Raw genomic sequence first — 57,671 nt, 5'->3', positions numbered from 1 at the left:
CGGGCGGCACGCCGTGTCGTTGGACACCGTCATTGAAACCATGCGGCAGACGGGGGTGGACATGCTCTCGAAATACAAGGAGACGTCGCTGGGTGGTCTCGCCGTCAATGTCGTGGAGTGCTGAATAAAACGGTAGAGTATGAGCTGCGCCACAGGTGGCGTTGCTGCATCCCGAACGGAGTTGTTTGCCATGTCTTATCCGCCGAGTTCCCCGTCCCCCAACCCGTGGCAGTCTGGTGCGGCAGGTGGCGGTCAGCAACCGCAGGGGCAGCCGGGGAACTATCCCGGTGGTGAGGCGTTGCCGGGTGGCACCTACCCCGGGGGTTATCCGGTGGGCGGGCCGCTGCCGCCCGGCGGGGCCTACCCGAGCGGCCCAGTGCCAGGCACGCCCTATCCCGGGGGGCAGTATCCGGCCGCGGGGGTGCCCCAAGGGGGCTACGGAGCCCCGGGGGGCTACGGTTCGCCGCCGTATGGCATGCCGCCGCAGCGCAAGTCCGGGGCAACGGTGGCCATCCTCATCGCCCTGGTGGCTGTGTTGGCGGTTGGTGGGGGTGTGGCCGCCTTCTTCCTCCTCGGTAAGGACGACGGCAAAGCCACCGTCGCCACCCCGACTGCGCAACCAGATGCGGGGCGGGAGGTGAGAGAGACCGAAGCGCCGTTCGGCACGGATGAGTCGTTTGACGAAGTGGACGAGCCTGGCCCCGGGATCGAAACCATCTTTACTTTCAATCCGCAACCGGGGGAGTGCCTGAACTGGCCGCGCTTCTACGGCGGGGCCGTCGGTCAGCCGGACACCGTGGATTGCAGCGAGACCCACGACGGTGAGGTCATGGAAGTTGCCCCGCTGCCGTCCGCCGAGTACCCGGGCGAGGACAACCTGTTGGGCATTCTTGAGCCGTTGTGCGTCAAGGCGTTCAGGGACTATGTCGGCATCGACTACGGCCAGTCGCAGTACGAGGTGTACATGACCGGCCCCAGCCAGGTGGAGTACGAACTCGGTGCCCGCAACTACGCCTGCTACGCCATCGGGCGGCAGGCCGGGCAGATGCAGGGCTCGGTGAAAGGCGCCAAGAAGTAGGCCCACCACCGCCCGAACTCCTAATTGCTCCTAATTGCTCCCAAATTAGGAGTTCGGGGGCTGGTGGCCCGCTAGCCGTCAGCGTCGGCCCGCCACCGGCGCGCCGCCCCGGCCCCGGTGAGGACCGCCCCCCACAGCCCCAGCAACACCAGCCCGCGCCCGCTCGGCCCGGCGGTCAGCAGTTCCGGCAGGGCCGCCGACGGCAGCCACCGCGCCACCGACGGCAGGCCCCCCAGCACGACGGGAGCCACCAGCAGTCCGAGCAGCGCCACGGTCAGGGTGGGCACCAGGCGCCGCGTCAGGCTACCGAGCAGATGGGTGAGGAAGCCGATGGCCGCGAGATAGGCCACCACCCAGCCGCCGACCTGGATCCAGCCACTCGCGGTGCCCGCCGTGGATGGATGGCCCGTGCTGGCGACGGCCCCGGCCGCCCCCGCCCCCAGCGCGGTGGCGCCGACCGCGACCACCGCGCCGACCACCACCAAACCCAACGCGGCCACCGCCTGGGCGGCGCCCCGCCCGGGGCGCGGGCAGGCCAGGCGGGCGGTGAGGTACTGCCGCCCCGCGTACTCGTGCCCCCGCGGCAGCGCCCCAAGCAGCGCCAACACGGCCGCCAGATAGGGGGCAGCGCCGACTAATACCGTCGGCAGGCTGGCAGGGGTGGGCCCGGCGGGCAGTCCCGCCAACGCTGGGCCGAGCAGTGCCCCGCAGGTGGCGGTGCCCGCCAGCGTCCACCACGTCAGCGGCAGAGTGGACAGTTTGCGCAGCTCCGCCGCTAGCGGGCGTGGGCACCGACGCGACCGCCGGCAGGCCGTCGCGGCGCTCATGCGTCACGCCTGTCGAGCAAGACCGCCGCGAGCGCCAGCAACCCCACCGCCCAGGCGCTCAGCACCAGCCCACCCACTAGAGGACCGGGCCCGCCCAGCTCGTCCGCCTCCAAACCGAAGAGGTTGCGGGCCGCGGCGTCGGGCAGCCACCGGGCCGCGGGCAGCACCCGGATGGCCAGCAGCGAGACGGACACGAGGGAGGAATTGACCACCAGGAGCACCAGGGGCACCACCTCGCTGCGGGCCAGGGCCGTCAGGGCCAGGGCGATGACCGCCATCCCGGCCCAGTACCCGCCGGAGCGCGCCACCCTAGCCAGCGCCTGCCCGGTCGGCACCGTCTCGGCGGCAGCGGGCAGGAGGCCGCGGGCCGTCGCCCAGCAGGCCACCAGGATGAGCATGCCAACCACCGCGGCCGCCCCCGCCACCAGCAGCGCCTTGGTGGCCAGGAGGCGCCGTCGGTGGGGGAGGGCCAACAGGGTGGTGGTGATGCCGCGCCCACCCGGCCCGTCGACCTGCTCAGCGGCGTACTCGGCGCCGCTACTGGCCGCACCCCAGACGACGGCGAGCACCGTGAGGGCGATGGCGGGCGCGGATTGCGCGGTGTCGAACGGCGAGGTGCTGGCCAAGTTGGCCACCTCGCCAGTGATCAGGGCTTGGCGCACGGTCAGGGCGTTGAGCACGGTCAGGGCTAGCGAGCCGAGCCCGCCCACTCCCAGGGCGATCCAGGTGGAGCGCAAAGTCAGGAACTTGCGGACCTCGGCCCGCAGATAGGCGCGCTTCATGCCGCCACCTGTGGCGGGTGCGGAGCGGCGGTGTGAGCAAAGTAGGCGCTCTCCAGGTCGGCGTGCGGGCCGACGACCGCATCCACCGGCCCAGCCGCTACGATGCGGCCGCTGCTGATGAGGACGACGTCGTCGGCCAGGCCCGCCACCTCGCCGATCAGGTGGGAGGACAGCAAGACCGCGCCCCCGGCCGCGGCGTGGCCCCGCAGCAGCTCCCGCAGCCACCGGATCCCCTCCGGGTCCAGGCCGTTGAACGGTTCGTCCAACACCAGGCCTTCCGGTTCGCCGAGCAGGGCCGCGGCCAGGCCGAGTCGTTGCCCCATGCCTAAGGAGTAGGTGCCCACGCGCCGCCGTGCCGCCTCCCGCAGTCCGACGACGGTCAGCACCTCATCCACCCGCCGAGCGGGCAGGTCCGCGGCGGCCGCCAGCCACGCCAGGTGGGAACGCCCGGTGCGGGAGCGGTGCGCCCCAGGCCCGCCGAGCACCGCCCCGACAGTGCGCGCCGGGCAGGCCAGCTCCCGGTAGGGACGCCCCGCGACAGTGGCGGTGCCCGCGTCGGGCCGGTCCAGGCCAAGCAGAATCCGCAGCGTGGAAGACTTTCCCGCCCCGTTGGCGCCCAGGAAGGCGGTAACCCGGCCGCGACGGGCAGCGAAACTGACGTCGGTAAGCACCGGGCGGGCCCCCCGCCGTTTCGTGACAGCAGCAATCTCAAACATGCCGCCAATTGCAGCCGCCGCGGCGGCTGGGCCGCTTCCTCCGGGCGGGCGGCAGCCAGACGCCGACTGCCCGCCCGGTCTCTCGGACCACGGTCCGATGCGGCACCGTGGCCCGGCCGCCTACCATCGGGACGTGCACACGCTCCCCCGCCCCCAACGTCAACCCGCCGCCTGGGGAATCACCGCCGGGCTGATCGGGTTCATCGTGCTGGTGAGCAGCGTGAGCGGAACGGACTCCCGCGGCATGACCGCGCTGCTCGTGGGCGGCATGGCGGTCGGGCTCGGCAGCGTCGTCGCCTGGGCGCTGGCCCGCGCCCGCGCGGCCCGTACCCAGTACGAGGACGCCCTGACCCAGTGGGCGGCAGCCAACGCCGTGCAGGCAGAACGCCTAGCCATCGCCCGCGAACTGCACGACCTCGCGTCCCACGGCCTCGGCATGATCACCGTCCGCGCCGCCGCCGCCCGCTACACCGCCGCCAACCCGGCCGGGGCGGGGGAGGACCCGCAGGCCGCCCTGGCAGACATCGAGACCATCGCCCGCCAGGCCACCACGGAACTGCGGCGCATGGTGCAGGTGCTGCGCAGCCCCGACCAGGCGGCGCCGCTGCAACCCACCGCCACCCTGGCCGACCTGCCTGCCCTCGTCGCGGCCGTGGCCGTCGGTGGCGTCGACGCCCACCTCCAGCTGACGGCCGCAGACAACATCGGCCCTGACCTCGCCCCCACCGTGTGCGCGCTCGTACGCGAAGGGCTGGCTAACGTCGTGCGCCACGCCGCCCCCACCACCGCCACCGTCACCGTTGACGCGACCGGTCCCCACGTCCGCCTCACCATCACCGATGCCGGGCCCGCCCCCGGCCGTACCGCCCAACCGGTCGGCCCCGGGGCCGGGCAGGGACTAGCCGGGGCCCGCGAGCGCGCCACCGCCGTTGGCGGTAGCCTGCAGGCCGGCCCGTGCGGCCCCGGCTGGCAGCTGGAGGCAAGCCTGCCTCGGCAGGTGACACCGTGACGTCGGGCCCCAGAGTGCTGGTCGTCGACGACCAGGAACTATTGCGCCACTCCTTCAGCCTCATCCTGGACAGCGGCGGTTGCGAAGTTGTCGGGCAGGCTGCCACCGGCCGCGCTGCCCTTGAACTGGCCCGTCAAACGCGCCCCGATGTGGTCCTCATGGACATCCGGATGCCGGACGGCGACGGTATTGCCGCCACCGCCGCGCTCGCGGCCGATCCGGTGACGGCCACCGCCCGGGTGTTGGTGCTGACCATGTTCGAGCTCGACGAATACGTGGTGGGGGCGTTGCGGGCCGGGGCGGCCGGCTTCCTGTTGAAGGACACCCAACCGGAACGGCTGGTGGAGGCCGTGCGGCGCGTGGCGGCGGGGGAGAGCCTGGTGGCACCCCAGGTGTTGACGCGGTTGATCGCCCGCTACGTGACGGCCGGCCCTAGCCCGACGCGGCGCGAGCTGGCGGGTTTGACGCCCCGCGAGGTGGAGGTGCTGCGCCTGGTGGCCGCCGGGCGGGCCAACAGCGAGATCGCGGTCGCGCTCGGTATCTCCAGTGGCACCCTGAAGACCCACATCGGCCACCTGCTGGCCAAGCTGCAGGCACGCGATCGGGCGCAGCTAGTGATAGCGGCCTACGAGGCGGGATTGGTGGTGCCCCAGGGAAGGTAGGGGGCGGGACTCGCGGAACGGGGCAGTGGTCGCGTCCCGCGCTGGGGTTCCAGGGCGGTGACACACAATCCGTCAACCCGAACGACGTGGTCGCGTCCCGCGCCGGGGTCCCAGGGCGGCTAGGCGGTGGGCCAGGTGGCGGGGCTGGGGGTGCCGCGGCTGCCAGCGGGCTGACAGGTGGGGCACCAAAACAGGTTGCGACCGGCCAGGGTCTCGCGGGCAATGGGGTTGCCGCAGACGTAGCAGGCTTGCCCGGCCCGGCGGTAGGCGTAGACCTCGCCGCCGTGGGCGTCGTCACGTTGGGGTCGGCCCATTGCGGCAGGTAGGTGTGCGGGGGCGACGGTGTCGATGGAACCGGTGCGGACGGCGTGGGTCATTAGCTCCACCAAGTCGGCCCACACGGAGGCAAAGACGGCCGCGGGCAGGTGCTTGCCGGGCAGGTGCGGGTCGATGGCGTGCCGGAAGAGCACCTCGATGCGGAAAATGTTGCCCACCCCCGCGAAGAGCTTTTGGTCTAGCAGGAGCTGGGCCAAGGGCTGGGAGGAGCGTTGCAGGCGTTGCCAGGTGGGGGCGGGATCGGCGGCGGGCCGGAGCGGATCGGGCCCACTGCTGCGCACCACGTCGGCCCGCTCGGCGGGGGTGAGGAGGCGGCACCATTGGGGGCCGCGGAGGTCAGCGGCGTGCGTGGTGTTGGCGACGCGCAGGCGGAGGGTCTCGGGGCTGGCGGGCGGTTGCAGGGGGCCGAGGCGGAGTTTGCCGATGAGGCCGAGGTGAATCCAGACGGTGCGCTGCCCGGCAAAGTCGAGCAGCAGGTGCTTACCGAGCGCCTCGGCACCGGTGAGGACGCTGCCGTCTAGCAGGGCGGCGGCGGCCGCGAAGCGACCTTGGGGGCTGGTGACCGCTACGGCCTGGCCCGCGAAGGTGCGGGTGAAGGCGGCGGCGAGGCGATGAATGACGTGGCCCTCGGGCATGGCGGCTCCTTTCTGTCCCAGGCTACGGGGTGCGGGCGGGTGGAAGGCACGCTGTCAGGGGACTCACAGGGGACACGCCCTACCCGCCTCGTTATCTAATCGTTATATTCACAGGCGGGGTGGGGAGTGTGTGCGGGTTGTCCACAGGGAGGAATGACACGCTTGTCATTAGCGCACCTGCTGTCCGGCGCACGGAGCCTGGCAAAGGTCGCCCGCGCCGGGCAGGGGAGAGTGGGAGGCTATCCACCGGGTGTCCACAGGGGGAGTTCGGCAACTGTGAGCGACACGCCGGACCACGACATCTTGGGGTGGTGGCATCACTCCACCCCAAGGGGTAGTGTTCAAAGCCCGCGCAGCCGTCGGCTCGCCGGGAAATGACAGTCAGGTAATTTGCGGTAAGTCCAGGGCAAAACCCGGGCCACCCCCAAAGCGAAGGAACGACGAAGATGAGCATCACGGTCTACTCCAAGCCCCGCTGCGTGCAGTGTGACGCCACCTACCGCGCCTTCAACAAGGCCGGGGTTGATTACCGCGTGGTCGACCTCACCGAGGATGTCGCCGCCCTCGATCTGGTCCGTTCCCTGGGCTACACGCAGGCCCCCGTCGTCGTCGCCGGCGACGAGCACTGGGCTGGGTTCCGCCCCGACCGCATCAAGGCCGCCGCCGCAGCCGCCGCCGAAAGTGCCACGCTGGTAGCTATCTAGGCGCAGCGATGGCGGGCCGCAGGAGTAACTGCGGCCCGCTGCCTGTCGCCCAACAGGGGAGGGATAGTGACGACAACCGACCGCGCGCCGCACCAACCGCAAGTGGTTTACTTCTCGTCGGTGTCGCAAAACACGCACCGTTTCGTCGCTCGCCTCGCCCTGCCCGCCCACCGCATTCCCCTCCGCGCCACCGACGCCCCGCTGCTGGTCACCGAGCCCTACGTCCTGATCGTGCCGACCTACGGGGGTGGCAGCCAGAAAGGTGCCGTGCCCAAACAGGTCATTCGTTTCCTGAATGTCAAGGAAAACCGGGAACTGTGCCGCGGCGTCATTACGGGGGGAAACACCAACTTCGGTAGCGCCTACGGACTGGCAGGCGACATCGTCGCCGCCAAGCTGGGGGTGCCACTGCTGTACAGATTTGAACTCTTAGGAACAAACGACGACGTGCAAAACGTCGTGGAGGGATTGAAAAAGCTGTGGCAGAAACTCTGACGGACACCGGTACCGAAGAAGTCAGCGACCCGGGCTTGGACTACCACGCGCTCAACGCCAAGCTCAACCTGTACGACGCCGACGGCAAGATCCAGTTCGACGCCGACCGGGCGGCGGCGCGCCAGTACTTCTTGCAGCACGTCAACCAGAACACGGTCTTCTTCCACGACTTGGAAGAAAAGCTCACCTACCTGGTTGACGAGGGTTACTACGAAAAGCCAGTCCTGGACCAGTACGACTTCGCCTTCGTCAAGGAGCTTTTCAAACAGGCCTACGCCCACAAGTTCCGGTTCCAGACCTTCCTCGGAGCCTTCAAGTACTACACCAGCTACACGCTGAAGACCTTCGACGGCAAACGGTACCTGGAGCGTTTCGAGGACCGCGTGTGCATGGTGGCGTTGACGCTAGCGCGTGGCGACGAAGAGCTGGCCCGCACCCTCGTCGACGAGATCATTGAGGGCCGCTTCCAGCCCGCCACCCCCACCTTCCTCAACTGCGGCAAGGCCCAGCGCGGCGAGCTGGTCTCCTGCTTCTTGTTGCGCATCGAGGACAACATGGAGTCCATCGCGCGCGGAGTCAACTCGGCGCTGCAGCTTTCCAAGCGCGGCGGCGGCGTGGCGTTGCTGCTATCCAACCTGCGCGAGTACGGCGCCCCGATCAAGCGGATCGAGAACCAGTCCAGCGGGGTGATCCCCGTCATGAAGCTGCTGGAGGACTCCTTCTCCTACGCCAACCAGCTCGGGGCCCGGCAGGGCGCGGGGGCCGTCTACCTGCACGCCCACCACCCTGACATCATGCGCTTCTTGGATACCAAGCGAGAAAACGCGGACGAAAAGATCCGCATCAAGACCCTGTCACTGGGGGTGGTTATTCCCGACATCACCTTCGAGCTGGCGCGCAACAACGAGGACATGTACCTCTTCAGCCCCTACGACGTCGAACGCGTCTACGGGGTGCCGTTCGCGGAAATCAACGTCACTGAGAAGTACCGCGAGATGGTCGACAACGGCAAGATTCGCAAGAAGAAGATCAAGGCCCGGGAGTTCTTCCAGACCCTGGCGGAGATCCAGTTCGAATCTGGCTACCCCTACATCATGTTCGAGGACACCGTGAACCGGGCCAACCCGATCGCGGGCAAGATCACGCACTCCAATCTGTGCTCTGAGATCCTGCAGGTTTCTACCGCCTCCGAGCTCAACGAGGACTTGTCTTATGCCCACGTGGGGAAGGACATCTCCTGCAACCTGGGGTCGATGAACATTGCGCTCGCGATGGACTCCCGGGACCTTGGCAAGACGGTGGCTACGGCGGTGCGGGCCCTGACGGCCGTCTCCGACTCGACCTCAATCGGGTCGGTGCCCTCCATCGATCGCGGCAACCGCGAATCGCACGCCATCGGGTTGGGGCAGATGAATCTGCACGGCTTCTTGGCGCGGGAACGCATTCACTACGGCTCCCCCGAGGCATTGGATTTCGTCAACGTCTACTTCGCCACCGTCCTCTTCCACGCTCTACGCGAGTCCAACCGTTTGGCCATTGAACGGGGAGAGACATTCGTGGGGTTCGCCGAGTCGAAGTACGCCAGCGGGGAGTTCTTCGAAAAGTACCTCACTGAGTCGTTCGCGCCGACGACGCCACGGGTGCAGGAGTTGTTCGCCGGGCACTTCATCCCCACGATCGACGACTGGCGGGAGCTGGCTGCCTCGGTGCAGGAGCACGGCATCTACAACCAGAACCTGCAAGCCATTCCGCCCACCGGGTCGATCTCGTACATCAACCACTCCACCTCCTCCATTCACCCGATCGTCTCCAAGGTGGAGATCCGCAAGGAAGGCAAGCTCGGGCGCGTGTACTACCCAGCGCCGTTCATGACGAACGACAACCTGGAGTACTACACGGATGCCTACGAGATCGGCTACGAGAAACTCATCGACACCTACGCGGTGGCCACGCAGCATGTTGACCAAGGTCTGAGCCTGACCCTGTTCTTCAAGGACACCGTGACTACTCGCGACGTCAACCGGGCCCAGATCTATGCCTGGCGCAAGGGCATCAAGTCGATCTATTACATCCGGTTGCGGCAGATGGCGTTGAGCGGGACCCAGGTCGACGACTGCGTGTCCTGCATGCTGTAGGGCACGGGGCGCCGGGACCGGGCTGGCGGGCGCGGCCCCTCGGGTGCGGTGTAGGCCCCGGGGTGCTGGGTTTGTTGGCGGTTGGGGGCGCCGGGCGGGAGCCGTCCGGCGCCCCCAACCGTTGACCGTGGCGCATAACGCTGGCCGTACCCCCAACCGCTGGCCGTGGCGCACAACGCTGGCCGTCGAAGGTAGGCGCTGGTTGTTAGGCCGTCAATGTTTGTTTCCAACGGAGCACGTCTGGTCACCATCATGCCCTTGTGGCACCACCATGCCCTTAGTGCACCATCATGCCCTTATTTCGGTGTTTTAAGGACATGACGGTGCCACAACGACATGACGGTGCAACAAGAGCATGATGGTGCCGCCACACAACGACATGACGGTGCCACAACGACATGACGGTGCCACAACGACATGACGGTGACACAACGACATGACGGTGCCGCCACACAACGACATGACGGTTACCCGGGAGGAGCGGTTACCACCGGGGCGTGGTGGTGACACAAGGGCATGACAGCCACTTTCGGGCAGTGCCAGCGTCTGCGCAAGGCACCACCGAGTGCCTACGCTGGGAACATGACTGCGGATCACAACGCGGCGCGCTGGGAGATATCCCCTGCCCGGGACGGTGAGTACGCCGAGATCGGCGAGCTGACCGTGCGGGCCTACCTGCCAAGCGGCATGCCTCTCACCGACCCCTATTACGCCGAGTTACGCGATGTGGCGGGCCGTGCCGAGACGAGCGTCGTGCTGGTGGCGCGCAGTGGGGGCCGTCCGGTGGGGACGGTCACGTGGTGTCCGCCAGGCTCGGCACTGACCGAAGTGGCGGCAGCCCAGGAGGCGGAGATCCGTATGCTCGCGGTCGATCCACGGTGGCAAGGGCAGGGGATCGGGCGTGCGTTGCTGGCGGCATGTGTGCAGCTGGCGGTGGAGGCCGATGCCAAGGCGTTGGTGTTATCGACGGCGCCGTGGATGGTGCGGGCGCACACCCTCTACCACCGGGCGGGGTTCTCTCGCCTGCCGCACCGGGACTGGTCGGTGCGTCCCGACATTCGGCTGGCCTGCTACGGCCTGACGCTGGTGGCGGGCGGTGCGTTAGCGGGGTCCGGAGGTGGACCTACGACACCTCCGGACCCCGCTAGCGACGCTCCCATCGATACCACGCGCGTCGATACAGAAGCAAATTGACACGCCGAAAACCGCGAGATTCCGCGGTTTGTGGCACGCGCAACATCTTGCAGAAACATGGAACGGCCGTTACAGGCAAGATTCGTTCAATTCATCGACAAAACCCCTTGTCGAGTCTCGGCGGCGCTGGTACGGTAGTTCCAATTCCAAGTGACAAAGCTCATATTGGCAAAGGCGCACGAGTGAGAGGAACACTATGAGGCCCCACGTCGGTTCGGAGATCGGACGGCTAGGTCAGGTCATAATCCACCGGCCAGGCAGGGAACTGCAACGGATTACCCCCTCCAACATGGGGGAGCTGCTCTTTGACGACCTGGTGTGGTTGGAGCGCGCGCAGAAGGAGCACGACGCCTTCGCTGCGGCGCTGGAGAAGTCGGGAGCGGAAGTGCTCTACTTCGAAAAACTGCTCGCTGAGGCCCTGGAGGTCGAAGGGGCGCGAGAGGTCATCTACCAGGACGGTTTCACCCCGTCCGCCTACGGGCCGGAGCTAGCTGAAGCGTTGCGCGGCTACGCCCAGTCCATCAGCAACGAGGAATTGGCCGAAGCGCTGATCGCCGGCATGACCAAGAAGGAGTTTCAGGACCTCGTTCCGGGAGTGCAGTCCAGCGTGCTGGAATACAAGGACGACTGCGACTTCGTGATCTCGCCTTTGCCGAACCACCTCTTCACCCGCGACACCTCCTGCTGGGTATACGGCACGGTGTCGGTGAACTCCATGCGTAAGCCTGCCCGGCAGCCGGAGACCATCAATGCCGAGGTCATCTACCGGTTCCACCCACGTTTCGCTGACATCGAGTCCATCGCCTGGAACCACGAGATGAACAGCGATATGGCCACCGTCGAGGGCGGGGACGTCCTGGTGATCGGCAACGGCGCGGTCTTGGTCGGCATTAGCGAGCGCACCAGCCCGCAGGGCATTGAGCGCCTGGCCGAGCGGCTGTTTGAAAAGGGTGAGGTCACCCAGGTGATCGGGCTGGAGATGAAGCAAGAGCGTGCGCAGATGCACCTCGACACCGTGATGACCATGGCCGACGAAGGCACGTTCGTGAAGTACGGCGAACTCGGCATGCTGGCCTCGCAAACCATCCGCCCCGGCACTGACGGCAAGCGGTTGCACGTCACGCACAACGACCCAGAAAAGATGCACGACGTCATCGCGGCGGCTCTCGGTTTGGACTCCCTGCGGATCCTGACCCCGCCGATTGACGCCCTGGCCGCCGAGCGCGAACAGTGGAACGACGGCTCTAACGTCTTGGCGGTTGCGCCCGGCACCGTCGTTGCCTACGAGCGCACCTTCGTCACTAACGACTACCTTACCGAGCAGGGCATCGAGGTAATCACCGTGCCGGGCGACGAGCTCGGTCGCGGTCGGGGTGGCCCGCGGTGCATGTCTTGTCCGACGCTGCGCGAATCCCTGTGAACTTTTGCCCCAACAATTCAGCCAGATTACTTAGAAAGGTGATCAACGATGACACACCCGCTCCACGGACGCCACTTCCTCAAGGAGATTGACTTCACTCCCGAGGAGTGGAAGGGCCTGCTCGACCTCGCCGCCGAGTTGAAGGCCGCCAAGAAGGAGGGGCGCGAAGAGCAGAAGCTCAAGGGTAAGAACATCGCCCTGATCTTCGAGAAGACCTCCACGCGTACCCGCTGCGCGTTCGAGGTTGCCGCCTACGACCAGGGCGCCCAGGTCACCTACCTCGACCCGTCCGGTTCGCAGATGGGGCACAAGGAATCGGTGGAAGACACCGCCCGCGTGCTCGGCCGTTTCTACGACGGCATCGAGTTCCGCGGCTCCAAGCAGGAGCACGTCGAAACCCTGGCCAAGCTGTCGGGGGTGCCGGTGTGGAACGGCCTGACCGATGACTGGCACCCGACGCAGATGCTCGCTGACCAGTTGACCATGCTGGAGGCCTCGGGCAAGAAGCCGGAAGAGATCTCCATCGCTTACGTCGGTGACGCCCGCAACAACGTCGGTAACTCGCTGCTCATCTCCTGCGCCATGATCGGCATGGACGTGCGGATGGTGGCGCCCGCCGAGCTGCAAAACGCCCCCGAGGTGGTCGCGAAGGCGGAAGAGCTGGCGGCGGCCTCCGGCGGCAAGGTGACGGTGACCGACGACGTCGAGCTCGGTGTCAAGGGCGCCGACTTCGTCTACACCGACATCTGGGTCTCGATGGGTGAGCCCGCCGAGGTCTGGGACGAGCGCATCAAGTTGCTGCGGCCGTTCCGGGTGGACGAGGAGCTGATGGCGAAGACCGGCAACCCGGACACCAAGTTCCTGCACTGCCTGCCCTCCTTCCACGACCGCAAGACGAAGGTAGGGGAGGAGATCTACGCCAAGACGGGGCTGGCCGACGGGTTGGAGGTTTCCGACGCGGTCTTCGAGTCCGACGCCTCCATCGTCTTCGACCAGGCCGAGAACCGCATGCACACCATCAAGGCGGTCATGGTCGCCACCCTGGGGAGCTGACAGATGCGAATCGTTGTTGCGCTCGGAGGCAACGCCCTGCTCAAGCGCGGGGAGAAGCCAGACGCCCTGAACCAGATCGAGAACGTCAAGCTGGCGGTCGGTCCACTCGCCGAGCTGGCCAAGGAGCACGAACTGGTGCTCACGCACGGCAACGGCCCGCAGGTCGGGGTTCTCGCCCTGGAATCCGCGGCGGACACGCGCCTGAGCCAGCCCTACCCGTTCGACACCCTCGGGGCCGAGACGCAGGGGATGATTGGCTACTGGCTGCTGCAAAACCTGCAAAACGCGTTGCCTGGCCGCCAGGTCACGGCGCTGATCAACCAGACCCTGGTCGACAAGGACGATCCGGCGTTCGCTAACCCCACTAAGTTCATCGGCGAGGTCTACGACCAAGAGCAGGCCGAGAAGATGGCCGCCGAGCGCGGCTGGGTGGTTAAGCCCGACGGCGAGTACTACCGGCGGGTGGTTGGCTCGCCCCAGCCGCAGGAGATCGTCGAGGCCGACGCCATCAAGGCGCTGCTGGAGATGGGAAGCGTTGTCATCTGCTCCGGCGGTGGCGGTATTCCCGTGGTGCGCGACGAGGACGGCAAGCTCGCAGGAGTGGAGGCCGTCATCGACAAGGACCTCACGGCGGCGCTGCTGGCGAAGACCCTCAAAGCTGACCTGCTGATCATCCTCACTGACGTCGACGGCGTCTACCTGGATTACGGCACTCCGGACGCCCGGCGACTGGAGAAGGCCACGCCCGAGGAGATGCGGGCGCAAGGTTTCGCGGCTGGCTCCATGGGCCCGAAGGTGGAGGCGGTGTGCCGATTCGTGGACGCCACTGGCGGCGAGGCCGTCATTGGCCGACTCGAAGACGCGGCCCGCATTGTGCGCGGGGAAGCCGGAACGCGGGTCACAGCTTAAAGGCGGGCGGCCCGGCTGCGTGCGAGCTGGCCGGGCCCCGCCCAGCTTTACAGAAAGGAGTCAACCGGCAGGTTATTGACTAATTAGTCCCACATTTTCCATTGACTACCAGATCTCAAAAAAGCTGCTCACGAAGGAGTGATTGAATTGGCGAAGATCGTCAACTCGTGGAATGATTTCGACCCCCTGAAGCGCGTCATCGTCGGCCGCGCTGACAACTCGGTGATCCCGCCGGAGGAGCCCGCCACCTCGGAAAAGGTGCCGATCGACTCTGAGATGCGCGGTATGTGGGGCCCCCGGCCGCTGGAGACCGTGGAGAAGGCCAACGCCCAGCTCGACTTCCTGGCCAAGACCCTGGAAGAGCACGGCGTCGTGGTTGACCGCCCGACCCCGCTGCAGTGGAACCAGCCGGTTATCACCCCGGACTTCCGCACCGACGCAATGATGACCTGCATGCCGCCCCGCGACATCCTGCTGACCATCGGTAACGAAATCATGGCTTCGGCCAACTCGTTCCGCTGCCGCTACTTCGAGTACCTGGCCTACTGGCCGCTGATGAAGCAGTACTTCGACGAGGACCCGGAGTTCAAGTGGACCCAGGCTCCCCGGCCGCGGCTGACGGACGCTTCCTACAAGCACAACTACTACGACGAGAAGATCTCGCTGGAGGAGCGCCTCGTGCGTACCGCCAACAAGGACTTCGTCACCACCGAGGTGGAGCCCATGTGGGACGCCGCCGACGTGCTGCGTCTCGGCAAGGACCTGTTCATTCAGCACGGTCTGACCACGAACCGCACCGCCATGGAGTGGTTCAAGCGCTACTACCCCGACCTGCGGATCCACGCCGTGAACTTCCCCGGCGACCCCTACCCGATCCACATCGACGCGACCTTCGTGCCGCTGCGGCCGGGCCTGATCATCAACAACCCGCACCGTCGTCTGCCCGAAGAGCAGCGCAAGATCTTCGAGGCGAACGACTGGCAGATCGTTGACGCCGCCATGCCGGCGCACGACACCCCGCCGCCGCTGTGCTACTCCTCGGTCTGGCTGTCCATGAACTGCCTGGTTCTGGACCACAAGACCGTCATCTGCGAGGCCTCCGAGGTCCACCAGATGGAGCAGATGGAGAAGCTCGGCATGAACGTTATCCCGGTGCCGTTCCGCGACGCTTACCCGTTCGGTGGGGCCCTGCACTGCGCGACCGCCGACGTCTACCGCGAAGGTGGCTGCGAGGACTACTTCAGCAACCAGGTCGAAGACCCGACGCTGGTCTGACAGTGATTGGCCCTGGGCGGGGCGTGAGCCCCGCCCAGGGCCTCTCTTAAACACAGAAGGTGAAGTGGGTGTCGGATGGATTCGCAAGGCAAGCTGAAGCTCAAGGGCTTCGCATTTATGTTCCTCTCCTCCAGCCTCATGGGTGGGATCGGAGCGTTCGCGCGCTTCATTGAAGCGCCGGGCATGTTTATTTCGTTCTGTCGAAGCTTCTCCGGCTTCATTGGGATGGTGCTGATCTTCGCGGTCCTTGGTCGCTTCAAGAAGCTCAAGGAGTTGAAGTTCAGTCCGATGATTCTCCTCAGCGGTGTGTTCCTCGGTCTGCTCTCCGGGCTCTACGTGATGTCCACGCAGATGACTACCCTGTCTAACGCCGCGTTCCTGATTTACACCGGTCCGATCTATTCGACGGTGCTCGCTACCATTTTCTTGAAGGAACCCTTCACGAAGGTGACGGCTTTGTCCCTCGTGGCGGTGTTCGTCGGATGTTTGCTGATCATCGGCATCATCAAATACACCAGCGCGGATGGTTTTGCTATCACTCTTGACCTGGACCCGAAGTATATGCAGGGCAACCTAGTTGCTTTGGCCTCCGGGGTCGCCTACGGCTTGTTCCTCTTCTTCAGTAGATACCGCACGGATGTCGATTCCGATGTGCGGTCGCTGTTCAACTTCCTGTTCGCCATCTGCACGATCGGCGCGATCCTCGTCTTCAGCCCACCGGACCTGAGTGGCATGACCACGCGCGGATGGATCGTGCTGGTGATCGCCGCCTGCGTGACCGGCTTCGGGGCGTTCTTCTTCCTGACGGTGGCCGCCAAGATCCTCTTGGCCGGGGAGTTGGCAACCATCTCCTACCAAGAGACCATCATGGCCACCCTGCTTGGCATCGCCCTGTTCTCCGAGCCAATTAGCCTCATGCAGTTGATCGGTGGTGGGTTGATCGTCGCCGGTGGGGTCTCGCAGATTGTCTTCTCGACGCATCAGCAGAAAAAGAGCCAGAAGACCGCGATCGAAGAAGGGGTGACTGCCGCCCACTGACTAGTGGGCGCCAGGAGGTGCGAAATGTCCGAAGTTAACATCATGCGCCTGAACGCCTTCGCCTACCGGGAACGGGTGGCAGACGGCAAGACCGTGCTGCTGGTGCCTGTCGGTTCGGTGGAGCAACACGGCCCGCACATGCCGCTCGGGGTGGACACCTATCTGTCGACCCTGGTGGCAGAACTGGTGGCGAAAGAAGTTGGGGCGCTGGTCGGCCCGACTATCACCATGGGGTATAAGTCCCAGCAACGCTCCGGCGGTGGTAATCACATCATTGGCAGCTTCGGCTTCGATGCTGCGCTAGTCATTGAAACCACCCGCACGCTGGTCAACGAACTGTTCCGGCACGGGGTGCGCGAGATTGCCTTCGTCAACGGCCACTACGAGAACTACCAGTTTGTCTACGAGGGTGTGGACTTGGCGCTGCGCGACATTACGCGCAGTGGTGTCACGCCCCCCAAGGTGGTCATCTTGTCCTACTGGGACTTCGTGTCCCCCGAAACGATTGAGCGGTTGTACCCCGACGGCTTCCCCGGCTGGGATGTGGAACACGGCGGTGTCATGGAGACCTCCTTGATGCTGCTGCATCTGCCAGATCTGGTCGACATGGAGGCGGTCATGGACCTGCCGCCCGCCGAGATTCCCCCCTACGACGTGCTGCCAGCCATCGCCGAGCGGACACCCGCCTCCGGGTGCCTGTCGTCGGCGGCGGCCGCCAGTGCCGAAAAGGGGCAAGTGCTAACGGAGTCGATCGTCCACGGGATGGTCGATGTGCTCAACGCAGAGTTCCCCCACTAGCTGGGCTCCGGCAGCCAAAAGTCCGACGTTCTAACGGGCAGCCACCTCAGGGCGTGTGAGGTGGCTAAGCGGAGGCGTCGGGGCCCCGGCGTAAGCCGGGGCCGGGCCCGTACGAGAAAAGAAATCTGGGTTAGAGGAGAAAGATCATGGCAGATGATCTAAGGGTCGATAAGCACGAGCAGCATGTGGTGCTGCGGCGTGCTGCCACGGCCAGCTTCATTGGAAATTTTATCGAATGGTTTGACTACGCCTCCTACGGCTACTTGGCATTGGTGATCGGGGACGTGTTCTTCCCCGCGAGTGACCCCACCACCAAGCTGCTGTCCACCTATGCGGTCTTTGCCATGTCCTTCCTGCTGCGGCCCGTCGGAGCCGTCGTGTGGGGCTGGTGGGGCGACAGGCTGGGCCGCCGGTGGGCGCTGGCGTGGTCGATCCTCATCATGTCCGGCTCGACGTTCCTCATCGGGCTGCTGCCGGGCTACGCCAGCATCGGCATCTGGGCGGCACTTGGGCTACTAGCGCTGCGCCTGATCCAAGGCTTCTCGGCCTCGGGCGAGTATGCCGGCGCCGGCACCTTCCTGGCCGAGTACGCTCCGGAGAAACACCGCGGGGCCTACACCTCGCTGGTGCCGGCCTCTACCGCCGCCGGATTGCTGGGTGGGTCGCTGCTGGTCTCGGCCCTGTTCGCCCTGCTCAGTGATGCCGACATGCACTCGTGGGGCTGGCGGATCCCCTTCCTGTTGGCCGGGCCGCTGGGCCTGATCGGCCGCTACATCCGGGTGCACTTGGAGGACTCGCCCGAGTTCCAGGAGATGCGGGAGGCGTCCGACAAGAAGATCGCGCAGCAGAAGTCTCCGCTGGTCAAGCTGGTGCGGGAGCACACGCGGGCGGTGTGTGTGGGCTTCGGGGTCGCCTGCCTGAACGCGGTGGCCTTCTACCTGCTGCTGAGCTACATGCCCGTTTACGTGCACGAGGAATTGAAGGTCAAGGAGAGCACGGCCACGCTCCTGACCACCATTACCCTGGCGATCTACATCATCTTCGTGCTTATCAGCGGCCGGATCTCTGATCGCTTCGGGCGGCGCACCATGTTGTTGTGGGCCTGCGGCGCCTTCACCTTGCTCTCGGTGCCGATCTTCTGGCTCATGGGGCAGGGCGGCATCGCCGTGATCCTGATCGGTCAGATCCTGTTCGCCATCATGCTGACAATCAACGACGGCACCCTGGCCACCTTCCTGGCCGAGAGCTTCCCCACGGAGGTGCGCTACTCCGGTTTCGCCCTGTCGTTCAACACCGCCAACGCGCTGCTTGGTGGCACGGCGCCGTTCATCGCGACCGCGCTTATCAAGTGGAGCGGCGAGTCGATCGCCCCCGCCTTCTACCTGGCCTTGGTAGCCCTGGTAGCTGGGCTGACGATGGAGTTCGCCGTTCCGCGGCACCAACGCTCATTCATGAAGTGAGCGGGGCGGCCCCTCAGGTTGGCGGGGCCCCGGCCCCGCCAACATAACCCGCGTTCCTTGCACTAACCCCAGATTGAAAGGACAACGATGTCTGCCAAACGTGACGTCAATGGTCACCTGATGAACACCAAGCTTGGTGCTATCGCCATGCTTTTGTCTGCCACAGGCATGGGCCTGGTGGGAACCCTGTCACGCATGACCACGCAGGATCTGAGTCCTGACGATAAATCGGTGATTGGCTCGTTCCTGGCCTTTGGGCGCATGACCACTGGCCTGGTGGGCTTCCTCATTATTGCCTTCATCATGAAGCGCCTGCACGACGTGGCCAAAGCCAAGGTGAGTTTTTCGGTCATCATGGGCGGCGTCTGCATCGGTTTGTCGCTGGGGTGCTACATCTCCTCGACGTTGATGACGACCATCGCTAACGCGGTGTTCCTCATCTACACCGGCCCCTTGTTCTGCACGATCCTGGCCCGGATTTTCCGGAAGGAACACATCTCCGCGCTGGCGGCCGTCTTCCTGGCCATGGTATTCGTCGGAATGCTCTTCACCATTGGGGTCATAGACTTCAAGGAAGGCAGCTTCACCTTCGGACTGAGCTTCGAGGCCTCCACCCCAGAGTTCCCGAAGAAGGCGCTCGGTGACTTGCTTGGTCTGCTGTCCGGGGTGTTTTACGGGCTGGCGATGTTCTTCTACGGCTACCGCAAGGACATGGATTCCGTGGTGCGGGGCGTGTGGAACTTCCTGTGGGCGGCCATTGCGGCCCTGGCCATGTCGCTGGTGCTCAAGCCGTGGCACGGCGTTTCTACCTTCACGCCGAAGCAGTGGGGCTGGGCGGCGACCCTGTTCCTGGTCTGTGGCCTATTTGCCCTGGGTTTCCTGGTCGTGGCCGGACGCAACCTCCCGGCCGTGGAATACTCCACGATTTCCTACTGGGAATGCCCCGTGGCTATTTTGTGTGGCCTAATTTTCTTCGGGGAAAAACTCACGGTTGTCGGCATGCTCGGTGGTGCGCTTATTATCATCGGTGGTTTGGCGCCTATCTTCCTGGATAGGAAGCACGAGCACGAACTGCCCGAACCTAGCGAACTCGAACCGGCGCGGGAAGAGGCGCGCGTCTAAGGTCGGAGCTGGAAATAGTAAGCGGTTGGTTCCCCACGGGAACCAACCGCTTACCTGGATTAGGCGTGGGGATTTTGGGGCTAGCGGTGGGGATTGGTGGCCTGTAGGAGGGAGGTGAGCAGCTCCCTGATGGTGGCGTGCACGTCCCGTCCTTCCGACAGTGCAGATACGGCCGCTCCGTCGACCACCCCGATCACGAGGTCAGCGCTGAGCGGCACCTCGCGGCAGTTCAGGATCCGGATGACCGCGGCGTTTAGGCGTGACCTGCCGGTGCGGTAGGCGCTGGAAACTAGGGTCGAGTTGCCGGAGGAAATGAGCTGACTGTAGTGAGCTTGCAGGTTCTCATCCTTCGGGATACACGCCTCTAAGAGCAGTTCGACTAGGGCGTCGTCGGGCAGGTAACCCGGCGCGGCCTCCGCCTGCTCGGCCACCCGCTCGGCCCGCGACGCCCACCGCGCCATGTTGGCCCTGCCGGCCTGGTGCAGGAGGTCGGCGATACCTTCGAAGTAGTAGGTGGTAGCGGATAACGAGCTGCGGGCTCGGCGGGCCACGGCTCGGTGAGTAACTGCCGCCGGGCCGCTTTCCCGTAAAATTGCGGCGGCGGCTTCAACGACAGCGCGTTTGCGTTCCGTGCCCTTCGTGGAAGCTGAATGAGTGTTCACGTTCACATCGTTTCGGCTCGGTAATACTGCGTATTAGCGGCGCTTCCCCGGGAACTTGCACTACCGACACCGAGGAGACGGGGCTAGAGGTGCTTGCGATAATCATTCTGCCACAAAAATACTGGGGTATTGCGGTTTAGGTGAGGGCGGTGTGCTATCGCACATGCCGACGGCAGATAAGCATTCCGGCGGTATCGGCAGGGGTGAGTCGTCACGTGTGACCGGGCCCGAGGAGCCCCCGACGGCGAGAGCAATCGCCCCGGGCTGAGTCGCCATGCACGACCGGGTCCAAGGGTACAGTAGTCGGGCTGTCAACGCGGGCGCGGGCAGCCGTAGGAGTTAGGTGGAGTGAGTATGGTCTTGTTAAAAGTTCTCTCTCGGTTTGGTCGGCCTCACTGGCCGCTCTTTGTCGGAGTGGTGGTGCTGCAAGCCATAGTTGCCCTGGTCACTCTCTACATCCCCACCTTGAACGCCGACATCATCAACAACGGCGTGGCCAAGGCGGACACCGCCTACATCTGGCGTACCGGGGCCTGGATGCTGGCCGTGGCCCTCGTGCAGATCGTCGCCGCCATCGTCGGTGCCTACCTCGGGTCGCGGGGGGCGATGGCCGTGGGGCGCGACATGCGCCGCGCCCTCTTCCACCAGGTCTCTGGCTTCTCGGCCCGCGAGGTCTCGCACTTCGGGCCCGGCTCCCTCATCACCCGCAACACCAACGACGTGCAGCAGGTGCAGATGTTGGTGCAGGTCTCGGTGACCATGCTGGTCCTCGCCCCGCTGCTGGCAATCGGGGGTGTGATCATGGCGGTGCGGCACGACGTCGGCCTGGCCTGGGTGCTGGCGGTGGCCATTCCCGTGCTGCTGGTCATTACGGGGCTCATCATCGGCCGCATGATCCCCGGTTTTCGGCTCTACCAGGACAAGCTCGATGGCCTGAACCGGGTGCTGCGCGAACAGCTGGGCGGCATCCGGGTGGTGCGCGCATTCGTGCGCGAGGAGGTGGAAAAGAAGCGTTTCGCCCAGGCTAACGACGACATGCTGGACATCGGCTGGCGGGTCGGCTCCCTGTTTGTCTTCCTTTTCCCGGCCGTCATGTTCGTCCTGGAAATCACCATCGTCGCCATCATCTGGTTCGGTGGGGCCCAGGTTGACAACGGCACCACGCAGGTCGGCACCCTGTTCGCCTTCATGGCCTACGCGATGCAGATCCTCATGGGGGTGGTGATGGGCAGCTTCCTGACGATCTTCATCTCGCGGGCCGTGGTGGCCGCCCGCCGCATCCACGAGGTGCTGGCCACCGACACGTCCTTGCACTACCCGGACTCGCCCGTCACGCAGCTGCCGACGCCGGGCCGCCTAGAGTTTCGCCAGGTCAGCTTCGGCTATCCCGGGGCCGAGAGCCCGGTGCTGCAGGACGTGTCCTTCACGGTGGAACCAGGCCAGACCCTCGCCATCGTCGGCTCCACCGGGGCCGGCAAGACCACCCTCACCAATCTCATTCCGCGGCTGGTCGACGTCACGGCTGGGCAGGTGCTGGTCGGGGGAGTCGACGTGCGGCAGCTAGCGCAGGAGACATTAGCGGGCCGAGTGGCGCTCGTCCCGCAGCGCCCCTACCTCTTCGGCGGGACGATCGCCAGCAACTTGCAGTTTGGACGTCCGCAGGCCAGCGAGGAAGACATGTGGGCGGCCCTGGAATGCGCCCAGGCCAAAGACTTCGTGGCCGCCAAAGAGGGCCAACTAGCGGCGCCCATTTCGCAGGGTGGCACCAATGTCTCGGGTGGCCAGCGGCAGCGACTGGCCATTGCCCGCGCCCTGGTGGCCCAGCCCGACATCCTCGTCTTCGACGATTCCTTCTCCGCGTTGGATGTGGCCACGGACGCCCGCCTGCGGGCCGCCCTGTGGTCGACGCTGCCAGACGTGACCAAGATCGTCGTTGCTCAACGGGTCTCCACGATTCAGGAAGCTGAACGCATCCTGGTGTTGGATGAGGGTCGCGTCGTCGGCCTGGGGAGCCACGCCGAGCTGTTGGCGTCGTGCGCCGTCTACCAAGAAATTATTGACTCCCAGCTCGGGGCGGAGGCCGCCTGATGACTAAAGACAACGCGCAGCTGACTGAAGACGAGCTGATCGAAAAGGGGCGGGAGAGCGGCGGCTTGGACTTTGCGCCGCCGGTTGGTAAAGCCGACAACTTCTGGCCGTCGTGCAAACGCATGCTGCGGCTGTTTGCCCCCTATAAGGCCATGGTGGCCGTGGCGTTCTTGTGCGCGCTGGTGGGGGTGGCGCTGGCGGTGTGGGCCCCGAAGGTGCTGGGGCGCGCCACCAACCTCGTCTTTGAGGGCTTCGTGTCCCGGTCGTTGCCGGCAGGCGTGAGCCAAGCCGACGTGGTGAACCAACTGCGAGCCGCCGGGCAGGAACAGGTGGCCAACATGGTGGCGGTGATGGAGCTGCGGCCCGGCCAGGGGGTCGACTTCGCGGCCCTGTGGCGGGTAATACTGCTGGTGGCCGGCATCTACCTGGTCTCGGCGCTGCTGATGTGGGCGCAGGGCTACCTGCTGAACGTGGCCGTGGTGCGCGCCATGCACCGTTTGCGGCGACGGGTGGAGGACAAGATCCATCGCCTGCCGCTGTCGTACTTCGACAAGACCTCCCGCGGGGACCTGTTGTCGCGCGTGACCAACGACGTCGACAATCTCACCAACATGCTGCAACAGCAGTTGTCCGGCGCCCTGTCGCAGGTGCTGACGGTCCTGGGCGTGCTGCTCATGATGTTCACGATCTCCTGGAAGCTGGCGTTGGTGGCGCTCATCGGCCTGCCGCTCATGGGCGTCATGTTCGGGGTGATCGGGCCGCGTTCCCAGGCGGCGTTCAAGACGCAATGGAAGCAAACAGGGCTGCTGAATGCGCGGGTCGAGGAATCCTTCTCCGGGCACACGCTGGTGCGAGCATTCGGGCGAGGGAAGGACCAGCAGGCCGCGTTCGACGCCGAGAACGACGAACTCTTTCGGGCCTCCTTCAAGGCGCAGTTCTATTCGGGCGTCTTCATGCCGGTGATGACCTTCGTTGGTTCCCTCACCTACGTGGCCATCGCCGTGCTCGGGGGGCTGCTGGTGGCGGGCGGCAACCTGCGACTGGGCGACATTCAAGCCTTCATCCAATACTCCCAGCAGTTCAGCCAACCGCTCGGGCAGCTGGGGGCGATGGCGGCGGCCGTGCAGTCGGGGGTGGCCTCGGCGGAGCGGGTTTTCGCGCTGTTGGATGCGGAGGAAGAGAGCCCCGACGCCGCCGACGCTCCCGCGCCCGCTGCCGGGGACGGCACTATCGCCTTCGAGAACGTCCGGTTCTCCTACAACCCGGACACCGAACTCATCCGTGACCTGTCATTCCGGGTGGCGCCGGGACAGACCGTGGCCATCGTCGGCCCCACCGGGGCGGGCAAGACCACGCTGGTGAACCTGGTGATGCGGTTCTACGAACTCGATGGCGGGCAAATTACCCTGAACGGCCAACGCATCGCGGACCTGCGGCGCGCCGACGTGCGGGGGCGCACCGGCATGGTGCTGCAAGACCCGTGGCTCTTCCAGGGCACCATCAAGGAGAACATTCGTTACGGGCGGCACACGGCCACCGACGCCGAGGTGTTGGCCGCGGCGCAGGCGGCTTTCGTCGACCACTTCGTACACACGCTGCCCGACGGCTACGACACGGTGCTGGAGGAGGATGCGGCCAACGTTTCGGCGGGCCAACGGCAGCTCATCACCATTGCCCGGGCCTTCGTCGCCGACCCGGCGGTGCTGATCCTGGACGAGGCCACCAGCTCGGTCGACACCCGCACTGAGCTGCTGGTGCAGCAGGCAATGGCAGCGCTGCGGCAGGGGCGCACGAGCTTCGTGATCGCCCACCGTCTGTCCACCATCCGCGACGCCGACCTCATTTTGGTTATGGAGCACGGCGACATTGTCGAGCAGGGTACGCACACTGAGCTGCTGGCGGCCGGGGGCGCTTACGCCCGCCTGCACGCCGCCCAGTTCGCGGGGGCGGTCATCGATCCGGACGACGAGACCCAGCTCGGCTGAAGGGGCTAATGGCCAAAACTCGGGGCCGGGGGTGCCTGGCCCTGGTAGTGCCGGTGGGCGCACCCGGTGGCCGGGCTGAGGGCGGCGCGCTCCGGCGAGACCGGCAGGGCACGGTCCGGCAGGGCTGACGGCGTGGTTGGGGGTGGCGGGCGACGGTGCGGCACAATGACCGCATGACTCGCCTGTCGCCGTCCGCCCTGCCCGCCCCGACCCCTCCCTCCACGGCCTACGCGGGCCATGTGGCGGCCCAGATCGCGCGCCGCCGCGGCGAGCAGGCCGCGGCATTGCCGCCCGAGCAGGGCGCGAGCGAGGCGGACCAGGCGACGCTGGCCGCGCTGACGGAGGAGCTCGGCTCGGAGCTGGTGGCCCTGGCGCACCAACTGCACGCCCACCCCGAGGTGGGGTTCGCTGAACACCAGTCGGTGGCTGCGGTGGCAGAGCTGCTGGCCCGCCACGGGCACACTGCCACCGTTGGGCTGGGCAGCCTAGACACGGCCTTGCGGGTCGAGTTCGGCCCGGCCACCGCCCCCGCGCTGGGGATCTGCTGCGAGTACGACGCCCTGCCCGGCATCGGCCACGCGTGCGGTCACAACGTCATGGCCGCCACCGCGGTGGGTGCCTTTCTGGCCCTGGCCCAGCTGGAGCGCACCCGTCCCGGCAGCGTCCCGGCCCGGATCGTCCTCCTGGGTACCCCCGCCGAAGAAGGTGGAACCGGCAAGGAGACCATGATCCGGCAGGGTGACTTCAACGATCTGGCGTGCGCGGTCATGACCCACGCCTACGGTTACGACTTGGCCGACCAACTGTGGCTGGGCTGCCGTCGCCTCACCGTGACGTTTACGGGGGTGGCGGCCCACGCGTCGTCCCAGCCTCACATGGGCCGCAACGCCATGGACGCCGCCGCTCTGTTCTACCAGGGTGTGGGGCTGCTGCGGCAGCACATGGCCCCCGGCGATCGCTTGCACGCCGTGGTCACGGAGGGCGGGCAGCGGGCCTCCATCATCCCCGAGGAGGCCGTAGTGAAAATGTACGTCCGCTCGCAGGAAGCCGACACGTTGCGGGACCTGTGCGAGCGCGTCGACGACTGCGCGGCGGGGGCCGCGCTCATGACTGGGTGCGGGGTGCAAGTGCGGTGGGACCCGCGGCCGCCCGTGCTACCAGTGCGGACCAACGAGACGATGACGGCGGCCTGGGTGCGGGCCCAGCAGCGGCGTGGGCGTCGTCCGCTGCCGCGCGGCGTCGTGCCAGAAACCCTGGCGGCCTCCACCGATTTCGGCAACGTTTCCCAGCTCATGCCCGCCATTCACCCGCTGCTCAAGATTGCCCCCGAGGAGGTGGCCTTGCACACGCGGGCCATGGCCGAGGCGGCCGCCAGCCCGGCGGCCGATGCCGCGTGCGTTGATGGGGCCTACGGACTGGCCGCGGTACTTCTCGATTTGGCTGCGGATCGACAGTTGCTGGCCGCCGCCCAGGCCGAGTTCGCCGCAGTGGGCGGACCGATCTCGACCACAGATTTGTTCTAGTGTGGCAGCTGCGGAGGGAAGCTTGGTTGCCGTAATGTCGCCAGGGTCGCCGTCAGCTAGCTAGCCTGGGCCCACGTGTCGTTCAGCAAGAGGGGACGGCAGTGTTGCACGGCAGGAGGTGGCGGCGATGACCCGGGTAAAGATGTCCGAGGTGGCGGATCGCATTCGGGCTAGTCGAGAGGAATTGCAGTCTCACTGGGATGATCCGTCGCTCAAGTTGGGAGCCTGCTCACAGCGCCGGGCCGCGACCCAAAGCAAGCTGTTGCAGGCCGCCTGGACCCTGATTACTACCCGGGGCCTGGGGTACATCAGCGTCGGTGACATCGCCAACACGGCTGGCTTTACTCGCGGGGCCTTCTACTCCAACTTCGCGGACATGGAGGCGCTCGTGCGACGCCTAGCCCACGACACCTTCGCGGAAGTCTTGCGGCAGGCCGAAAGGCGGGTGCGGTCCGCGCAAATTTCGACCGCGCACGGGCTGCCGCTCCCTGAGCGCATTGCCCTGCTGGCCGCCTCTCTACAGCAGGTGACGAGTCTCGACAAGGAAACCTACATTTTCTACACCGAGATTTCGCTCTACGTGGGACGGCACCCAGAAACCTCCACGGCGCTGCAGCGCATCCTCACCACCGTGCACACCATCTGGCAGGAGCTGCTCACCTCCCTGCTGCGTGCCTTCGACCTCACTGCCCGCGGGCAGTTGGCAGACCTAGTGCAGGTCATCATGGCGCTGGTCGAGCGGTCGACCAACCAGGCGCTCGTGCTCGGCGAGCCCGACGTCGCGGCCCTGTTGCGGCGTAACCTGACCCCGGTGCTGGGGGGACTAGTGCGTGACGCTGCCGGAGCCTGAGCCGCAGGCTTGTCGGCGGTGCGCACTGTGCCGCAGGCGGCAGGCTGGCCTAGCATGGCTACTTGAGCAAGATGAGGGAGAACCGACGTGGTAGATAAGTTGAAGCTGTCTTCAGTGGTCCAGGCGATCAACTGGAACCGGCTGCTGGATGAGAAGGACCTGGAGGTCTGGGACCGGCTCACCGGCAACTTCTGGCTCCCGGAAAAGGTGCCGCTGTCGAACGACATTCAGTCCTGGCACACCCTGACACCGGAGGAACAACAGATGACGACCCGGGTATTCACCGGGTTGACCCTGCTGGACACCGTGCAGGGCACCGTGGGGGCGGTGTCCCTTATCCCCGACGCCCGCACCCCGCACGAAGAGGCGGTGCTGACCAATATCGCCTTTATGGAGTCGGTGCACGCCAAGTCGTACTCGTCAATTTTCTCCACTTTGATCTCCACTAAGGAGATCGACGACGCTTTCCGCTGGAGCGAAGAGAACCCGCACCTACAGCGCAAAGCTGAAATAATCATGCAGTACTACCAGGGTGACGACCCAGAGAAGCGCAAAGTGGCCTCCACGATGCTGGAGTCGTTCCTGTTTTATTCGGGCTTCTACGCTCCCATGTACTGGTCGGCACACGCCAAGCTCACCAACACTGCCGATTTGATTCGCCTAATTATTCGCGACGAGGCGGTGCACGGCTACTACATTGGCTACAAGTACCAGCTGGCGGTGGCCGAGGCTTCCGCGCAACGGCAGGACGAGCTGAAGGACTACACCTACGAGCTGCTGCTGGAGCTGTTCGACAACGAAGAGAACTACACCGAAGACCTCTACGATCCGCTCGGCCTGACCGAGGACGTAAAGAAGTTCCTGCGGTACAACGCTAACAAGGCGTTGATGAACCTCGGCTACGAGCCGCTGTTCCCGCGGGACACCACCGACGTCAACCCGGCGATCTTGGCGGCGCTGTCGCCCAACGCCGACGAAAACCACGACTTCTTCTCCGGGTCGGGTTCCTCCTACGTCATCGGTAAGGCTGAGGCCACCGAAGATGAGGACTGGGAATTCTAAGACCCGGCAGTTAATCCGGCGGCGGCGCTTAGTGGCGTGGCCGCCGGATTTTTGTAGCATGCGTCATTGAATGTGGCTCTTTCGTGGCTTAGGGTGAGGCAATTAATCGTTCGAGGGAGCTTTTATGTGTAAATTCTTTGAAAGAATTGTGGCTAGTGCAGCGGTGGCTGTGTTAGCCACGTCTTTAGTGGCCGCCGGGGCGGTGGCCGCGGCCCCCACCCCGGCCGCTGAGCCTACGGATACCCCGACCGGCGGCGGCGCTACAGTCGCGCCTAACAGCTTGGCCCCAACCGCGCCCTCCAGTCTTCCTACGGACGCGCCCACCCCCGCCCCGCAGGCGCCGCAGGCCAGCGAGCCCGCCAGCGCCAACGACGGTGACCCCGCTCCCGCCGCGGACGAAGCGGAGCCGACTACCGACCCGAGTGCGGGGGAACCGACCGGCGGGCCGAGTGCGGGGGAGGCCAACCAGGCGGTGTCCCCCAGCCCGAGTGCCCCGGCGACCGACAATCGGTTCCTGACGGTGGAGGAACTGGCCGAACTGGGCTACCAGTTCTCCCCGCCCGGCCCCGGGGACGAGAGCGACGAGCTCACTTTGCCTCCCCCCGGGCAGGTGGAGCCGCTGACAACCTACGGCTACAAGCCACCCTTCCCCTTCGACCGGGGCCTGCTGATCCACGACAACCAGTTCTTCACCCGCAATGACATGACGATCCCGGAGATCCGGGCGTTCATCAACCACCACGGGCGCAACTGCACCTCGCAGGGGGACCACAAGTGCCTGAAGGACTACCGGGTCACTACCGTCAATGAGCCTGCGCACCGCTACTGCTCGCAGCCGTACGTCGGCGCCCCCAACGAGGATGTGGCCACGATCCTGTGGAAGACCTCGAACGCCTGTGGTGTGTCCGTACGAGCCCTGCTGGTGCTGATGCAAAAGGAGCAAGGCTTAGTGGCGGCCACCCGCCCCAAGTCGCCTGGCACCTACCAGATCGCGATGGGGTACGGCTGCCCCGACGGCGAGGGAGCGGTGTGCGACTCCGACTACTTCGGGCTCGCCAACCAGATCTACCTGGCCGCCCAGGCCTTCCAGCGCTACCGGGCCCTGCCGGAGCGCTTTAACTTCCGCAACGGGCAGACCGCCAACGTCCTGTATCACCCCAACCGGTCCTGTGGTACGCGGTCAGTCACGATGAAGAGCGCCGCCACCGCCGGTTTGTACAACTACACGCCCTACACGCCCAATGACGCGGCCTTGCGGGTCGGCACGTGGGTTGAGGGTGACGGCTGCTCCGCGTACGGTAACCGCAACTTCGTCTACATCTACTCCGAGTGGTTCGGTGACCCGCGCCTGCCGCACATCCCCGGCAAGGAAAAGCCCGCCCAGCCGGTCGCACCTCCGCCTGCTCCGCCGGTCGCACAGCCCCTGCCCGACAACGTGCGGCGCCTGGCCGGGCGCGACCGGTACGCCACGGCCGCGGCGGTCGCGGATGCCGCCTACCCGAACCGGGCTTCCACCGTTTACCTCAACCGGGGAGACAAACTGTATGACGCCCTGCCCGCAACCGTCCTGACGGATGGACCGGTGCTGCTCGTACCGCCCGGCAAATCGGTGGCCCCGGATGCGGTGCAACGCCAGGCCCACAAACTGCGGCCCAGCCGCCTGATTGCCCTCGGTGACTCCACCGGGGTGGCTGATGCATTGGTAGGCAACCTGCGTTCCACTTCCGGGGCGGGCGCTAGCCAGCGGCTAGTGGGCCCCAACCGGGTGCTGTCTGCGATCGCAGTGTCTTGGCACGGTTTTCCGCGCGCCCAGCAAGCCAAGCGCGTCTACCTGACAGCCGCAACTGGTTCCGACGGCGATGTTGCTATTGACGCAGTGGCGGGCGGGGCCCTCCCGGATGGGCCCTTGCTGTACGTCGATGCTGATGGCGCCAATCAGCGGGCCGTGGCCGCCGAGGTGAGGCGACTGGGGGTCGGGGAAGTTGTGGTGCTCGGTGGGGAAGGCACTGTGCCGAACAGCTGGGTCAACGAGGTGCGGGGCGGTGCCGCTGTGCGCCGCCTGGCGGGCAAGAACCGTTATGAGACGGCCGTGCAGGTGGCCGACTACTACGTGCGGGTGCTGGGCCAGAGCGCCTCCCGTATCTACCTGGTGCGGGGGGACATTACTACCGATGCGGTCCTGGCAGGCACCCTGCCAGGTGGGCCCGTGCTGTTGGCCCAACCGCGGCAGCTGCCCGCCACCACGCGAGCCGCGATCGCCAGCCTTAAGCCGCAGGTTGTCACCGCCGTGGGTGGGGAAGGCTCCGTGTCCAATGCGGTGCTGGGCGAGGCGGGGCGCGCCGCCAAATAGCGAGCCTGCCCGGGGTTTTGGTTGCGGATGCCCGCCCTAACTGGCTACCAGCGGGGTCTATCCGGTGTATGTGGCGGATGAGGCGTGTGGATAGTCAGTTAGGGCGGTGCCTTGCCGGGGCTGCCGGGCTGCCCGGCCCTCTGGCCGGGCGAGGTAGCGTTGCTGCTTGATTCCCGGCGCGGGCCGGGCGGAAAGGAAGAGGGATGAGCGCGCGCGTGCTGATGGTGTGCACCGGAAATATCTGCCGCTCGGTGATGGCCGAGCTGGTGGTCGGGGAGATTGCGCAGCGGCAGGGCCTAGCGGTGCAGGTAACTTCCGCTGGGGTGAGTGCGGAGGAGAGCGGCAACGGGGTGGATCACCGGGCTGCGGCGACCCTGCGGGCCGCCGACTATCCGACCGGTGCCGCCCACCGGGCCCACCAGGTCACGGCCGCTGAGCTCGCCGACCAGGACCTCGTCTTGGCCATGACGCAGCAGCACGCCGCCCGCCTGCGGGCCGTGGCCGACCGCGCGGGTATAGCGCTGGTGGGAGCGGAGGAAGCCGCGGCCGCCCGGGCCGCCGGGCAGCAGCCCATCGAGCTGCGCATGTTCACGGAGTTCCTGCCCGCATGGCAGGAGCAGGATGCCGCCGCGGTGGCGGCCGCGGCCCGCGCGGGTGAGCTGGATGTGGCCGATCCGTGGTACGGCGACATGGCGGACTTCGCGGAGACACTGACGGTCATTGAGGAAGCCACCCCGGCACTGCTGAACTATCTGCGTTCCCAGGTGATCAGGTAGCGCCGATCCGGGCGGGGGCTGCAGCGGGCGCAGGACACCGCCCGCTTGCCTGGGCGCCGGTAGCGTTGCACCTCGTGTCCGAAGGGGCAACGCCCCACCCAGGCTCCCGGCACTGTCGGCAGGTCTAGCGGCAGGCGGGCGCGGCCGCTGGCACCGATGGCGCGCGCCTGGGCCCGCCACACGGCGTCGTGGCCGTGGTGGTCGCCCACTAGCGCGTGGGCGATCTCGTGCAGGATTGTCTCGCGAACCGCCTCCGCTGGGTAGAGAGCCATTAGCGGCGCCGACAGCCAGATGGTGCGGTGAGCGCTGCTGCAGCGCCCGGCTCGCCGCTTGGCCCGATCGAACCGCAGGTGCCAATCAGGCAAGCCGTGGCGCGCCAGCAGGGCGCGCGCCTCTTGCCGCACGAGCGTCAATTCCACCCCTCCACCCTACGAGGTGGCAGCCGCTTGGCCCATCGGGGCATCCCGCTGGGTGATGTTCACAGGTGACACAAAAGTTGACCTGGCCACAGCGGCCGCTGGCTCGGTGCCGCGACGCGGCGGGCAGGGCACAATGACGCGGTGAGAAGGAAGAAGAACTCTGCGCGCCAGTGGCTCGCCTTGGGGCTGGTTAGTGTCGGGGTGGGCGGTGCGGTGTTATGGGCGGCCAGCTGGCTGGGGGCTGACGTTGCACGGCCGCCGCGGCCCGTGGCCACGTTCACCGGCACGCAGCTGGACTTCACGGGCTTCGACCCGGCTCGCATCATTGATGATGAGGTCTTCTTTGATTCCACCACCATGACGGCCGCCGATATCGACCAATTCCTGACTGTGCAGGGGGAGGGCTGCCAGCCGGGCAGCGACGGCACCCCCTGCCTGGCGCACTACGTCACCGACGTGCCCGCCATGCCTGCCAACGAACATTGCGCCGAGATCGCTGACGCCTCGAACATGGGCGCGGCCGAGGTCATATCGCAGGTGGCGACTGCCTGCGAGGTCAATCCTGAGGTGCTGTTGGTGTTGCTGCAAAAGGAGCAGGGGCTGGTAACCGCGTCGGGGCGGGGCTTGGAGGAGTGGCGTTACGCCTCAGCCACCGGGTACGGGTGTCCGGACGGCGCCACCTGTGCGGGCGACGTCGCCGGCTTCTTCAACCAGGTCTACCGCGCCGCCTGGCAGTTCCAGCGTTACCGCGCCTACCCGGAAGACTTCGATCACGTCGCGGGGGTGCCGCACCAGGTGGGATACCATCCGCGGCCTGAATGTGGCGGCACCGAGTTGACCATCAGCAACCAGGCCACCGCGGGCCTGTACAACTACACGCCCTATCAGCCTGACCCGGCCGCGCTGGCGGGCCTGGAGGGGGCATGCGCAAGCCACGGCAATCTCAACTTCTATGCGTGGTACAAGCTGTGGTTCGGTTCGCCGTACGCCTCCTAGATGCTGCCGCTCTCGCCGACGAAGCGTTGGCAGTAGTCGGCGGGGACTGGCAGCGGGTCGTCCCGGTGTGCCGCTAGCTCCTCTGCCACGGCCGCCAGCGCGGCCTCGACGTTGAGGCTCGGCGGGGTGATCCCACCGGCCCCCAGTTGTACCTCTTCGTACAGGCGCACCGGCAGTTCACCAAGTTGGTGCTCGCCGAGGTAGGAGAAGGCGGTGTTGGCGGGGTAGACCAGCTCTAGGGCGGCCGGGTGCGGGCTGATGCCGGTGAGGTCGCGGCTGGATTGGCCGACGACGACGGTCAGCCCGGGCACGCGCCCACCGGCGGTGGCGACCACGGGATCGGCAGAACAGGTGAGCGTCTGCGGGACGATGACCGTCGGCCACACCATGTGACTGGGGTGGAAGCTGCGGTAGCTGACCGTGGCGTGGGTGGGTAGCTTTTCTAGCCAGGCCGCCGGCTGCCCGGGCAGGTGCGGGTGGAAGTCGCTGCCGGGCCCTGGGTGGAAGTGGGCTAGGGCGGGCGCGAAGGAGCGGCGCAGGTTGGCCACCACTCGCTCGGTCTCCCCATCCTCCAGCTCGGTGACGTGCCGCTGGAACTCGGCCAGGGCGGAGGTGAAGCCGCCGGTGAGGCGGTCGATGACCTCGCTGGTGGCGGCGGCGATGCCGTAGTCCAGGGGGCTGAAAGTCAGGGCTGTCGTCAGCTGCTCGTCGAAAATGTAGGTCGGCAGGAACTCCAGCTCGGCCTGCACGGCCGCCAGCTCCGCGGCCGTCATGTGGAAAGCGAACGCGCGGCCGGTGCCCGGCGGGTCCGTCGGGTTGGCGTCGGTGGCGATCCAGGTGCGGTCAGCCAACGGCGCGCAGGCGGCCAAGATCGGCGGAAGATGGTCTTCCTCCAACCCGCCGTCGGCAGGTAGGGCCACCACCGTGGCACCGATGCGGGCCACCCAATCCGCGCGCAGGCAGGCAAACCCGGCGAAAACTTGGCGTTGGAGGGCGCGCAGGGACGCGAGGTCAGTATTGTCGGTTAATAGCCGCATCAGTTAGTTGCCTTCCTCAAACCGCAGTTTGGTGATTTGTTGGCTTTCCTCCCCAGTGAGCGGATCCTTGATCCTGGGGTACTGGATCTCCACCGTGGGTGAGCCCTGAGAGCTATAGGAACGGTAGACAACTTTGGTGCCGTCGGGCAGTTCAGAAGTTACCAGATCAAAACCGGTGACTGGCTTAGGAACTTGTTTGGCATCACCCACGATGCGCTCAAAAGCAGCCTTCGCTTCGAGGTCGCCTCCTTCTAGGAAGTACTGGGTGGTCTCCTTTTCCTTTCGGGAGCTGACTTTGGTGCGGCCAGAGTCAGCCGTGTCGGTGATCTCTTTGATGCGGTCGTCGGGAGTAGAGTCGTCTGGTCCGTCCTCGGTCCTCTTGTGGCGCGGACTGGCGGGGAGCGACTGGTTGGGTGAAGATTGTGGGGTTTTTGGTGGCTCGGCCCGGTCTGCTTTCCGGATGTCCCCCAGGTCGTCAGCTACTCGCACGACATCGGTTAAGTCGTCAGCCTTCGAAGTCAATCGTTGGAGCCCGGTTGCGCCGCGTGTGGCGGCCGCCCCGCTACCTGCTGTGGCGACGGCGACAATGGCGTCGGGCAATAGCTTGCCCGCCGCTCGAGCGGGGTTGTCCGCCCAGGTGTCCCAGTCCAGGATCGCTTTCCCCATGGCTTTGAAGAACTCGCCCGGATTAGAAGTCATAGCATTAAAGGCGGCTTGCGCGTCTTCTATCCCGAGGGAGAACTTGGCAGCAGCTTCCTCCAGGGTTAGCTCGCCAGTGCCGAGCTTCCACAGCTCACCGATGATGGAGATGGGAGTGCCCGGCATGGTCAACAAGCCGATGACAGCCTCGGCGGCGCCGCCGAAGAACTCGCCTACTGCAGCTGCTGCTTCCCCCCACCAGCTCCGTTGTGCAGGGGCGTGGGTGCACGCCTCGCGTACGGCTTGGGCGGCAGTGTTGGCCTGCTCTGTCAGCACCGTTACTGCCTGTGTGAACTTTGTTTCGGCCTGCTCCCTCTTGGGCTGTCCCGGGTCCGTGAACGGGACAATTGTCAAAGTGAACGTGCCAGGCCCGTTGGTGGCCTCCCACTCGGCTTTGCGGCGGTAGCCTTCCTCCACATCAGCGTCGTAGGCCTTGCGTGCATATTCTGTCTCAGTTTGCGCCGCCGCATAGTCTTCTCGGCATTGCAGGGCAATATTTTTGGCCTCGGAGAGCTTCGTGCGGAAGGTGCTCAGTGCATCGGAGGCTTGGCGAAATCCGTCAGCAGCCTTTTGCCAACGATCCGGCTCCAGGTCAAAACGTTCACGAAATCGGTCCGCCGCTCGTCCCTTCCAGCCCTCAGCCCGAATGCTGCCCAGGGAGGTGGCGATAGTCTCATAATTGGTGGCACGTTCGGACAACGCAGTGACACTCTGGTCCAACGCCTCCAAGTTTCCCTCGATAACGAAGTCAGGGGCCCCTCTGTGGGAGATGGTCACGAGCTGCCTCCCAGGAGCGGAGAGTCGGACAGGGCGATGGCGCTGTTCTCGAACTCGGTGGCCGCTTCCGCGGCCGCCATGCCGAAGTCCATATAGGTCTTGGTTACCTTTGCCAGACGCCCAGCTGCCTCTTCGAGATCGTCCGTGAGATTGTTTATCCCTCTTTCCCAGCGGCTTTGGAACTCGTCGAACGCCGCCGCCAGCTCGGAGGACGCCAGGTCTGCGGCGGCAGGTACGAAGTCTTCAATGTCGTGTTCTTTCTTCAGCTCGACAACCTTGCGGGCTTCGTCAGCCGCCGTGTATAAGGCCTGCAGGTCAACTTCGAAGTCATAATCGGGCATAGTCAATCCATAATCGCGGTGGCGCGGACTTCGGCATCGTGTGCCAGGGAAGCAATCTTCTCCATGGCGCGTGCTCCGGCCTGCAGGGTCTCGACGACTTCTGTGGTGCGTTGGGCAAGCCGGGCATCAAAGTCCACCTGGGCGGCCCGGGAGTCGGAACGGGTATCCCACTGTGTTATCAAACCGTCGACGTCACGTCGGGTACTGTCTACAGTTTCTTGTAGTTCAGTGGCTTGTTCGTCAAGTAGGTTGATAATTTCCTGGGCTGCTGTGGCCGAGAACTTAAGTGAAATGTTGCTCACGGTGTTCCACCCAACTGTTCGGCTGCCAACGCTGCAAACTTCTGGACGGCGTCTTCCTCGGCTTGCGTAGTGGTGGTGTCGACTTGTTGCAGGCCGACAGCGTAACCAGTTAGCGCCGCCGACACCGCCCCGACCTTGCCTAGCCAGATCTGCAGGCCGCTGGCGAGGACATCAACGCCACAGCCGATGATCTGCCCTTCCTGGGCAGCGAGCTTGTTGGTGAGGTTTTGCAGTTGCTGGTCGATGTCGTCAGCTGCCACTTCCACTTTTCGGGCGGCGGTGCTTTGGGCACCCAGCCTCATACCAGTCACTTCTCCCACAGTGCCTCCTCTCTGTGATCATGCTAACCCGCAACCGTCTGTGAGCTGCGTCTCTATACTGAAGCGGACCAGGCATCCAGGACAGGAGAAGCAGAACATGCCGCAGCAACACCAGTTGATTGACCACATCGCGGAGATGTTGCGCGCGCACGGCGTGCCGGGCGAGGTGCGGGACGGGTGGTTCCGCACGCAGGCGGCGGTGCCGGTGGCGATCGTGGCGGAGGCCGAGGTGGAGGACGACGAGTCGGGCTCCGCGTCGTCGTCCCTGACGGTGCTTATTCGCTGCCCGGATGGCCGGGACCTGCAGGAGGTGTACTCAGACCTGGGCCGGGACACCGGCGACGTCTTGGACAACAACCTGCGGTCCTTCACTCACAGCCTGCTGCACCCACTAGCTGCGAGCTTGACCGGCGGGGAGGGGGACTGCGACGAGACCGTAGTGACCGTGGGGGAACACACTTACTCCCTGTTTACGCGCGGCTACTTGTTTAAGGGCTATGGCATAGAGGATTTTCCGGCCCCGCCGCCGGAGCTGGAACCGTTCGTGCGCCAGGTGCTCACCGAGTTGCCGTTGGACAAAGACCTGCACTTGGTCTCGGTCTACTACGGGCGCATGGAGGGGCGCGAGCCCATGAGCGAGTTTTGGGTGGACGGGCACGCCGTGCCGCGGGCCGACCGCGAGGTGTGCGAGCTGGAGTGGGCGCCGACCACAGGCTTTTACTCCGCTCGCCTGGTGGGTTTGCTGCGGCGACACGTGCCGGGGGTCTTCCCAGCGCAGGCAAGCAGCAAGCGCAGCTGGTGGCCCTGGGGGCGTAAGGGACGTTAGGTCGACGACGGCTGCCAGGCCTGCGGCTGCGAGCGCTAGGTCAGCGCGGCGCTGGTAGCTGGATCGTGGTACCAGGCGGCGAGGTCCGCCAGGAGCTCGGCCGGGGTGTCCTCCGCATGCAGCCAGAGGGCGGCGCACCAGTCCGCCGGGGTCGGGTTGGGCGGCAGGTCCGCGGTCATGGCCGCGAAGTGGGCGCGCGCCAGGGGAGCGGCACCGTGTTCGCGCCACAGCGCCAACAGCTCGGTGGTGATGTCGAGCCCGCCGCAGGCCAGCCCGGCGATGATCTCGCCCAAGTGCGTCTCATCCGGCGGGCTCGGTTCGGCGTGGAGGCACAGGTGGGTAACGAGCGCACGCGCGAAGTCCCGTACCAGCGCCAACTCGGCCGCGGTGTAGATGCCCGGCTCGGCGAACCCCACCTTGCTCGGCACCATGTCCTCCCACAGGGCAGGGGACTCCCCGGCCGCGGAGGCGGCCAACACCCGGGGTAAGAAGTAGCGAATCTCTGCCGCTGTCACCCGCGCGTCCTGCCCCACGGCGGCCCAACAGTAAGTCCAATACAACTGGGACGGGATCGCCAGCCGGGGGCCAGCCACCAGGGCCGCCTGTTCGTCGGGCAGGCAGCAGCACGGCCCGTCGCACACGTCCAGCGGCAGTGGTGGCGGAGTGGCCGGGAAAAGCTGGTCGGCGGCAAGGGCGAAGGCAGCAAGATCGGTGGGCATGGCGGTTGGTGGAGGTTGGCGACGTCGCCCCAGTTTAGCGACGACAGGTGGCGATCACGGGAACTACAGGCCGGACAGGTAGGTGTACCAGGCCTCCCACTGTTGGGTCTCGCCCTCCTCTTCGCTGCCCGCCAGCAGCGCCGCCTCCAGCCCGGCGGTGAACGCGGCGCGGACCGCGGGCCGGTACGCCCACTGCTCCAGGAACCGCCACTGCGGTTCCGGTGCGGGAGTAGTCGGGTTCGTCGTCTCCAGGACCGCGAGGTAGTTGCGGATGGCGGGCACCGCGGCGGCGTGGCCCGCCCACACCTCACACACCGCGGCCGTCACGTCCAGCCCGGCGCGCTGCCACATCTCCAACAGCACCGGTAGGGCCGGGTAGCCGCGGGAGGACGGGTGCGGATGGGTGCACAGGTCCGCCGCCCAACCGGTCGCGAATCGCCGCAGGAACGCCAACTGGGCGGGGGAGTAGGCGCCCGGGCAGGCGAAGTCGAACTTCTCCAACGTCACCTCGGCCAGGTGGCTCAGCTCCTCACCGCGCACCAGTCCCGTCAGCACCCGAGGCAGGAAGTGGGCGCGCTGGACGACGCCGCGGCGGGTGGCGTCGTCGTCTCCCGGCACCTCCAGCGGGACGCTCGTCAGGTAAGCCAGCAGGTACCCCGTCGGTATCTCCGGCAACGCGAACCGCACGAACGCCGCCTGCGCGTCCGGGGTGAAGCACACGTTGCAGCTGCACACCAGCAGCGGCAAGGGCGGGGTGGGGGAGGCGAAGACCCGGTAGGCCTCGGCCAGCAGCGGCGCGAGGCGGGCCTCGGCCGCCCGGCCCGCAGCGCTCACGTTCGTCACGGGACGATTCTCTCCCCGCCGGGCCGATGGTGGAAGGAAAACGGCCAGCCTTCCCCACGCAGTGGGAGGCGGGGAAGGATCGACGGTAAGTATCCGTGCAACCAGCCGAGAGAGGAAGGATAAATGTTTACTTTCTCGATCACATGCCGTAATCGGAAGGATAGAGGTTATCCTTCCGGTGGGAAGGAGCGACTGTGGCACATTGGTCATCACAACATTGGCAGTCGATGGTCGAGGGCATGGCCCGCCGGGACCGGATGAGTGGACCCTACCGCGCCTATGTGCCCGACCTGCTGCGTGCCCGGCCTCTGGTTCTCTCCGCGGAGCTTGATGCCCGGATCGCGCGGACGGAGCGCGAGATCCATGCCCTGCGGCTCGGGCAGCACGCCGCTGATATCGCGGGGCTGTCTCACTTTCTGCTGCGGAGCGAGGCCATCGCCTCGTCGTACATTGAGGGAGTCACGCCCGCAGCCCGCCGCGTCGCCGAGGCCGAACTCGAGTTGGCGGAAGGGCGCCCGGCCTCCAACCAGTCGGCGGGGGCGGTGGCCCGCAACGCCACCATCGTCAAACAGGCGATCTCCCGCCTGGCGGCGGCGGAGGCCATCACCCGGGCCGACATCGTGGAGTTGCAAAGCGCACTGCTCGCCGAGCAGCCGGACCTGCAGGGGGTGCGGCACACCCAGAACTGGGTAGGCGGCTCGCAGTACCACCCCCTGACCGCTGCCTTCGTGCCCCCACCGCCGGCGGAGGTGCCCGCCCTGCTCGATGACCTGGCCGCCTACCTGTCGGGTGCCGCCCACGGCCTGCTTGTGCAGGCCGCCCTCGTGCACGCCCAATTCGAGACGATCCACCCGTTCCCCGACGGCAACGGACGTGTCGGGCGCGCGCTCATCCACACGGCGTTCGCCCGGCGCACCCCCGGCGGCGCCTCGGTCCTGCCCGTCAGCCTGATCCTGGCCACGTTCTCCGAGCGGTACGAGGCGGCGTTGACCGCCTACCGGTACGACGGCGCGCCCACCTCGCAGGCGGCCACCGCGGGCGTGCAGGCCTGGCTGGAGTTCTTCTGCGACACGGTGGCGGCCGCCTGCCGCGAGGTTGCCCGGCTCGGCGCGGAAATAGCGCAGGTGCGGGCGGAGTGGGACGACAAGCTCGCGGCGCATCGGGCGGCCGCGGACCGCAAGCGGGCGCTGCGGGCCGATTCCACCGAGGCCCGCATCCTGGCGGGCCTGCCCGGCACGCCGGTGCTCACCGTCGCCACCGCCCAACAGCTGTACGACATCGGCGACAAGTCTGCCGCCAACGCGCTGCGCGAGCTGACCGCCGCGGGCATCCTCACCGAGACCGGCGGGCGGCGGGGCCGCAGCCACTTCGCCGCCAAGGATGTGCTCGATCTCGTGACCGTCACCGAGCGGCGCCTCGCCTCCACTCGTTTCGACACCGTGGCCAGCGCGCCGCAGCGCCCCGTGCCCGCGCGGCCACCAAGGTAAAGCAGCAGCCGGGCAGCTACCGATTGGCAGGCGGGGGTGGCGTGTCAGGCACCTGTCGTCCCTGTCCGGTGACTTGGGGGTGGGGGCCAGCCATTCCCGACTTCCGTCGTTTGGCGTGCTGCAGCCCGACGACCACCGAGAGCGCAACCACGAGAAGGACGATAGCTACCACGACGATGACAAACGTTTTCATTGCCCATCCTGCCTCGGATTTGGACTGTTTAGCTTAAGTGCGAGACTAACAAAATCGTCGCCCATCTTGGCAGGCTTGGACCCCTACGGCAGGTGCTCGTACAGCTCCGCCCATAGCCCGTCGCGCTTCTTGACGTGGCGGGTGCGGTAGGCGCGCAGCTTGGAGACATCCTCTGGGTCATCCTTTAGGGCGGAGGCCACGATGGCCTCAGCCAGCTCCTTGCCGCCCGGGGTGCCCTTGCCGAACCAGGCCGCGTGCACCGCCGCCGCCATCCCCGTCGAGACGGCCTCGGCCGTCGACATCGGCGACGACAAGCGCTCCACCCCATCCTTCCCGGCCTTGCCCGCCCGCAGCTCGCGGAACACGCGCGTCAGCACCTCGCTGGCGTCGGGCCCCAGCCGGGCCGGAATCTGGGCGGCCTGCAGCATCGCGTCGGTCTCCCGTTCGACCAGCGCCATCTCGACCTTGAGGCTCTCGATGGCGCCGATGGTCTCGAAGTTGAACCGGCGCTTCAGGGCGGCAGACATCTCGTTGACCCCCCGGTCGCGCGTGTTCGCGGTGGCGATGACATTGAAACCCTGCTGGGCGTAGACGGTGCGGTGGGCGTCGTCCAGTTCGGGAATCGACAGCACCCGGTCCGACAGGATCGACAGCAGGGAGTCCTGCACCTCGGCCGCGCAGCGGGTAATCTCCTCGACGCGCACGATCTTGCCGCCCGTCATCCCGCGATACATGGGGGCGGGCACCAGCGACTTCGGGGTCGGCCCCTCGGCCAGCAACAGCGCGTAGTTCCACGAATACTTAATGGCGTCCTCGGTGGTGGCCGCCGAGCCCTGCACGGTCAGCGTCGTGTCGCCCGAGATGGCCGCCGCCAGCAGCTCGCTCAGCAGCGACTTGGCGGTGCCCGGCTCCCCGATCAGCATCAGGCCCCGGTTGGTGGCCAGCGACACGACGCACCGCTCCACCAGCGACCGGCGCCCCACATACTTCTCAGAGACCTGCTTGCCGTCCCCGAGCACGAACTCCACCACTGACTGGGCAGACAGCTGCCAGCCGGGCGCCACCGGGCGCCCCAGCTTCTTGTCGCGCTTGCGCAGCAACTCCAGTTCCTTGGCGTACCGCAGCTCGGCGGGGGGCCGCTGCATCTCCATGTTTTCTCCTTCCGGCCGCAGGCATTATCCCGCAAGACGTTCGTGCTCTCAGCTCCAACCCAGCGGGACCAACGTGCCGAGCGTGGCGCTCAGCAGCTTCGGCGGCAGGCTGTCCCACCGCACCGTCTGCGCCTCGCTGGCGGGCGGCGTGTACCAGTTGCCGGACAGCAGACCCTTCTCCAGCCAGACGCGCTCCACGGTCTGATCGTCCTGGTCGCTTGAGTAGCCCGGCCAGAGCCCGTCACCGAACTCCAGCACCACGGTGCAGCCGACGCTTGCCAACGGCAGGACGAAACTGGTGAAGATGCCGCCGTCGCCGACCTCGCCTATCTGCCAACCCTGCTTAGTCAGGGACCCCATCAGCTTGCCCGCCGGGACAGGCTCGGGGGACAGGCCGTGCAGGAAAATGTCGTCGCCCTGGTCCGGGTGCAGCGTGTAGACGGGGCGGTCCAGCTGCTTGAACGGGGCCGACAGCTCGTAGTCGGTGAGCGTTAGCGCCCAATCCGCCAGGTGTTGGGCCTCCAAGTCCAGCGGATGGGCGACGGACAGCTCCCGCCCGGCAAGCTTCACCGGTTCGTCGTCGATGTCCACCAGCTGCCCGTCCTCTAGGCGGCCGGTGGCCACCAGGGTCTCGCCGTCCCACACCGCCCACACCAGCGCCGCCAGCAGACCGCGCAGCACCGGGTGGGAGGCGATGAAGGCAGTGAAGTCCGCTGCCTGCCACCGGCGCTGTGTCACCAGCGCCTGCTCGAAGCGTGCCAGCTGGCTCTTGGCTAGTGCCGTCACCGTCTTCTTCACCGTCTGGAAGTCGGCGCGCGCCTCGTCGGCGAGGGCGGTGTCGTCACTCTTGTTGGGGCGCGGCAGGCTGGTCAGTACCTTGCCGCTCAGGCGTCCGGTTTCGTCGCGCTGGCGGACGACGAGCTTGCCCTCCGGCGTTAGGTACGCCACGAACTGCCGGGCTCCGTAGTCGTAGTGCCGCTGTCCTCGCTCATCCAGGCCGCCGGTCGGCACGATCCGGTCGTTGAGCTCTTCGCGGGACAGGCCGCGGGCGGCGGCGATCTCCTCCATGGCCTCGCCCGCCCGGCGTTTGATGGCGGCGAACTTGACCCTATCGGCGATGGCGGCGATCTCGGCGAGCGCCAGCTCGCTGCCGCAGTTGGCCAGGGCCGTCAGCCCCTTGACCGCCCGCTGGTGCCTGCCCTCCCCGGGCCACCCCCGCACCAGGGGCGCCAGGAAGTGCACGAGGCCGTCGCCGCCGAGCCAACCGGAGTTGGTCAGCAGCCAGGCACGGTTGCTGGGGGCCCCGGCCCGCAGCCATCCCTCCAGGGAACTGACGGCGAACCGGTCGCGGCTGGCGGGCGTCGCCCGCTCGGCCACTGCGGCCACCAGCGGATGCCGCTCGGGCGCCGACAGGGCCTGCAGCAGCTGCCCGGCCTGGGCCTGCGATAGCCGCACTAGCGTGCCCGCTTCGTCTACCACCACCGGCGGCAGCGCGCTGGCGGGGAACGGCAGCTTGACCGCCTTCGGCAGGTCGGTGGCCGCCTCCACCCACCAGGCGGCGTCGGCCGCCAGCTCTGCCAGCTCGCCTTCTGCCAGCACCTCGCCGATTACCGCGTGGATACCGCCCGTGGTCTGGGAATGGATTTCCCGCAGCTCGGCGAGCGGCTGGTTCCGCAGCAGCGGCAGCAACTTGCTGGCCTGCGGGCGGGAAAGCGCGGCGCGCAGCACCTGCGGCAGGTGGTCGGTGAGCCACTCGGTGGCCGGGCCCGCCGCCGCGGTGTCCAACAGTTGCGCGAACAGGGCCACCGCCCCGGGGCCGTGCAGCCGCAGCGCCGCTTCCTTGACCATGGCCTCCGCCTGCGGCTTGCTGGCCTCCTCAACCGAGGCGCGCAACGCGGCAAACCCCTCCGCGCCGGTGCCGAGCAGCCAGGCCACCACGCTGCGCCACGTCCGCATCCAGCCATAGCGCACTTTGGTGGCGTAGGCCACGCGCGCGGCGGCGGTTGGTAGCCCCAGCGTGAATAGCATCCACTCTGATGAGCCGCGGTGCGTCAACTGCTCCGCTACCTCTTGTAGCTCCTCCTCCGGTATCGCTTCCAGGGCCCCGATCGTTGGGAATAAAACATCAGCTTTCCACCAGCTGCCGTGCTGCATCAGGGTGCGCAGGTTGGTGGCCACGTTCGCGCGGACCGCCGCCACCTCGGCCTCGGGCCGTCCACCCGCCAGGCCCCGCAGCAGCAGTGGGGTCTGACGCCGCTCGCTGAAAACCTTTACCAGCTCCTTCAGGGGAAGAGAGAAATCGGCCTCCAGGAACACGGCCACGTGCGGCGGCAACTCGACCCACTCGTCGCCGTACCGGTAGATGTTTTCCCCGCGGGTGCGGTGGCGGCGGAAGTAGTTCTTCCACCACTCGACCTTCTCCGGGCTCGGCACCCCCGTGAAGACCGGCTCGGTGAAGACCCACCGGGGCACCAGGTAGCTGCCGTCCTTGAAGTCGGCCTTCTGGGCGATGCGCGCCGCCCGCTCGGCCTCCGCCTGCGGATCAAACGGTCCCGCCTCCGGGGCGAACGCCACCGGCGCGCCCGGCAGGTAGGCCTCCTCCAACGGCCAGACGATCAGCCCAAGATCCGCCGGATCCGCGGTGTCGACGCGCAGCGGCTCCACCGGGGCAGTGGCGCGGGCCCTGCCACCCGCCGGGCGGGCGATACCCGGGCGCAGCGCCCGGCGCGGCCCACGCGGATCGGGCACAAACCCCGCCTTCTCCTTGGCCGCCACCTGCTTGGCGGCGGCCGCGGCCGCCGCCTCCGCGTCCGGATACTGGGTGGTGCGGGTGGTGGCGCGGCCACCGTGGCGGCCGAACTTGATGGTCACCTGGTCGGTGACGGCGTCGAGATACCAGAACTTGTCCGGGTCAGCGGGGTCATGCAGTCGCGTCTTCACGGCCCCGAGCATAGGAGGTGCCGCTCACATTTTTGGCCCCGCCGGTGTCGCAGTGTTGCGACCGGGCTGAGGCAGTGGCGACCGGGCTGGGGCAGTGGCGACCGGGCTGGGGCAGTGGCGACCGGGCTGGGGCAGTGGCGACCGGGCTGGGGCAGTGGCGACCGGGCCTCGCCGGGCAGAGGAAACCGGGCCGGGCAAGATGCCCGGCCCGGGGAGCCTAACCGCGCAGCTGCTCGACCAGCGCGATGATCTCGCTGGCCAGCGCGGGCGGCAGCTCGTGCCACGGCACCAGGAGGTTGTCCGCGCGGTCCTTATCCGGATCGCCCCACCCCAGGGAGCCGGGGTCGTCCAAGCCGCGCCGGAGGTAGAGCTGACTGAGCTTCTGGTCCTCGTTGTCGCTGGGCGAGCCCATCCACATGCCGTCCTCGAACAGCAGGACCGCAGTGACATTGCAGGACGGCAGCGGCAACCCGAAGAGGCAGTACACACCCGCGTCCAGGGCCGCCCCGCGCTGCCAGCCGCGCTTAGTGGCGGCGCCGACGAGCTTGGCTGCGGCTATGGGGGCGGTGGGCAGACCCTGGAGGAAGAAGTCGTCGCCCTGACCGGTCGGCAGCGCATAGACCGGGCGATCCAGCTGCTTAAAGGGAGTGGTCAGCTCATAGTCGGCCAACACCTCGGCCCACCCGGCGCGCGTCTCCTCGTCGAGATCGAGGGGATGGGCCAAGGTGACGTGCAGATCCCCAAGCTGCAGCGGCTCGTCGTCCCGGTCCACCAGCTGCCCCTCCTCCAGGCGCCCGGTGGCCCGCAGCGTATCGCCGTCCCAGACGGCCCAGATCAGCCCGGCCAGCAACCCAGCCAAGAGCGGGTGGGCGGCAATGTAGTTGGTGAAATCGGCGGCGGCCCAGCGGCGCTGCGTCACCAGGGCCCGCTCGAAGCGCTCGACCTGCAGCTTGGCCAGCGTGGTGACGGTCTTCTTCAACACCTTGGCCTCGTCGCGGGCGGCCGCCGCGCGGTCCGCGTCGTCAGACTTGTTGGGCTTAGGCAGGGAGGTCAGCACCTTGCCAGTGGGGCGCTCCTGCTCATCCAGGAGCCGGAAGACAAGCTTGGCCTCCGGGGTCAGGTACGCCACGAAGCGGCGGGCCCCGTAGTCGAAGTGGCGCTGACCGCGCGCGTCCAGCCCGCCGGTGGGCAGGATGCGGTCCTCCAGCTCGTCGCGGGAGAGCCCGCGGGCCGCGGCGATCTCCTCCATGGCCTCGCCCGCCCGCTTCTTGATCGCGGCGAACTTCACCTTCGCGGCGATGCCCGAGATCTGGCTCAACGCCAGCTCGGAGGCGACGTTGGCCAGGGCGGTCAGCCCCTTCACAGCGCGCTGGTGTTGCGCCACGCCCGGCCACTCCCGCACCAGCGGCGTCAGGTAATGGACGAAGCCGTCGCTGCCGAGCCAGCCGCTGCCCGTCAGCAACCAGGCACGGTTGTTGGGGGCCCCGCCCGTGAGCCAAGCGGCGACCACCCCGATGACGAACCGGTCCCGGCTGGCGGGCGTCGCCCGCTCGGCCACCGCTTCCACCAGCGGGTGGCGCTCGGGGGCCGCCAGCGCCCGCAGCAGCTCCCCGACCTGTTCTTGCGACAGGCGCACCGAGCCGTCGACGGTGGTGAGCACCACGGGCGGCAGAACGGACGGGACGAAGGGCAGCTTGCTGGCCGGGGGCAACTCCGCCCGCCCGCGCGCCGCCGCCCACCAGTCGCTGGCCGCGGGCAGCTCGGGCAGGTCGGCCTCCGCCAGGATCTCGTCGACGACGGCGCGGGTGGCGCCACTGGTCTGCTCGGCCACGGCCCGCAGCTCGGCAATGGGTACCTCCCGCAGGAACGGGGCTAGGGCGGCGGCCCGGGCCGGGGTCAGGCGCGCAGCCAGCGCCTGGGGGAGGTGGGCGCGCAGCCACTGGTCGGCAGCCGGGCCAGCCTTGGTGGACAGCAAGTCCAGGAAGAGCTCGGTCATTGCCGGGCCGTGCCCCGCCTCGGCGAGCATCTGGACGACGACCAGGGCGTGCTCCTTGCCGAGCGAGTTCACGGTCTCAAGCAGTAGAGGGAAGCCCGCCGTGCCGGTCCCCACCAGCCACGGCACCGCCGCCCGCCAGGAACTGATGTTGGCCCCGGTGCGGCGGGCAAACGCCACCCGCTGCTCCACGGTGGGGAAGACGAGACTGAGCAAAACGGTGTCAGTGTACGACCACGACGTCAAACATCCGGTGGCGGATCCGCTCATTGCCGCCATATCCGCCTCCGACAGGGCGGCAAGGGAAGCAGCTTGCAGGTGCGGGCTGGCGTCCAGCATGTCGTGGATGTAGTTGCCGCGCTGGGTGGGCACGATCAGGGGCGGCAGCGGGGAAGGCAGGGCGGCGCGCGCGGCCGCCACCTCCGCTTCGCTCCACAGGTGCAGTGCGGCCGGGATTTGGCACACCACGTGGTAGTGGGAGTGCTGCTTTTGCAGGCTGTGCAGCGCCTCCAGCAGTTCGGGCAGGGGCCGCCGGGAGTCCAGGAGCAGCAACGTCTCCAGCCAGGCGGGCAGGATCTCCAGCGGGCCGATCCAGTTTGGCATGCCCTTCGGGGCGTGCTGCTTGAAGTACTCCCGCCACCACGCGGCCCGCTCCGGCCGCGGAATGCCAGTGAACAGCGGCTCGGTGAACCGCCAGAAACCTTCAACACGGTAGGAGGCCTTGTAGGTGTCGACCCGGGCGATGCGCGCGGCCCGTTCAGCCTCGGCGTCCGGATCGAAAGGAGTCTCGTCTAGTGGCAGCGGCTGCGTGGCCCCGGGGGCGTACAGCTCCTCGAACACTGTCAAACGCAGCCCGAGATCGTCCGGGGCGGCGGTGTCTACAGTCAACGGTTGGGTAGTGGTAGATGCAGGCTTCTTCGGCATGGCTCACACCTTAGGGCTCCCCGCTCACATCCGGGACGACGGCCGCGTCGCAGTTCTGCGACGGGGTGAGGCTTCTGCCCGCTACCCGCGTACGCGGGCCAGCAGCCCGAGCACCTCGCTGACCACCCGGGGCGGCACCCGGCCCCAGGGCACCAGCGCGTAATCGGCCAGCTCCGCGGAATCGCCTTCGCTGAGTTCCCGCGGATTGACCTCCCCGCGCAGCACAAACAACTCCAGCACCTGCTGGTCGCGGGAACCCGCCATGCCGGAGACCCGGTCGAAGCCGGTGTGCACCAGCACCGGGGTCAGGCCGACGCCGCGCAGCGGCAGGGCATGTAATTGCACGACGGTGCCGCACACTGGGCTGCCCGGCTGCCAGCCGCCACGCTGAAACAGGCCCGCCAGGTGGGTCGGCTCAATGCGGTTAGTTGGCAGGCCCGACAGCCGGAGCTCCTGCTCCTGCCCGGACGCGAGGCCGAGGAGCGGCCGGTCGAGTTGTTTAAACGGCGGCACCAGCTCGTAGTCGCTGAGGGTGCGCGCCCACCCGGCTCGTTCGGGCTCGCCCAGGTCCAGCGGGTGGGCCACCGACAGCTCCCGCCCGGCCAGCGCCACCGGCCGGTCGGCGACATCAACCACGGTGCCGTCGTCATCAATGCGCACACTGGCGACGAGCTCCTCGCCCTCCCACACGGCCCACACCAGGCCCGCCAGCAGTCCGCGCAGCACGGGATGCGCCGCGATGAAACGCTCGAAATCCGCAGCAGGCCAGCGGCGGCCGGACACCAACGCCCGCTCGAACCGCGTCACCTGGGCAGCGGCCACCGCCGCCACGCTCTTGCGCAGCGACTGGAACTCGGCCTGGGCGGCTGCCACCGCGTCGGCGTCGTCGGTTTGGCGGGCCGCGGGCAGGCGCGCCAACACCGGACCGGCCGGGCGGCCGTCGTCTAGGCGCCGCACCGCCAGCTTGCCCGTCGGGGTCACATGCGCCACGAACTGCCGCACCCCGTAAGAGAACTGTCGCCGCCCGCGCTCGTCCAGACCGCAAGTCGACAGCACGCGGTCCTCCAGCTCCTCCGGCCGCAGGCCGCGCGCCGCCGCAATCTCGTCCAGGGCGGCGGCCGCCCGCTCCTTGATGCCCGCGAACTTGGCCTTCTCGGCGATCGTCACGATCTCCGTCAACGCCGTGTCGCTGCCCACCCGCGCCAGTGCGCCGAGGCCGCGCACCGCTCGCTGGTGCTGGTTGGCCCCCGGCCAGGCCCGAATCAGGGGGCTGAGCTCGTGGACGAAACCGTCCCCACCCAGCCACCCGGCCCCCGACAGCAGCCAGGCCTGCTTGGTGGGCGCCCCCGCCCCCAGCCACAGCTCCAGCAGATCCAGGGCGAAAGTGTCCCGCTGTCCGGGGGAGACCCGCTGCGCCACTTGCGCCACCAACGGGTGGCGATCCTCCGCCGCGAGCGCCCGCAACAGTTGCGTCACTTGAGTCTGGCTCAGGCGGTGACCGTCCACGACGAGCGGTGCCAGGCGCGCCACCGGGAAGGGCACGCTGCCGCCGCGGGGGAGTTTGCGGGCCGCCACGGCGTGGCGCCACCACTCGGGGCTGTCCGCCTCGGGCAGGGCGGCCGCCGCCAGCTCGCGCGCCAGCAACGGTTGCAGGCTGGCCGCCGCCTGCCCCGCCACCGCGGCCAGGTGGGCGGGTGGGACCGCGCGCAGGTAGCGGACCGCGGCGCGAGCCAGGGCGGCAGGCAGGTGGGCGGCGAGCAGTTGCGGCAGGTGCGCGGCCAGCCAACGGTCGGCTTCGGCGGCGCCGCGGGTGCGCAGGGCCCGCAGGAAGAACGGCACGACGCCGGGGCCGTGCGCCACCCGCCCGACTTCGGCCACCAGCATCGGGGCGACGTCGGCGTCGGCCTGGCCCAGCCACGCCAGTAGCTGCCCGAACCCGGCCGCGCCCGTGGCGACCAGCCACGGCACCACGCCGCGCCAATCGGGCAGGCGGGCCCCGGTACGGCGGGCGAAGGCGACCCGTTCGGCGGGCGTGGGGGCGAGGAGGGACAGCACCCAGGCGTCGCCGGTGTTGAGCTGCCCCAGTACTTGGTCCGGGACGGTGGCCAGCAGGTCGCGGGCTTCTTGCGGTTCCAGTACCTCCAGGGCAGCGGCCACCAGGATGCTGCGGTCGGCGAATACCCACATGCCGTGGACCTGCTGGAGTGGGGGCGGCAGTGGGGTGGGTAGGGTCTGACGGGCAGCGACCAGTTCGGTGGTGGGGCGGCGCGCGAGCAGGCCGCGCACTAGCAGCGCATCCGGCCCGTACTCCTGCAGCTGCCCGGCCACCGTCCGCAGCGACTTGTCCCAGTTAATGGTGAGGGTGGCCCGCAGCCAGGTGGGCAGGAACTGGTCCGTGCCCACCCAATAAGGCTGTGGGGAGTCGGCACCCCGCAGCCGCGCGAGGTGCTCGCGCCACCACTTGACCTGCTGGCTGCTCGGCAGGGCCGCAAACAGTGGCTCGGTGCAGGTCAGCCAGTGGCCGGTGTGGTAGTCGTATTCGGCGGGCGTCAGGTGGGTGATGCGGGCCGCCCGCTCGGCTTCGGCGGTCGGGTCGAACGACGCGGGCGCCGGGGGGAGGTCGGCGGCCTCGTCCAGGCAGTAGCAGGCCTCGAAAGGGGTCAGGTTTAGCCCCAGGTCGGTGGCGGGCAGTGGGCTGACGAGCAGGGGCGGCGACGCCTGCCTCGTCTCAGTGTCTGCTGTCGCGGGGGTGCCTGGTGTTCCGTCGTCAGTGGGTATGCCTGCTTTTGGTTCGTCCACACCGTTGGGTGAGGGGACGCCACTCGGCTTGGCCGGACCCGCCAGGCGGTGGCTGGCGGCCGGGCGGCCGGGCCGGGGCGCCACTGGCTCTTCGCCGACCGGGTAGTAGCCGGCCCGCAGCTTGTCTTCGATGCACCACTGGTATTTGCGCAGCAGGTAGTCGCCGTACGGGTTGGCCAGCTTCCGGGTGGTGCCCCGGGCCCCGACCTTGCCCCACCGCACGCGCAGCCCCTCCTTATCGAGGCTGATCTCCCAGAACTTTTCCACGCCGTCGGCGCGGTAGCGCAGCTCGGTGCGTTCCATGTCAGTGCTCCAGGTCGTGCAAGGTGGTGAGGATTTCGCTGGCCAGGGGCGGGGATAGCTCCCCCCACTTGGCGAGTTGACAGGCCGCCAGTTCCTGGCGGGTGCCGCGCCCCAACTCTTGGGCGCTGGCCTCGCCACGAACCAGGTACATCCCGGTGATGCGTTGGTCTTCGCTGGCAGCGGGGTGGGCCACCTCGATCCCGGGGCTCCAAGTCAGCACCGCGGTGAGCTGGGTTCCGGGCAGTGGCCAGTAGTGCAGGTAGTAGGTGCCGTGCTCCAGCACTTGTCCTCGCCGCCACCCCCGGGTCTCCAGCAGGCGCGCGGCGGGAGCGGCGGGAACGCTGCCGTCCGGCAGGTCGGGGAGCAGCAATGCCGTGCGGGCGGCAGCGGGCAGGGACAGGGTGGGACGGGCCAGTTGCGGAAAAGGGGCAGGAAGCTCGTAGTCAGCCAGGACCTGGGACCAGGATGCGCGAACCTGAGATGTCAGATCCAGGGGGTGGGCGACGGTCACGGTGTGCTCGGGGCGCAACTGTACGGGCTCGTCGGCCAGGTCAAGGAGGGTGGCGTCCGCGAGGCGGCCGGTGGCCACCAGCTCTTGGTCGTCCCACACCGCCCATACGAGCCCCGCCAGCAGGGAACGCAACAGGGGATGCGGGGCGATATAGGTCGTGAAGTCGGCGGCACTCCAGGCCCGCGAGCCGAGCATGCTGGTCTCGAAGCGTTGCAACTGCACCCGGGTGAGGGTGGTGATGGTCTTCCGTAAGGCCGCGAACTCGGCTTTGGCCTGGCGGGCTGCTGCGGTGTCGTCGTTCTTGCTGAGGGTCGGCAGGCTAGCCAAGGTCTTGCCGACGGGGTTGCCGTCAGCATCCAACAGGCGGGCGACGAGTTTGCCCTCCGGGGTGAGGAATGCCCGGAACTGCCGAGACCCGTAAGTAAAGAGGCGGTGTCCGCGCTCGTCCAGGCCGCCGTCAGCCAGGACACGGTCGGCAAGCTCGTCCCGCGTCAGCCCCCGCCCGGCCGCCAACTGCGTCAGCGCCGCCTCAGCTTTCTTCCTGAGCGCCGCGAACCGGCGGTGGTTCGCCAGCTGCGCCAACTCGCTCAGGGCCGCATCGCTGCCGACTCGCGCCAACGCCAGCAAACCCGCCGCCGCCCGTTGGTGCTGGTTCTCCAGCGGCCAGCTGCGCAGGAGGGGAGCCAAGGCGTGCACAAACCCATCGCCGCCGATCCGCCCGCACCCGGTGAGCAACCCGCAATGCCGGTTTGGGTCGTCGCTGCGCAGCCAGGCGTACAGGAGAGCGAGTGCGAAATCGTCGCGGACCGTCGGGGCAATCTCGCTGCGCACCCGCTCCACCAGCTCCGTGTGGGCGTCACGGCTCAGCGTCTCCACGAGCTCTGCCACCAGTTCGTCACCCAGTCGGCTCTCGCCGACCCACAAAGGCGGCAGCTCCGCAGTTGGCACCCCGACGTCGACCGTCTGCCGGGGGGTGTGGGCGTGCCCGCCCCAGTGGGGGCGCAACAGCACCGGTGCCTGACGCGCCCGCAGGCTCGCGGCCGCCACTTGGCCGAGGTGCGAACTGGAGGTCTGCAGCTGGCGGAGCACCTGGTCGCTGGCGCCCTGCACGAAAGGCACCAATGTCGCCGCCTCGGTCGGGGTGAAGGTCAGCTGGCCGAGATCAGGTAGGTGAGCGCGTAACCACTGCGCAGCCGGGGCCGGGGACTTGCTCTCCAAGGCAGACAGGAAGAAGTGCCCCATGCCCGGCCCGGTAGCGGACTCGGCGGCCACACTCAGCAGCAAGTGCGCCGTCTGGGCGGACACGCCATCCAGCCAGCGGCGCAGCTGTGGCAGCCCGAGGCTGCCCGTGCCCGCCAGCCACGGCACCACATCCCACCACTCCCGCAGTTGCAGCCCCACTTCGGCGGCGAAAGCCACCCGCTCGGCGGGGGTGGGCAGGAGCAGCGCCAACATTGGTCCACGGCGCAAGGCCTCGCTGGCCCACCACTTCCGCGGCACTTGGGCGAGGACGGAGGCCACCTCGGTCGGCTCGCGGGCCCCAAGCGCCACGGCCTGGAAGAGGCTGTAGTCGACCATCTGCCCAAAACCGGAGATGGGACACGGCAGGACCGCAGGCAGCTGGGCCTTAGCGGCGGCCAGCTCCGCCGGTGTCGCCCCGGCCACCAGGCCGCGCAGCAAGAGGGCTTCGCAGCGCTGCCCAGCGGGCGAAGCGAGCAGCTCGGGCAAAGGCAGGCGCCAATCGGCGGCCAGCAGGGCCGCCAGCCAGGCGGGCAGGTCACAAAACTTGTCGCGCCAGCTGGCCGGTTGGCGGCGCGGCCCCCGCAGCGAAACCAAGTGCTTTTTCCACCACGCCAACCGGCGCGGGCTCGGAATCTTGGTGAACAGCGGTTCACGGAAAGAAAAACGCAGGTCTGGGGCGATGTCAGTGAACTCGATGCGGCGCACGATGCGCCCCGCTCGTTCCGTTTCGGCCGCTTGGCGCACCGGCGTGTCGTCGAAGAACAACGGTGGTGCCTTTCCAGCGTACAGGGCCTCGAACGGCGTCAACTGGAGGCCCAGGTCCGCCGCGGCAGCCCCAGAAGCAGACGTGCCCATCAGCACCTGCCTCTCTCTAGCGGGGGCCGGGCCCGCAACTGGCGGGGCGCCGATGCCAGCCAGCCCTGCTTGGCGGGGCGGCCCGCGACCTGCCATTGGGCCACCAGCTCGCGCGCGAAGCTACTGCGGGCGGCCGGGGATAGGCGCTCCGCCACCGCCTCCACTAACGGGTGGGGCTGCTGTGCCGCCCACCTGGTCTCCGTGCATGTCCCAGGCGGGGGTGGGCAGGCCCCCACCGCTAGGGCCCGTAGCAGCGTCTGCAGTTCGGGAGCTGCCAGGCGTTGGCCATCCACCACCAGCGGCGGCAGGCGCACCGGGGGGAAGGGCACCGGCGCTACGTGGCGCAGCCGCTTGGCTGCCTGCGCCTGGCTCCACCAGCTAGTGGCCGCATCTAGGTGCGGCAGCTGGGCTGCCCCGATGATGCCGTCGATCAGCGGCCGCAGCTGCGGGCACGCCTGCGCCCGGTGGGTCTGCAACTCGGCCAGCGGTAGCTGACGCAAGTAGCGGGCGGCCACCGCCGCCTGGGTGGTATCCACGGGGGCGGCGATCAGTTGCGTGGCGTGGGCGGTCAACCACCGGTCAGCCACTGGCGCTTGCCCGGTGGCCAACAGGTCCAGGAAGAGCGGGGCCGCGGCGGGCCCGTGCAGCATTGCCGCCGCGGTGCGCGCCATCGTGTGGGCGATGGGTGGGGCAGCGGCCGCGATCTGCTCGCCCAACAGGGCTAGGCCGGTCTGCCCGGTGGCTACCAGCCACGGCACCACCGCCCGCCAGGTCGTGAGCCGCAAGCCCGTGCGCACCGCGAAGGCGACGCGTTCCTGCGGGGTGGGGGCCAACAGCGCCAAGGGCCACACCTCGGTGAGTTGCGGCTCGGCCAGCGCCCCATCGGGAATCTCCGCCAGCAGGCGGCGCGCCGCCGTCGCCGACAAGCAACCCAGGCCGGCCGCCCGCAGTGCCGTCAAATCCAACACCCGCCACACGCCCTGCCGGTCGCGCCGCACCGGGCACGGCAGTTCGGCAGGCAGGTCGGCGCGGGCGGCCGCCACGGCCACCGGATCTAACAGGTGGAGCAGACCGCGCAGCAGCAACACCTCCGCCCCCTGTTTGGCTAGCCGCCGGGCGAGGGCGCGCGGCGTCGCCTCCCACCGGCTGAGCAAGATGGTGCGCACCCAATCGGGCACCATGAGTTCCTCCGCCAACCATGTCGGGCGCACCCGTTCACTGGTGCGCAGCGAACGCAGGTGTTCCCGCCACCAGCTGCGGCGCTCGACGCCCGGAAAGGTCGTAAATAGGGGAGCGGTAGGAAACCACCAGTCGTAGAGCGTCGGTCCCTGCTGGTAGTGCGTCTTGCAACCCACCTGCTCGGCGTGGGCCAGCTCCGCCTCCGGATCGAAGGGGGCGGCGTCGGCCGGAATGTCTGCCGTGTGGGCGCTGTCGTAGAGGGCCTCAAAGGGCGTGATGGCCAACCCCAGGTCGCTGCTGTTCGTCGGCACCTCACGCCCCATAGTGCACCACCGACAGCGCCACATCGAGCTCGGCCAGCAGGCACACCTGCGGGGCTGACAACTCGAACTGGCCGTTGTCCTGCCCCGGCCAGGTGTAGATGAATAAGGTGCGCTCGAAGTCGTGCTCGGCGAACAGGGCCGCGAACTGGCTTTGTCGTTCCGCCACCAGTCCCAGCACGTCGCCGATCTTGTCCGCCCCTGCGGCGTGGCGGTCGCGTCCGAACGAGTAGTAGGACACGCTGCTCACGATCTGCACGCGCTTGTTGCGGGAGGAGTGCACCTGGCCTTTGCTGTGGTAGGCCGCGTCGGGCACGGCCAGGGCGGCGGCCACCTGCGCCATGTCCACAAACTGGGGAGTCTCCATGTAGAAACTCACTTCCAGTGCGTTATCCAGTGGCGTCACGTCCCCCTCCTAACTCCGATACCCCAGCTGGGGTGCAGGCGCGGCGGCCCGCCCTCAGGTTAGGAGCGGCACGGGACCCGTGGGGCGGGTGTCGCAGGGTTGCGACCAGACAGCGACACCCGTGCCAACTACAGGGCGGCCAACGTTGCCAACACCTCGCTGACCAGGGTGGCGGGCACCTGCGACCACGCCACGGCATCGGCCGGGGGCGTGTGCGGCAGCTGCCGCAGCGGCGGCGTGCCCGGCACCACGAACAGGGCGGACAGGGTTTGCGGCTCGGACTCCTTGACGCTCCAGGCGGCCAGGCCCGGCGAGTGGACGAGGACGACGGTCACCCCCAGCAGCCGCGACGGCCAGGCGTGCAGGTGGTAGTAGCCGCCGTCGGCGGGCGGGGCGGCCTCCCAGCCGAACTTCTTGGCCGCCGCCACCAGCTTGCGCGGCTCGACGGGTGCGGTCGGCAGCTGCGGGTCTTGCCCGGCGGGCAGCGTCGCGGTGGGGTGCGTAAGCTGCTTGAACGACGGGGCCAGCTCGTAGTCGGCAAGAACCCCGGCCCAGGTTTGGCGGTCGGCGCGCGTGAGCTGCAGCGGGTGGACGACGCTGACCTCCCGCCCAGCGACAGCGACAGCTTCGTCGGCGGCGTCCACCAGCTGGCCGTCGGCGTCCAGACGGGCCGTGGCGGTGAGCTCCTCGCCGTCCCACACGCCCCACACCAGCCCGCGCAGCACATGCCGCAGCACGACATGCGTGGCGATGTGGGCGGCAAAGTCCTCGCCCCGCCACCGGCGCCCCTCCACCATGAAGCGCGCAAAACGCTGCTTCTGGGTGCGCACCGTCCCGGTGAGCAGCTTCTTGAAGGCAGCGAATTCGGACTTGGCCTCCCAGGCGCGGTCGGCGTCGTCGCTGGCGAGCGGATCCGGCAGCCCAGTTAACTCTTTGCCTTGCGGCTGCCCGTCTGCCGCCAGCTGGCGGGCCACCACCTTGTAAGCGTCCGTGAGATAGGAGACGAACTGGCGTGCCCCGTAGCTAAAGCGGCGTCGCCCGCTGGCGTCCAGGCCGCCGTCGGGCACCAGCTGATCCTCCAACTCGTCCGGGCTCAACCCGCGGGCGGCCGCCAGTTCGGTGAGAATCTCGGCGGCTCGCCGCTTCACGGAAGCGGTCTTCATGTTCTTGGTGATATCCGCCAGTTCGCTGAGGGCCCGCGCTGAGCCGACGTGGTGCAGCGCCGTCAGGGCGGTGACCGCGCGCTGGAAGCGCTGGGCGCTCGGCCACCAGCGGATCCGCGGCGCCAGGGCGGCCACGAACTTGTCGCCCCCCAACCAGCCCGCGCCCGTCATCAGCCAGGCCTGCTTGGCCGACGGGTTGGGGGCCAGCCACAGCAGCAGCAACGTGGTGGCGAAGTCGTCGAGCTCGACGGCGTCAACGTGCTCGCGCACCGCCGTGACCAGCGGGTGGCGATTCTTGGCGCGCAACGCCTGCACCAGCTGGGCCACTTCCGCCGCGGCCAGGCGGCGGCCGTCCACCCGCAACGGCGGCAGGGCCGCCAGGGGGAAGGGCAGCTCTTGCGCCTTCGGCAACCGCTGCGCGGCCGCCTGCCACCACGCCGGTGGGTCGGCCAGCGGCAGGCTCTCCTCGGTCTCCACCTGGGCGAGGGCGGGGCCGCAGGCCCCGGTGCGGGGCGCGGCCGCCCGCCAGGCGGGGGACGCCAGGCGCAGCAGCGGCACGACTTCCTCCACCTCCGCGGTCGATAGGTCGGCGGCCAGCACCGCGTCCAGGTGCTCGGCGAGCCACTGCCAGGCCTGCCTGCCGGTGTCGTGCCCCAACTGGCGCAGCATGTAGCTGACCTGGGCGGGGCCAGTAATCGCCTGGGCGCGCTCGTGCATGAATCCCTCCGGTAGCTGGTAGCGGTCCGCAATGGACAGGCCCGCCGTGCCTGTCGAGATCAGCCACGGCAGCAGCATGCGCAGCCCCGGGGCCTTGGCGTTGGTGCGGCGCGCAAACTCTCGCCGCTCGGCGGGGGTTGGCAGGGCCAGGGCGTCGGCCACCGTGAGCCAGACGACGGGTGAGCGGGGGGTGGGCGGGTGCGCACCGGCGGGCAGATCATCCGGGATGAGGGCGTACAGGCGGCGCAGCTCGGCGTGCGCCTGCGGATGCAGGGCCGCGAACGTGAACAGCGCGGTGCGAAACTCGGGGAAGTCGAGCTCGTTGGGTTCCTGCAGGTGGGCTACCGCGTCGGCAGCGGCCGTGCGGGCCGCCGCCACCTCCGCCGCGGCGAACCAGTGCAGCACGCCCCGGGCCAGCAGGACGTCGGGGCCGTACTGCCCCAGGTCAGCCAGAATGTCGGCCAGCGAGCCCTCCCAGTTGGTGCGCAGCACGGCCGCCAGCCACTGCGGCACGTGTATAGCCGGGCCGCTGCGCCGCACGTCCGTGGGGTGGGAGTTGTGCGTCCGCAGGTGTTGGGCCCACCAGGCCCGCCGCTGCGGCCCCGGCACCCGCACAAACGGCGGCTCACGAAAACCCCAGTAGTCCGCGAAGTAATCGTGCTGGAATAAGGTGGCGAGTTGTTGGGCGCGAGACTCTTCGGCCTCCCGGACAAATGGCGTGTCGTCTCGCTCCAACTCGACGACCGCATCGAGGTCGTACAACTTCTCGAACGGGGTGATGCGTAGCCCAAGGTCGTGGCGTCCGCTGCTCATGCCTTCCTCAACTCTGCTAGAAACGTCAAAACTTCGCTCGTGATCCGGCGCGGCACTTCTTCCCACGGAATCTCCGGCGGGAAATCCCGGAGCTTCACGTCGCGCGCTTCGGAGCCCTGCAGCATGTCCCGCAACTGCCTGTCCCGCAACACCTCCCAGGTTAAACGCCCGCTGTGGGCCGTGGCCTGCGCCGTGCGCGTGGCCAAGGCCAAGGACACTTGCAGCGACAAATCCAACTCGGCCAGGTACAGCCAGGCGAGCTGACGGTCTCCCCCGAACTGCGCCCACTGCCAGGAGCGAGACCGCGCCACGCTCTCAAAGCCGGTGTGCAGGTCAAGATCGGGCAGGGTGGGGGTGAGTTGTTGGGGGTGTTGGTAGTGGTGGGTGGGTTGGGTGAGTTGGTTGAGGGGGTTGGTGAGTTCGTAGTCGGTGAGGTGGGTGAGCCAGTTTTG

The 57,671-nt window shown here is 67.6% G+C and carries 49 protein-coding genes (1 of these 49 running past the window's edge); 26 read left to right on the top strand and 23 right to left on the bottom strand.

The features are described from left to right. Both BSZ40_RS09300 and BSZ40_RS11365 read left to right on the top strand, forming a co-directional pair. On the top strand, positions 1-124 hold the final stretch of the coding sequence (locus tag BSZ40_RS09300) for an L-serine ammonia-lyase (protein ID WP_073825618.1). The gene continues 1,370 nt to the left of window position 1, outside the view; the window shows 124 of its 1,494 coding nt (coding positions 1,371-1,494); the start codon falls outside the window, past its left edge; it ends in the stop codon at positions 122-124. A gap of 66 nt (positions 125-190) precedes the next feature. After that, positions 191-1,078, top strand: a complete 888-nt coding sequence (locus BSZ40_RS11365; protein ID WP_158020890.1) for a septum formation family protein — start codon at positions 191-193, stop codon at positions 1,076-1,078. 71 nt (positions 1,079-1,149) lie between these two features. Here the strand turns inward: BSZ40_RS11365 and BSZ40_RS09290 are convergent, their stop codons facing one another. The 3 genes from BSZ40_RS09290 to BSZ40_RS09280 are packed head-to-tail and all read right to left on the bottom strand — an operon-like array spanning position 1,150 to position 3,403. Next, positions 1,150-1,905, bottom strand: coding sequence for a hypothetical protein (locus BSZ40_RS09290; protein WP_073825612.1), 756 nt, complete (start codon positions 1,903-1,905; stop codon positions 1,150-1,152). Further along, complete coding sequence (locus BSZ40_RS09285) at positions 1,902-2,687, bottom strand: hypothetical protein (RefSeq protein WP_073825610.1); 786 nt, start codon at positions 2,685-2,687, stop codon at positions 1,902-1,904. Before BSZ40_RS09285 ends, BSZ40_RS09290 begins: the two co-directional genes overlap by 4 nt. After that, positions 2,684-3,403 (bottom strand): ATP-binding cassette domain-containing protein, encoded by a 720-nt coding sequence (locus BSZ40_RS09280; protein ID WP_073825607.1) that lies wholly within the window; start codon positions 3,401-3,403, stop codon positions 2,684-2,686. The genes BSZ40_RS09285 and BSZ40_RS09280 overlap by 4 nt, the downstream gene beginning before the upstream one ends. 133 nt (positions 3,404-3,536) lie before the next feature. Here BSZ40_RS09280 and BSZ40_RS12405 point away from each other — a divergent pair, with 133 nt between their 5' ends. After that, a complete protein-coding gene (locus tag BSZ40_RS12405) occupies positions 3,537-4,412 on the top strand; it encodes a sensor histidine kinase (protein WP_073825701.1) in 876 nt (291 codons plus the stop codon). Further along, a complete protein-coding gene (locus BSZ40_RS09270) occupies positions 4,409-5,074 on the top strand; it encodes a response regulator (RefSeq protein ID WP_073825605.1) in 666 nt (221 codons plus the stop codon). The genes BSZ40_RS12405 and BSZ40_RS09270 overlap by 4 nt, the downstream gene beginning before the upstream one ends. Positions 5,075-5,193: 119 nt before the next feature. Here BSZ40_RS09270 and BSZ40_RS09265 read toward each other — a convergent pair whose 3' ends face one another. Next, positions 5,194-6,045, bottom strand: a complete 852-nt coding sequence (locus tag BSZ40_RS09265; protein WP_073825602.1) for an Fpg/Nei family DNA glycosylase — start codon at positions 6,043-6,045, stop codon at positions 5,194-5,196. Positions 6,046-6,491: 446 nt separating this feature from the next. Here BSZ40_RS09265 and nrdH point away from each other — a divergent pair, with 446 nt between their 5' ends. The 12 genes from nrdH (at position 6,492) to BSZ40_RS09205 (ending at position 19,648) form a co-directional block, all read left to right on the top strand. After that, positions 6,492-6,749 (top strand): glutaredoxin-like protein NrdH, encoded by a 258-nt coding sequence (gene nrdH, locus BSZ40_RS09260; protein WP_073825600.1) that lies wholly within the window; start codon positions 6,492-6,494, stop codon positions 6,747-6,749. Positions 6,750-6,815: 66 nt separating this feature from the next. Continuing rightward, a complete protein-coding gene (nrdI, locus tag BSZ40_RS09255; RefSeq protein ID WP_073825598.1) occupies positions 6,816-7,244 on the top strand; it encodes a class Ib ribonucleoside-diphosphate reductase assembly flavoprotein NrdI in 429 nt (142 codons plus the stop codon). Then, positions 7,229-9,379, top strand: coding sequence for a class 1b ribonucleoside-diphosphate reductase subunit alpha (gene nrdE / locus BSZ40_RS09250; RefSeq protein WP_073825595.1), 2,151 nt, complete (start codon positions 7,229-7,231; stop codon positions 9,377-9,379). Before nrdI ends, nrdE begins: the two co-directional genes overlap by 16 nt. A gap of 582 nt (positions 9,380-9,961) precedes the next feature. After that, positions 9,962-10,573: a GNAT family N-acetyltransferase gene (locus BSZ40_RS09245; RefSeq protein ID WP_073825593.1), complete on the top strand. Its 612-nt coding sequence runs from the start codon at positions 9,962-9,964 to the stop codon at positions 10,571-10,573. A gap of 196 nt (positions 10,574-10,769) precedes the next feature. Beyond that, complete coding sequence (locus tag BSZ40_RS09240) at positions 10,770-11,993, top strand: arginine deiminase (protein ID WP_073825591.1); 1,224 nt, start codon at positions 10,770-10,772, stop codon at positions 11,991-11,993. A gap of 48 nt (positions 11,994-12,041) precedes the next feature. Then, a complete protein-coding gene (gene argF / locus BSZ40_RS09235) occupies positions 12,042-13,046 on the top strand; it encodes an ornithine carbamoyltransferase (RefSeq protein WP_073825588.1) in 1,005 nt (334 codons plus the stop codon). Between the two features lie 3 nt (positions 13,047-13,049). Further along, the gene (gene arcC, locus BSZ40_RS09230) at positions 13,050-13,955 is read left to right on the top strand and encodes a carbamate kinase (RefSeq protein ID WP_073825587.1); all 906 of its coding nucleotides are present in this window, start codon (positions 13,050-13,052) and stop codon (positions 13,953-13,955) included. A gap of 147 nt (positions 13,956-14,102) precedes the next feature. After that, a complete protein-coding gene (locus BSZ40_RS09225) occupies positions 14,103-15,230 on the top strand; it encodes a serine/threonine protein kinase (protein ID WP_073825584.1) in 1,128 nt (375 codons plus the stop codon). Between the two features lie 75 nt (positions 15,231-15,305). Further along, positions 15,306-16,268, top strand: coding sequence for a DMT family transporter (locus tag BSZ40_RS09220; RefSeq protein ID WP_073825582.1), 963 nt, complete (start codon positions 15,306-15,308; stop codon positions 16,266-16,268). A gap of 24 nt (positions 16,269-16,292) precedes the next feature. Then, positions 16,293-17,066 carry a creatininase gene (locus BSZ40_RS09215; RefSeq protein WP_073825579.1) on the top strand — a complete coding sequence of 258 codons (774 nt, stop codon included), beginning with the start codon at positions 16,293-16,295 and terminating at the stop codon, positions 17,064-17,066. A gap of 146 nt (positions 17,067-17,212) precedes the next feature. Next, positions 17,213-18,526, top strand: a complete 1,314-nt coding sequence (locus tag BSZ40_RS09210) for an MFS transporter (RefSeq protein WP_073825577.1) — start codon at positions 17,213-17,215, stop codon at positions 18,524-18,526. A gap of 87 nt (positions 18,527-18,613) precedes the next feature. Next, positions 18,614-19,648, top strand: coding sequence for a DMT family transporter (locus BSZ40_RS09205; RefSeq protein WP_245793991.1), 1,035 nt, complete (start codon positions 18,614-18,616; stop codon positions 19,646-19,648). 80 nt (positions 19,649-19,728) lie between these two features. Here BSZ40_RS09205 and BSZ40_RS09200 read toward each other — a convergent pair whose 3' ends face one another. Next, positions 19,729-20,310 carry a TetR/AcrR family transcriptional regulator gene (locus BSZ40_RS09200; RefSeq protein WP_245793989.1) on the bottom strand — a complete coding sequence of 194 codons (582 nt, stop codon included), beginning with the start codon at positions 20,308-20,310 and terminating at the stop codon, positions 19,729-19,731. Positions 20,311-20,664: 354 nt separating this feature from the next. On the opposite strand from BSZ40_RS09200, the gene BSZ40_RS09195 reads away from it, so the two are divergent. The 7 genes from BSZ40_RS09195 (at position 20,665) to BSZ40_RS09165 (ending at position 30,944) form a co-directional block, all read left to right on the top strand. Continuing rightward, positions 20,665-22,398 carry an ABC transporter ATP-binding protein gene (locus BSZ40_RS09195; protein WP_073825573.1) on the top strand — a complete coding sequence of 578 codons (1,734 nt, stop codon included), beginning with the start codon at positions 20,665-20,667 and terminating at the stop codon, positions 22,396-22,398. Then, positions 22,398-24,383, top strand: a complete 1,986-nt coding sequence (locus BSZ40_RS09190; RefSeq protein WP_073825570.1) for an ABC transporter ATP-binding protein — start codon at positions 22,398-22,400, stop codon at positions 24,381-24,383. The genes BSZ40_RS09195 and BSZ40_RS09190 overlap by 1 nt, the downstream gene beginning before the upstream one ends. A gap of 173 nt (positions 24,384-24,556) precedes the next feature. Continuing rightward, positions 24,557-25,906: an amidohydrolase gene (locus tag BSZ40_RS09185; protein WP_073825567.1), complete on the top strand. Its 1,350-nt coding sequence runs from the start codon at positions 24,557-24,559 to the stop codon at positions 25,904-25,906. 127 nt (positions 25,907-26,033) lie between these two features. Further along, positions 26,034-26,756: a TetR/AcrR family transcriptional regulator gene (locus BSZ40_RS09180; protein WP_073825565.1), complete on the top strand. Its 723-nt coding sequence runs from the start codon at positions 26,034-26,036 to the stop codon at positions 26,754-26,756. A gap of 87 nt (positions 26,757-26,843) precedes the next feature. Further along, entirely contained in the window at positions 26,844-27,818 is a 975-nt protein-coding gene (gene nrdF, locus BSZ40_RS09175; protein WP_073825562.1) for a class 1b ribonucleoside-diphosphate reductase subunit beta, read from the top strand. 169 nt (positions 27,819-27,987) lie between these two features. Then, positions 27,988-30,168, top strand: a complete 2,181-nt coding sequence (locus tag BSZ40_RS09170) for a cell wall-binding repeat-containing protein (protein ID WP_158020889.1) — start codon at positions 27,988-27,990, stop codon at positions 30,166-30,168. Between the two features lie 203 nt (positions 30,169-30,371). Next, a complete protein-coding gene (locus BSZ40_RS09165; RefSeq protein WP_073825557.1) occupies positions 30,372-30,944 on the top strand; it encodes a low molecular weight protein-tyrosine-phosphatase in 573 nt (190 codons plus the stop codon). On the opposite strand, the gene BSZ40_RS09160 is transcribed toward BSZ40_RS09165, so the two are convergent. Further along, a complete protein-coding gene (locus BSZ40_RS09160) occupies positions 30,917-31,363 on the bottom strand; it encodes a SprT-like domain-containing protein (RefSeq protein WP_073825555.1) in 447 nt (148 codons plus the stop codon). The two genes, BSZ40_RS09165 and BSZ40_RS09160, sit on opposite strands and share 28 nt — an antisense overlap. 141 nt (positions 31,364-31,504) lie before the next feature. Between BSZ40_RS09160 and BSZ40_RS09155 the strand changes: the two genes are divergently transcribed. Beyond that, the gene (locus BSZ40_RS09155; RefSeq protein ID WP_073825552.1) at positions 31,505-32,359 is read left to right on the top strand and encodes a hypothetical protein; all 855 of its coding nucleotides are present in this window, start codon (positions 31,505-31,507) and stop codon (positions 32,357-32,359) included. On the opposite strand, the gene BSZ40_RS09150 is transcribed toward BSZ40_RS09155, so the two are convergent. From BSZ40_RS09150 to BSZ40_RS09130, 5 genes are read right to left on the bottom strand one after another with little or no spacing between them, the layout of a single operon-like run. Next, positions 32,356-33,396, bottom strand: a complete 1,041-nt coding sequence (locus BSZ40_RS09150; protein ID WP_073825549.1) for a hypothetical protein — start codon at positions 33,394-33,396, stop codon at positions 32,356-32,358. The two genes, BSZ40_RS09155 and BSZ40_RS09150, sit on opposite strands and share 4 nt — an antisense overlap. A gap of 3 nt (positions 33,397-33,399) precedes the next feature. Next, positions 33,400-34,872, bottom strand: a complete 1,473-nt coding sequence (locus tag BSZ40_RS09145; RefSeq protein WP_073825546.1) for a putative T7SS-secreted protein — start codon at positions 34,870-34,872, stop codon at positions 33,400-33,402. Next, positions 34,869-35,213, bottom strand: a complete 345-nt coding sequence (locus BSZ40_RS09140; RefSeq protein ID WP_073825545.1) for a hypothetical protein — start codon at positions 35,211-35,213, stop codon at positions 34,869-34,871. Before BSZ40_RS09140 ends, BSZ40_RS09145 begins: the two co-directional genes overlap by 4 nt. Before the next feature lie 2 nt (positions 35,214-35,215). Beyond that, entirely contained in the window at positions 35,216-35,515 is a 300-nt protein-coding gene (locus BSZ40_RS09135) for a hypothetical protein (RefSeq protein WP_073825543.1), read from the bottom strand. Next, the gene (locus BSZ40_RS09130) at positions 35,512-35,835 is read right to left on the bottom strand and encodes a hypothetical protein (RefSeq protein WP_124852289.1); all 324 of its coding nucleotides are present in this window, start codon (positions 35,833-35,835) and stop codon (positions 35,512-35,514) included. The genes BSZ40_RS09135 and BSZ40_RS09130 overlap by 4 nt, the downstream gene beginning before the upstream one ends. Before the next feature lie 97 nt (positions 35,836-35,932). On the opposite strand from BSZ40_RS09130, the gene BSZ40_RS09125 reads away from it, so the two are divergent. Continuing rightward, the gene (locus BSZ40_RS09125; protein WP_073825537.1) at positions 35,933-36,661 is read left to right on the top strand and encodes a DUF6348 family protein; all 729 of its coding nucleotides are present in this window, start codon (positions 35,933-35,935) and stop codon (positions 36,659-36,661) included. Between the two features lie 35 nt (positions 36,662-36,696). Here BSZ40_RS09125 and BSZ40_RS09120 read toward each other — a convergent pair whose 3' ends face one another. After that, on the bottom strand, positions 36,697-37,380 hold the full coding sequence (locus tag BSZ40_RS09120) for a hypothetical protein (RefSeq protein WP_073825534.1): 684 nt from the start codon (positions 37,378-37,380) through the stop codon (positions 36,697-36,699). A gap of 63 nt (positions 37,381-37,443) precedes the next feature. Further along, on the bottom strand, positions 37,444-38,223 hold the full coding sequence (locus tag BSZ40_RS09115) for a hypothetical protein (protein WP_073825531.1): 780 nt from the start codon (positions 38,221-38,223) through the stop codon (positions 37,444-37,446). A 194-nt stretch (positions 38,224-38,417) separates the two neighbouring features. Between BSZ40_RS09115 and BSZ40_RS09110 the strand changes: the two genes are divergently transcribed. Then, positions 38,418-39,710, top strand: coding sequence for a Fic family protein (locus BSZ40_RS09110; RefSeq protein WP_222842772.1), 1,293 nt, complete (start codon positions 38,418-38,420; stop codon positions 39,708-39,710). Between the two features lie 16 nt (positions 39,711-39,726). Here BSZ40_RS09110 and BSZ40_RS11930 read toward each other — a convergent pair whose 3' ends face one another. The 10 genes from BSZ40_RS11930 to BSZ40_RS11925 all read right to left on the bottom strand — a co-directional run. After that, positions 39,727-39,903 (bottom strand): hypothetical protein, encoded by a 177-nt coding sequence (locus BSZ40_RS11930; protein WP_158020888.1) that lies wholly within the window; start codon positions 39,901-39,903, stop codon positions 39,727-39,729. Positions 39,904-39,986: 83 nt separating this feature from the next. Continuing rightward, positions 39,987-41,054: an ATP-binding protein gene (locus BSZ40_RS09105; protein WP_073825525.1), complete on the bottom strand. Its 1,068-nt coding sequence runs from the start codon at positions 41,052-41,054 to the stop codon at positions 39,987-39,989. 48 nt (positions 41,055-41,102) lie between these two features. Next, positions 41,103-43,994, bottom strand: coding sequence for a DUF4132 domain-containing protein (locus tag BSZ40_RS09100; RefSeq protein WP_158020887.1), 2,892 nt, complete (start codon positions 43,992-43,994; stop codon positions 41,103-41,105). 217 nt (positions 43,995-44,211) lie between these two features. Further along, positions 44,212-46,911 (bottom strand): DUF4132 domain-containing protein, encoded by a 2,700-nt coding sequence (locus BSZ40_RS09095; protein WP_073825519.1) that lies wholly within the window; start codon positions 46,909-46,911, stop codon positions 44,212-44,214. 81 nt (positions 46,912-46,992) lie between these two features. Next, positions 46,993-50,013: a DUF4132 domain-containing protein gene (locus tag BSZ40_RS09090; RefSeq protein ID WP_073825516.1), complete on the bottom strand. Its 3,021-nt coding sequence runs from the start codon at positions 50,011-50,013 to the stop codon at positions 46,993-46,995. Between the two features lies 1 nt (position 50,014). Next, positions 50,015-52,621, bottom strand: coding sequence for a DUF4132 domain-containing protein (locus tag BSZ40_RS09085; protein ID WP_073825513.1), 2,607 nt, complete (start codon positions 52,619-52,621; stop codon positions 50,015-50,017). After that, a complete protein-coding gene (locus BSZ40_RS09080) occupies positions 52,621-54,111 on the bottom strand; it encodes a hypothetical protein (RefSeq protein ID WP_143180933.1) in 1,491 nt (496 codons plus the stop codon). The genes BSZ40_RS09085 and BSZ40_RS09080 overlap by 1 nt, the downstream gene beginning before the upstream one ends. Position 54,112: 1 nt before the next feature. Beyond that, positions 54,113-54,526 (bottom strand): hypothetical protein, encoded by a 414-nt coding sequence (locus BSZ40_RS09075; RefSeq protein ID WP_073825507.1) that lies wholly within the window; start codon positions 54,524-54,526, stop codon positions 54,113-54,115. A gap of 128 nt (positions 54,527-54,654) precedes the next feature. Next, a complete protein-coding gene (locus tag BSZ40_RS09070) occupies positions 54,655-57,219 on the bottom strand; it encodes a DUF4132 domain-containing protein (RefSeq protein ID WP_073825504.1) in 2,565 nt (854 codons plus the stop codon). Beyond that, positions 57,216-57,671: hypothetical protein (locus BSZ40_RS11925; protein WP_158020886.1), on the bottom strand; the 456-nt coding region annotated here is incomplete at its 5' end. The genes BSZ40_RS09070 and BSZ40_RS11925, both read right to left, overlap by 4 nt.

Source organism: Buchananella hordeovulneris (genome assembly GCF_001907235.1).
GTDB classification, from domain to species: domain Bacteria; phylum Actinomycetota; class Actinomycetes; order Actinomycetales; family Actinomycetaceae; genus Buchananella; species Buchananella hordeovulneris.
The sequence above is the reverse complement of the archived record's forward strand: the minus strand, read 5'-3'. Positions and strand labels throughout refer to the sequence as shown.

What these genes read in the sequence shown, in the direction of transcription:
- BSZ40_RS09285 (WP_073825610.1), bottom strand. Translation starts at nt 2,687, where the DNA reads ATGAAGCGCGCCTATCTGCGGGCCGAGGTCCGCAAGTTCCTGACTTTG.
- BSZ40_RS09220 (WP_073825582.1), top strand. Translation starts at nt 15,306, where the DNA reads ATGGATTCGCAAGGCAAGCTGAAGCTCAAGGGCTTCGCATTTATGTTC.
- BSZ40_RS09180 (WP_073825565.1), top strand. Translation starts at nt 26,034, where the DNA reads ATGACCCGGGTAAAGATGTCCGAGGTGGCGGATCGCATTCGGGCTAGT.
- BSZ40_RS09280 (WP_073825607.1), bottom strand. Translation starts at nt 3,403, where the DNA reads ATGTTTGAGATTGCTGCTGTCACGAAACGGCGGGGGGCCCGCCCGGTG.
- BSZ40_RS09240 (WP_073825591.1), top strand. Translation starts at nt 10,770, where the DNA reads ATGAGGCCCCACGTCGGTTCGGAGATCGGACGGCTAGGTCAGGTCATA.
- arcC (WP_073825587.1), top strand. Translation starts at nt 13,050, where the DNA reads ATGCGAATCGTTGTTGCGCTCGGAGGCAACGCCCTGCTCAAGCGCGGG.
- BSZ40_RS09125 (WP_073825537.1), top strand. Translation starts at nt 35,933, where the DNA reads ATGCCGCAGCAACACCAGTTGATTGACCACATCGCGGAGATGTTGCGC.
- BSZ40_RS09195 (WP_073825573.1), top strand. Translation starts at nt 20,665, where the DNA reads ATGGTCTTGTTAAAAGTTCTCTCTCGGTTTGGTCGGCCTCACTGGCCG.
- BSZ40_RS09265 (WP_073825602.1), bottom strand. Translation starts at nt 6,045, where the DNA reads ATGCCCGAGGGCCACGTCATTCATCGCCTCGCCGCCGCCTTCACCCGC.
- BSZ40_RS09105 (WP_073825525.1), bottom strand. Translation starts at nt 41,054, where the DNA reads ATGGAGATGCAGCGGCCCCCCGCCGAGCTGCGGTACGCCAAGGAACTG.
- nrdH (WP_073825600.1), top strand. Translation starts at nt 6,492, where the DNA reads ATGAGCATCACGGTCTACTCCAAGCCCCGCTGCGTGCAGTGTGACGCC.
- BSZ40_RS09210 (WP_073825577.1), top strand. Translation starts at nt 17,213, where the DNA reads ATGGCAGATGATCTAAGGGTCGATAAGCACGAGCAGCATGTGGTGCTG.
- BSZ40_RS09215 (WP_073825579.1), top strand. Translation starts at nt 16,293, where the DNA reads ATGTCCGAAGTTAACATCATGCGCCTGAACGCCTTCGCCTACCGGGAA.
- BSZ40_RS09205 (WP_245793991.1), top strand. Translation starts at nt 18,614, where the DNA reads ATGTCTGCCAAACGTGACGTCAATGGTCACCTGATGAACACCAAGCTT.
- BSZ40_RS09070 (WP_073825504.1), bottom strand. Translation starts at nt 57,219, where the DNA reads ATGAGCAGCGGACGCCACGACCTTGGGCTACGCATCACCCCGTTCGAG.
- BSZ40_RS09150 (WP_073825549.1), bottom strand. Translation starts at nt 33,396, where the DNA reads ATGCGGCTATTAACCGACAATACTGACCTCGCGTCCCTGCGCGCCCTC.
- argF (WP_073825588.1), top strand. Translation starts at nt 12,042, where the DNA reads ATGACACACCCGCTCCACGGACGCCACTTCCTCAAGGAGATTGACTTC.
- BSZ40_RS09165 (WP_073825557.1), top strand. Translation starts at nt 30,372, where the DNA reads ATGAGCGCGCGCGTGCTGATGGTGTGCACCGGAAATATCTGCCGCTCG.
- BSZ40_RS09290 (WP_073825612.1), bottom strand. Translation starts at nt 1,905, where the DNA reads ATGAGCGCCGCGACGGCCTGCCGGCGGTCGCGTCGGTGCCCACGCCCG.
- BSZ40_RS11365 (WP_158020890.1), top strand. Translation starts at nt 191, where the DNA reads ATGTCTTATCCGCCGAGTTCCCCGTCCCCCAACCCGTGGCAGTCTGGT.
- BSZ40_RS09120 (WP_073825534.1), bottom strand. Translation starts at nt 37,380, where the DNA reads ATGCCCACCGATCTTGCTGCCTTCGCCCTTGCCGCCGACCAGCTTTTC.
- BSZ40_RS09095 (WP_073825519.1), bottom strand. Translation starts at nt 46,911, where the DNA reads ATGCCGAAGAAGCCTGCATCTACCACTACCCAACCGTTGACTGTAGAC.
- BSZ40_RS09190 (WP_073825570.1), top strand. Translation starts at nt 22,398, where the DNA reads ATGACTAAAGACAACGCGCAGCTGACTGAAGACGAGCTGATCGAAAAG.
- BSZ40_RS09185 (WP_073825567.1), top strand. Translation starts at nt 24,557, where the DNA reads ATGACTCGCCTGTCGCCGTCCGCCCTGCCCGCCCCGACCCCTCCCTCC.
- BSZ40_RS09090 (WP_073825516.1), bottom strand. Translation starts at nt 50,013, where the DNA reads ATGGAACGCACCGAGCTGCGCTACCGCGCCGACGGCGTGGAAAAGTTC.
- BSZ40_RS11930 (WP_158020888.1), bottom strand. Translation starts at nt 39,903, where the DNA reads ATGAAAACGTTTGTCATCGTCGTGGTAGCTATCGTCCTTCTCGTGGTT.
- BSZ40_RS09245 (WP_073825593.1), top strand. Translation starts at nt 9,962, where the DNA reads ATGACTGCGGATCACAACGCGGCGCGCTGGGAGATATCCCCTGCCCGG.
- BSZ40_RS09085 (WP_073825513.1), bottom strand. Translation starts at nt 52,621, where the DNA reads ATGGGCACGTCTGCTTCTGGGGCTGCCGCGGCGGACCTGGGCCTCCAG.
- BSZ40_RS09140 (WP_073825545.1), bottom strand. Translation starts at nt 35,213, where the DNA reads ATGCCCGATTATGACTTCGAAGTTGACCTGCAGGCCTTATACACGGCG.